Genomic DNA, 56,550 nt, shown 5'->3' with positions numbered 1-56,550 from the left:
ACGAACAGGCCGTTCAGGCTGTCCACACCGAAGTTGGCGTACTTGAAGTAGCCCAGTGTTGCCAGATCGCCGGCGATACCCACGGCTACCCATTTCCGGGCCCGGGCCGTGCCGATGCCACTGTGGTGGATGCCGAGGCCGATCACATAGTTCCAGAGTGTGACGGCGACGAACAGCAGCAGGAAATCCACCCGCCACCAGGCGTAGAAGGCATAGCTGCCCAGCAGGATGACCCATGACCGGTGGCGGAATGGCGTCAGGTAATACAGTCCCAGGAACGCGGGCAGGAACAGAAACAGAAAGATATTGGATGAAAATACCATGGTCAGCCTCCGGCGTTACCGTTGTTGGAAACGGGATCCGGCGTCAGCCGCACGGCATGGCGCCCGTTCAGGAGGGCATCGAAAATCTCGGTCTGGTAGGTGCCCAGCAGACCCTCGAAGTGGATGCCCACGTCGGAGCGCGGAAAGCGCATGTTGACGTCATAGAGCTCGAGGTACTGCGGGTTGTCCGAGGCCAGGGGGCCGCTGGCGTTGGCGGCCAGGTTGCCGCCGACAATGGTCATCGACACGGCCTGGTGGTAGTAGTCTTCCTCGAAGTTCCGGTCGGTGGCGCTCAGGTCCTTGACCTGACCGAGCACGCCGTAGGTGCCGTTGAGGGCGGCGACGTTGTTGTAGACCCGGACATTCGTGCTGTTGCGCACACGGATGCCATTGCGCAGGTTATTCATCAACCGGTTTTCCCACAGCAGGTTGTCCGGTGATTCATACAGGCCGATACCGTCCCCCTGGTTGTCATGGACCAGGTTCCTGGCGACCACGTTACGGCGACTCTGCCGGTCCAGCACGATGCCCGACAGGCCGTTCTCGTAGCTATGGTTATTGATGATCCAGCTGTCGTTTACCTCCCGGGAGATGATGATGCCGTGCTTCTCCCGGGTGCCGTAGACCTCGTTGCCGGCGATCAGCAGATGGCTGGAGTAGTCATGCGGGTCGATGCCGTAAACGATATTGTCGTGGTAAACATTGTTCACGATGGCCACGTTCTCGGCTTCATAGCAGTAAAAGCCGTAATAGATGCCCGAGAAGGTGGACTCGACCAGCCAGGCTTCCGGCGCCGACCGTTGCAGCCTTTTGTTGTCGTACTCCGAGTACTGGGCGACGGTGAAGCCATAGGACTTGCTCTGGTTGTAACCGAGATGCTGGAAGGTGGAACCGAGCACAAAGGTCTCGCTGCCCCCCCAGCCGACGAAGAACGGGCGGAACTCGGATTTCTTGATGAAAGTGGCAGGCCCGTTGGCTTTTTCCCGCCAGCCGGTAATCGTGCTGTCGATTACAAACAGCCAGCCATCATTGGCCATGAAGGCGCCTCGTTCCTCGGACAGCCTCAGAGTCTCCTCACGGATCACCAACGTTGCTTCCGGCTGAACCACCAACGGCAGGCGTATGGTGTAGGAGCCATCGTCGTTGCGTTCCATGTAACGAGGGTTGCCGACCTGCTCGTAGACGTCATCGAGCGTTGCCCGGCCGGCATCCACCAGGATCGCCTTTGGGTGCGAATACTGACGGATTACCCACTCCCGGGCCCGGCCCTGATCGACGAAGTCGCCCAGGGCCGGGATGTCACCGATGCGTTGGACGGAAACCCGTGGCGCACCGTCGGGGCGTTCTGCCAGCTGTTGCTCCACAGCGTCACGGTTGTATTGCGACACGTCCGGAAGTTCAGGAAGCTCGGTGGCCACCTCCTCGCCCGGTACTACCTGCAGCCGATAATCCTCCAGCTCATACCGGGGCGCGGATTCCGATGGCTCCAGCCGGGTTTCAAGATTCGCTGCAGCTGCCATGGGAACCAGCAGGGCGCAGGTATAAAGTGGCAGCATGCGCAACAATTGATGGTGTTTCATGGCCGTTTCCCTAGAATCGCTTCGCTACATCGAGCACGACGCGATGACGGGCGTCGTCCGCATCCGGACCATAGGCATCGCCCGGGAAGAAAACGCCGCCGCGCAGTCGCACGTCAAAGGTGTTCCAGGCAGCGCCGTCATCACCGTAATACCCCAGCACCAGATCGACGGACTCGCCCAGATCGTCGCTGTTGCCGGTGAATCCGGGCTCGATCAGGTCGGAGGTCACGGTGCCGGCCTGGTCTGCCAGCCAGTAGCGGTGATAGATGAGGTTGGCCGCCCAGTCGTCCCGGTTGGTGAGGGCGGTGTAGGCCGTGACCGTCTTCAGGTTGCTCCACTCGGGCTGGAAGGCCTCCCCGAATCGGGCGACCTGGGACCGGGTGCCGGTGTACCGGGACCGGTTGCTCTCCAGACCGGTCTGGCGGAAGGCGTCTGACTCGTCCCCGCTGTCGCCGCCGGAGGCGATGGCACCGTGGACGCCTGCGGTCCAGCGTGGACTGTCCACAAGTTGGGCCCGCAGGCCGATATCGGCAGCCCAGCCGCTGACATCCTGTTCCTGCCGGGACAGTAAGCCGGCCTCGGTGGTCGCCAGGCGGGACTGGTCACCGGTCACCGCGGCCACCGACGCCAGGTACTGGAACCGGCTGTGCGAGTGCCAGTCGAAGTAGGCGTTATCTGCCCGGGCACCGGCCCAGCTCAATGAGTCGGTGACCCGCTCGGGCAAGCCATTGTCGGTTTCGGCTGCCAGGTCGCGGTCATTGCTGTAGCGCTCGGCATGGGTCACAAGAAACGTGAGATAGTGGTCCTTGTACCACTGCCACCGGGTCTGACCGAAGGCCCGGGCAATGTCCTGTTCCTCGACCGGCAGCTCGCTGACATCCGTGCGTGCCTCGGAAATCTTGTTGGCAATACCTGCCGTGGCTTCCAGCAGCGTGGTGTCGAAAATCCAGCGTGTCAGGGTGATGTCATCGTCCCACCACATACCGGTGTCCTCTTTCAGTCGCTCACGACCGAAGCGAATGGATTCCCCGGGGTAGTCGGTAAGGCCGTTGTAATCGAACCAGAATTCCCTGAGCGCAAAGAAGGCGTCGGTTTCCGTGCCGCCGATTTCATCACTGACGTCTACCTGGCCAGTGGCCCCGAACGCCTGCAGACGGAGCTTGGAGCGCCAGTGATCAGACAGTTGCCAGACCCATTCGGGCTTCAGATCCAATGCCACTTCGTCTGATTTGGTGCTGGATGCGGGGTTGGTGCCAAGCTTGCGGTCACCTTCGCTGATCAGGCTGAGCTTGGCCCGGGTGTTGTAATCGAGCAGTTTCGGATAGGACACATCGGTTTCGCTGTCCCGGGTTTCCTGTGCCCAGCTGACTGTTGTGCCCAGGCAGCCGAGTACCATCATCAGTCCGGCCATTCCGGTGGTTCCGTTCGTTGCCATGTGGGTTACCCCCCCTGACGTTGTCTGTTTGTTTGATCTGAAGCGCCGGTCGCCTGGCGGCGCGCAGCCAGTTCCCGGTTCGCCAGTGTTTCAGCTGCCTGCTCCAGGGCTCTGGGCATCTGGGGCACCATTTCCACCAGAAGCTCTTTTGCCCGTGGCAAGCCGGCATCGGTGGCGAGCAGGGCAAAGGACCAGGCGTACATCTTGTTTACTTCGATGCCCTTCCCCTCCCAGAACATTTCGGCCAGCAGGTAATCCGCCTTGGCGTAGCCGCGCCGGGCCGCCTTGAGCAGGTGATCCCGGGCTTTTCGCGGTTCCGGTTCGCCCAGGTAGCCTCGTTTGTAGATCCGGCCCAGCAGGTAGTCCGCCGAGGGATATTTTTCGCTTGCCTCGCGGGCATACTCGATGGCCTTGCGGGCATCGATCGGAACAATTCGTCCCCGCTCGTACAGCCGGGCGAGTGTCAGCGAGGCCTTGAGGTCCCCCTGGCTGCGGGACGTCTCCAGCAGGCGAATGACTTCCTCGGCGTCCGCCAGGTAGGGGTTGTCCATGATCAGGCGGGCCCTGCCGGTGATCGCAGGGACATAGCCCGGGATCAGTAACTGGTAGAGATCGTTGGTCACGGCGACCTGTTTGGCGGGCGATTCGTCGTCCGACAGCCAGCGGGCAAACACATACAGGTCACGATCGTCGATCTTGCCTTGCTCCCAGGCCTTGCGAGCCCTGGTCACCAGGGCGTCGAAACGGTCGTTCTGCCGTTCCGCGAGGTAGACCCGGGCCAGAATGATCAGGCAGTCCGGGTGGGAGGTGGCGATCGGCTCACACAGGGACACGATCTCGCCTGCCCGTGCCTGGAGCTGACCGTTCATGATGTAGTAACGCGCCAGAGCAAGGTCTCCGGACGGGTCGCCTTTCTGCCGTGCTCGCTGGATCCACTGCACCGGGTCGGCTTTGGGGAATTCCTGCGGGTGATCCAGGTAGAGCTCGATCAGCGGCATCAGCGCGCTGTCGTCGCCAGCTGCCATCGCCTTTTTCAGGTAAAACTCGCCCTTGCCTCGCAGGGTGGCGCTCTCGCCCTCGCGGGCGTACAGCTTGCCCAGCCGGCTCAGGGCCCGGTCGCTGCCTTGCTCGGCCGCCGCCTGGTACCAGTGCAATGCCTTGCCGAAGGCCGCATCGGATTCCTCGTCGGAGTAAAGGTCGCCGAGCTCCACCTGGGCGTCGGCAAGTCCAAACTCTGCGAGTTTGGTCAGTTCTGCCCGGGCGGCGCCGAGGTTACCGGCTGCGGCCTCCCGCTCGGCTCGCTGCATATCCGGGAGGCCGCTGCAACCGGCGATTCCCATCAGCAGGAGCATGGCTGTGGATGCCTTGTGGATCATGGCCGGGGCTCCAATCAGTTGCCGGATACTTGGTCGACGATGCCGTCCAGGGCGGACAGTTGAATGACATCAACGGTCACGCCGATGGGGCGACCCACCGATTCGAGTGGCATGGGTTTCTCCGCCTGGATCAGGGCGTTGATGGCGGTGCCGGGCTGGTTGGGGGTCTCGGCGTCGACGTAGAGTGATTCGATGGAGCCCGCGCGGGTTTCGCCGCCGGACAGGTGCAGGGTGACACTCTGACCCTCCTGCAGATTTTCGCCTTCGGTGAAATTGAACCTGGCGATGATGTGAGCGGAGGCGTCGGTCGGCACCAGTACCGCGATCTGTTCGCCTTTGCTCATATACTGGTCTTTGGCAGGCAGCAGGTTGAGCACCTTGCAGTCACACGGACTTGTCAGGGTGCCCCGGACGCTCTGGCCCAGAAGTTCCTCTATCTGCTCGACGGTGTAATTGCCGTTGCCCACCAGTTCGTTCACGTACGCGAGCATGGGGGCATCGAAGGTCGCGATGGGTTGGCCGGCTTCGACCTGGTCACCGGGCTGGACCAGGGTGGTGACCTTGCCATCCTTGGGCAGGCTGACCGGGATGTCCTCGGAGGCCACCATGGCGGTCTCCGCCTTGGTGACGAAATAGATCTGCCAGAGCTGGTAACCGATGAAGGCAACCGCTATCAGACCAACGCCCATCACCACCAGGCTCACAACCATCGCCCGGGCGCTGGCGAAGAAGCCCAGTGCCTGGCTCGATTTGCTCTTGCGCGCCTTGGTGAAGTTCTCCCGGGACAGGGTGTTGAGGACATCTCCGGCGGAGACCAGCTCACCACTGAGGAATGAGGTGATCAGGTAACGCAGGACGGAAACCTCTCGCTGGCCCAGGTTCTGGAATTCACAGCCACAGCGGTCACTGTCGTGCCCCATGTTTCTGGGTACAAATTCCACTTCCACCGCCATATCCATACCGTCCACCTTGAACACCAGTCGGCCGTTATAGACCTTCCCGCGGCGCAGGGACTCATTGCCGAGGCGGATGCAGAAACCACCGGCAGACAGATCTTCCAGTGGAAAGCGCACGGGGGCGCCGTCGAGTTTCACGAAGAGTGTCGCCGGCATGCGGACCCTGGCGAACTGCCTCTGTGCTTCGGATTCGTGTACAAACTGCGGTGCAATCGCTGCCGTGTTCATTACTTTGACCCTTGAGTGTTAGCTGTTTTGGTAATGCTTGGTTCCCGGTGGCGCGCTTGGCGTCACACGATGAACATGACGGTTGCCAGGAAAACGCTGGAGGCAGAGAACGTCATGATCCGGGAAGACCATCGGTTCATGCGTTGCTGGAACGACGCCGAATCCGTGCTGTAACTGGTTTTCTGGCGAGTCCAGGACTGCCGGTCGAGCCGGAAGAACACATAGATTTTCATCAGTGACCCGAAGATCTGGTTGAAGTACAGGATCAGCGGGTAGGCCGGCCCGACCGGATGCCCGGTGGCCAACAGCATGGCGCTCAGCACCAGGCGGGTAAGGCCAATCCAGAGCAGGTAGGCGATCAGGATCACGCCGGAGTACTTGATCGCTGCCACGATCGCTGCGGTCAGTCCCAGGATGCTGGTCCACATGGAGATCCTCTGATCCCACAGCACGTACCAGGTGAACCAGCCCAGACGCCCCGGTCCCAGCTTGGTCGCCCGGCTGTTCTGGCGGAGGTTGTTGCCATACCACCGGAACATGAGCTGCCTGGCCGAGCGGATGAAGCTCGGATCGGGCGGATGCTCGACAGTGTGGATGGACGCATCGGGCACGTAGAAGGTGTCGTAGCCCAGGCGCATCATGCTGTACCAACTGGACTTGTCGTCGCCGGTCAGGAACCGGAACTGGCCCAGCCGCCAGTGGTTGAGGGAGTCGTACTCGACGTCGGAGATGAACTCCGGGCGAGTCACCACGCTGGCGCGGAAGACCGACATCCGGCCGGTCAGCGTCAGGACGCGTCGGGACAGTCCCATGGAGCACATGTTGATGTGCCGCTGAGCAAAGCGCAGCTTGTGCCACTCGGACATCATGTAGCTGCCCTTCACCTCACAGAATTCGTTGGTCGTCAGTGCCCCCACCCGCGGCATCAGTTTGAAATAGGGGGCGGTCTTGCGGACCACGCCGGGATCAAGAACGGTGTCGCCGTCTACCACCGCAACGATGGCGTTGTCATCGGGAATGGCGCGGGAAATGGCCCGGAAGCCATAGGCCAGGCCGTCGCGCTTGCCGGTGCCGGGGATCCGGACCAGATTCAGCTGGACCCGCTCCGGTGGGTTGAGCTTGCGCCAGAGTGAGCGCATCAGCATTTCATCGGACAGCTCCACGATGGAGGCAACCACGGTGGTCGGCCAGCCGCAGTCAATGGCTTCCCGGATGATGGACTCGTAGACCTGTGCGGTCGTGGCGGCGTCGATCCGGAAGCTGGTCACCATCAGGAAGACATGGGACGGTGCTGCCTCATCCCCCAGTTTCTGTGCTTTGCGACGCAGGATTGGGTAAGCGTGATGCAGGAAGTACATGCCCCGGACAAAATGGGTGATGCCCACGGAGTAACGCCAGAGGCCGATACCGCCGATCAGCAGAATGAAATGCGCGCCGCCGGGAACAATGAACTCCCTGGGCAGGGCGACCGCAAGCGATCCCAGTGCCGCCAGGTACAGGCACCAGCCACCGGCACGAGAGAAGGGGTTGTCCGGAATCATCGACATGACCGAGGTTCTCCTGGATTCGTCGGTAAGATCTGCTCGCAAGGAGCCCCGGCGTACCGAGTTGCCGGGGCGCAGGCGTTACCAACAGATGCCTTCCAGCACGCCATTGGTGGTGGTTTTCATGAAGCCCACCAGGTCCACGACCCGCTTGCCTTCGGGGACTTCCGCGATGACGGTTTCGAACAGCTCGTCGTTGTTGCCGACAACCAGCACATCCCCATGCTCGACCACGCCGCGCAGATCGCTGTCCATCAGGTTGGAGAGATGGGGAATCTTCTGGTTGATGTATTCCCGGTTGGCGCCGTTGGTGCGGGCGTAATCCACGTTGCGATCAAAGATCCGCAGGTCATAGCCCTTGCCGATAAGCAGCTCGGCCAGCTCCACCAGGGGACTTTCCCTGAGGTCGTCGGTGTTGGCCTTGAAGCTCAGGCCCAGCATGCTGATCTTGCGTCGGCCGTAGCCGGTCACGATGTTGAAGGCCTTGGCCACCTGCTCGTTGTTGCTGCTCATGATGGAGCTGAGCAGGGGATGTTTGACGTCCATCTGATTGGCGCGGTAAGTCAGGGCGCGGACATCCTTGGGCAGACAGGAACCGCCAAAGGCGAAGCCGGGGCGCATGTAATAGCGGGAGATATTCAGCTTGTTGTCCAGGCACATCACGTCCATGACATCCCGGCCGTCCACACCCATGGACTTGGCGATGTTGCCGATCTCGTTGGCAAAACTGACCTTGGTCGCGTGCCAGACGTTGCAGGTGTACTTGATCATTTCCGCCACTTCGATGGGCTTGCGGATCAGCGGAGCATCCAGATCGCCATAGAGTTCCGCGAGGAGCTCACCGGAGCGGTCATCCAGCTGCCCGATGACAGTCATGGGCGGGTGGTCGTAATCCTTGATGGCGGTGCTTTCCCGGAGGAATTCCGGGTTCACGCAGACCCCGAAGTCCTGCCCCGCGATCTTGCCGGAGGCCTCCTGGAGGATCGGGATGACAACGTCCCGCACGGTGCCCGGCAGCACGGTGCTGCGAACCACCACCAGGTGCCAGTCGTCCTTCTCGCGCAACGCTTCCCCGATATCCCGGGCAACCTTCTCAACGAAGGTCAGGTCCAGATCGCCATTGGGCTTGCTGGGGGTGCCGACGCAGATCATGGACATCTCGCTGTTCAGCACAGAGGCCATTCCCTCGGTTGTACCCTGGATGCGATGGGCGCGAACGCCGTCACCCAAAAGCTCCTCGAGGCCAGGCTCAACGATCGGCGATTTGCCGCTGTTCACCAGGTCGATCTTGACCGGGGAAACGTCCACCCCGATGACCTCATGACCGCGACGGGCCAGACTGGCCGTACAAACGGCACCCACATAACCCAGTCCAAATATGCTTACACGCATGGTTATCCGCTCCCTTGTTGTTCCGGAAAGATGTTTTGGCATTGCCGGTTTCGGTGTTGCTTTCCGGAAAACGTCAAAAAAATGGTGTTTCTGAGGTTGTCTGCCAAGGCCGTTCTGTCCTGGCTTCGTGTCTGCAAGAAAATGGTCTGTCTCCGCGTTGTGATTCGGTGCGAAAACGACCGTTTTATTTGCAGTCCTTTTCCTGTTTCGGGCTCAGGAACGTTTCCCTGATCTGGCCCTGAAACAGTTTTAAAACGTACCGAAACAAATAATTAAATGCCTGTTACACAATGATAATTTTGATTTGTAGACTTGATTTACATGTATGGACTTTGATGTGAATTCAGGATAGACAGGTGTGCGTCAACTGCTTGATTTGCAGTGGAAGCCCCAGGCAGATGTGTCGTATTCAAATGCAGGAATGGGCGCCAATAATTTGACGAAGGCGGTTTTATAAATTCTGTTTGTGCATTTTTGAGAGGGAGTTTATTTCGAAAACATCTTAAAAATAGTTCTCGTTCCGGGAACTTTCTGAACAATGTCCAGATTGTCATTTCCTGAATGGATCTTTTCCGAAAGTTCGTCGTGTTCGCGCGCCCTGGTTGAAATTGCGGGCTTGAATATAGGGCTTGAATATTTCGAGCGCTCGTTCTATTTTTGGGTTCCGGAGGTCGAGCTATGAACAATTCCAAAAACACGAACCCTGGCAATACAAACTGGTCCCTGCGCGCTGACGGCAAGATTGCACTGGTCACCGGCGCCGCTGGCGGCCTGGGCCACAGCTTTACCCACTGCCTGCTTGAGGCCGGCGCCACGGTCATCGTCAGTGGTCGCCGCCGCGAGGCGCTGGAGTCTCTCAAGAGCGAATTCCCTGACCATGCCGACCGGATCCATGTGGTCACCATGGATGTCACCGACGAGGCGAGTGTCACCGAAGCCTTCGACACCATGGCCGATGACGTCGGTATTCCGGATGTGGTGGTTTCCAATGCCGGCGTCGCCACCAGCAAAAAGGCGCTGGACCTGACCGGCTCCGACTGGGACCAGGTGGTCGACACCAATCTCAAGGGCTGCTGGCTGGTAGCCAATGAGGCCGCCCGCCGTCTGTCCGTCATCAACAGGGGCGGCAGCATCATCATGATTTCTTCCATCCTTGGTCATCGCGTGGCGGGCAACGTGGCGCCCTACGCGGCCGCCAAAGCCGGTGTCGAGCAGCTGACCCGGGCACTGGCGCTCGAGTGGGCCCGTTATGGCATTCGCGTCAATGCCCTGGCACCGGGTTACATCGAGACCGATCTGAACCGTGATTTCTTCGCGACCGAGCCCGGCCAGAAGATGATCCGCCGTATCCCCCAGCGCCGCCTCGGCCAGGCGGGGGATCTGAGCGGGTCATTGCTGCTGCTGGCCTCGGACCTTTCCGACTACATGACCGGCAGCACCCTTGTGGTGGATGGCGGCCATCTTCAATCCTCGCTGTAAGGAGCAGGCTGTGGACTTCGATCTGGATCCCAGGAATGAGTCGTACCGGAAGCGCATCCGGGACTTTGTGGAACAGGAACTGTTGTCGCTGGAGCAGAACCCGGACGCATACGACGAGCATGAGAACATTGCGCCGGAGTATCTGGAAAAGATGCGCACCAAGGCCAGACACCAGGGCCTGTGGTGCCTGCAGATTCCCGAACATCTTGGCGGGCAGGGGCTGGATATCTCCGGTATGGCGGCCTGCTATGAGGAAATGAACCGGTCCATCTTCGGCCCGGTAGTGTTCAACTCCGCGGCACCCGATGACGGCAATATGATTGTGTTGGCAAAGGTGGCGACCGAGGCCCAGCAGGAGCGTTGGCTCAAGCCCATTGTCGAGGGTCGGGTCCGGTCGTCCTTCGCCATGACCGAGCCACCTCCCGGCTGCGGCTCGGACCCCGGCATGATGCAGACCACCGCCACCCGCAAGGGCGACCGTTGGGTGATCCATGGTCACAAGCATTACATAACCGGAGCCGGGGAGGCGTCCCATTTCATCCTGATTGCCCGTACCTCGGATGATACCCGGAAGGGGCTTAGTGCCTTCATGTTCCACAAGGACGATCCGGGCTGGGAAGTGGTCCGGCGTATTCCGATCATGGGGCCGGAGGAACACGGTGGCCATTGTGAGATCCGCTTCGATGGCCTGGAAATCCCCGACGAGAACCGGCTGATGGAAGTGGGTGATGGTCTGAAGGTCACACAGATTCGCCTGGGCACAGCCCGCCTGACTCACTGCATGCGCTGGCTGGGCCTGGCCCGTCGTTCCCTGGAAATCGCCACGGACTATGTCGAGAAGCGCGAATCCTTCGGTCAGACCCTGGCCCAGCGCGAAGGTGTCCAGTGGCTGCTGGGTGAGGCCGCCATGGAGATCCAGATTGGCCGGCTGCTGACCATGCACGCCGCCTGGAAGCTCGATCAGGGCGACTTTGCCCGCAAGGAGGTGTCCATGGCCAAGGTTGCCGTGGCCGACACCCTGCACAAGTCGGTGGACACTGCGATTCAGCTCTGTGGCGCCCGGGGTTATTCCAAGGATACCCCGCTGGAGTGGATCTACCGTTATGCCCGCCAGGCCCGCCTGGTGGATGGCGCCTCGGAAGTACACAAGATGGTGTTCTCGAAGCTGTTGCTGGCTGAGCGAACCGGTTTCTGGCACTGGGGAGTGAAGCCCTGATGTCTGCGTTGGCCGACACCTTCAGCAACTTTATTGCCCGGCAGTCCGGTGCCCGCAGCGCGCGGGTCATCGCGTTCGAGAAACTCTCCGGGGGCGCCATCCAGGACAACTTCGGGTTAACCCTGGAGTTGGAGGGCGGCGACCGGCCGGGCCGACAGGAGTTTGTTGTCCGTCAGGACGCCCCCTCCGGGGTGGCTGAGAGCCTGTCCCGGCCGGAGGAATTCCGGGTGTTGCAAGCGGCATTCGGCGCCGGGGTTACCGCCCCGGAGCCACTCTGGCTGTGTGAGGATCCGGAGGTTAGCGGGCGTATCTTTTATGTCATGACCCGGGCTTCGGGCAGCGCCTCACCGCGCAAACTGGTCAAAGGGGATCTTGATGCAGATCAGCGCCGGCGCCTTGTACGCCGGCTCGGTGCCGAGCTGGCCCGGCTGCATACGGTGCGGCCGCCGGTGGATTCACTGGCTTTTCTCGAGATGCCGGCAGGGCGCAATCCGGCCCTGAACCGGGTGGCGCTGTACCGCCGCTACCTGGAGGAAATCGGGGAACCGCACCCGGTGCTGGAGTGGGCTTTGAACTGGCTGGAGGACCACGCGCCTGAGCCTGGCCCGACAGTGCTGTGCCACTGCGATTTCCGCACCGGCAATTACATGGTGGATGGCGACGAGCTGACCGCGGTGCTGGATTGGGAGTTCGCGGCCTGGAGTGACCCCTGCGAGGACCTGGGCTGGCTCTGTTGCAGGAGCTGGCGCTTCGGCGGTGATGACCGGGAAGTCGGTGGCGTTGGTGATAAGCAGGACCTTCTTGACAGTTACCGGGAAGTGAGTGGGGCCGACATTGATCCGGCTACGGTCAGTTACTGGGAAGTCATGGCGCTGGTGCGTTGGGCCATGATCGCTTTGCAACAGGCACGTCGCCACATGTCCGGTGAGCAGCGCTCGCTTGAACTGGCCCTGACCGGGCGCATGGTGGCCCAGATGGAATACAACCTGCTGAACCAGATCCCGGAGTTGGAGGAGGGGCAATGATCAATGAGCCGGATACCCGCGACCTGCTGACCGAAGCCCGCCAGGTTTTACTGGACTCACTGGTGCCGGATCTGGCCGGGGAACAGAAGTACCAGGCCCTGATGATTGCCAATGCCATGGGCATGGCCATCCGGGAGATCGAGCAGCGGGAGCAGGGTGAACCTGACGCCACCGACCGGTCGCTGTCGCAATTCCTGGCCGCACACCAACTGCCGGATGACCCATCACAGGGCGAGCAGACTCTGGCCCGGGCCCTCCGTGACCGACGGCTCGTTGGCGATGATCCGGAACTGAGGTCGGTTCTGAAGGGCATGACGGAGGCCCGGTTGCGAATCAACAATCCGGGCTTTCTGAAGTAATCCGGACAGTCCAACACGGTGCGATATGAACAAGTACAAGAATCTGAACAAGACTGCCGCCAATCATTCCGCCCTGACACCGCTGACTCTGTTGCAGCGGTCCGCGCGGGTGTACCCGGACAAAAGGGCTGTCATCGACGATGACATGAGTCTGTCCTACCGGAACCTTTATCGCCGTTGCCGGCAGATGGCGGATGCCCTTCGCGCCCGGGGTATTGTCCCCGGCGATACAGTAGCGATCCTGTGTCCCAACAGCCATGAAATGCTTGAGTCCCACTACTCGGTGCCCATGGCCGGTGCGGTACTTAATTCCATCAACATCCGTCTGGACGCGGGCACCCTTTCGTTCATCCTGGCCCACGGTGAGGCGCGGGTGCTGTTCTACGACACCCAGTGGGAAAACCAGGTCCGGGCGGCGATTGCCGAACTCGAGGTGCCGCCGCTGCTGGTGGCCATCGAACGCGAAGCGGGCCCCGGCGAAGGCCTGGCGGAACTGGACTATGAGTCCCTGCTGGCGGAGGGCGACCCGGAGTCATCGTGGTTGCATCCTGATGATGAGTGGGACGCCATCACCCTGAATTACACCTCCGGCACCACCGGCAATCCCAAGGGCGTGGTCTACCACCATCGCGGTGCTTACCTGGCCGCCATGTCGAACGCCATGGCCTTCGATATGACCGCCGAGACCGTCTATCTATGGACCCTGCCGATGTTTCACTGCAACGGCTGGGCCTACACCTGGGCGATTACTGCCGTTGGCGGCACCCATGTCTGCCTGCGGGAAGTCGATACCCGGGAGATCTATCGCCGTATCGAGGAATACGGCGTGACCCACATGTGTGGCGCCCCGGTGGTGATGAACATGCTGGTGCAGGATCTCGGCCGCGAGAATCTGACCCTCTCCCGGCGCGCCCGTTTCGCCCTGGGTGGCGCTGCGCCTCCCAGCAGCGTGATCCGCAAGGCGGAGGAAATCGGTTTCGAGATCACCCACCTTTACGGCCTGACCGAAACCTTCGGCCCGTCCACCCTGTGCGTGCCCCAGCCGGAATGGCGGGCGCTGCCCCTGGAAGAAAGGGCAGTAAAGATGTCCCGCCAGGGCGTACCCACCCATGGCCTGGACGACGTGGACATCCTGGATATGACCAGTGGCGAGCCGGTACCGGCCGACGGCAAGACCATGGGCGAGATCTGCATCCGTGGCAATACCGTGATGAAGGGCTATCTCAAGAACCCGGACGCTACCGACAAGGCCTTCCGGGATGGCTGGTTTCATACCGGCGACCTGGCGGTCATGCACCCCGACCGCTACGTTGAAATCCGGGACCGGGCCAAGGATGTGATTATCTCTGGCGGTGAGAACATCTCCAGCCTCGAGGTGGAGGAGGTTCTCTACCGGCACCCGAAAGTGTCCGAGGCTGCGGTGGTGGCCATGCCGGATGAGAAGTGGGGCGAGGTGCCCTGTGCCTTCGTCAATCCGGTGGATGAAGGTGACGAGCTGACCGCCGAGGACATCATTGCCTTTTGCCGGGACAACATGGCGCATTTCAAGGCGCCGCGGAAGGTGGTGCTGGGCGAGCTGCCCAAGACCGCTACCGGCAAGATCCGCAAGAACATTCTCCGGGACTCATTGTCCCGATGATTGGGCTGACCATGGTCAGCGGGAGGTTGCAATAGCGCGAACAACGCATTCAGACCAACGAAAACCGGCCCCGATGTAATGGGCCTGAAAGTTCCAGTGACAACAAAGACAAGAACACAGGAGCAATACCATGAAAAAAACAAGCATGAAGAAACTGCTGGTTGCGATGACCGCAGCCGCAACTCTCGGTACCGCCGGGACCAGTTATGCCGAGGAGCCCATCCAGATTGGCGGGATCTACATTCTGTCTGGCAGTGCTGCCACTTACGGTGAATTTGCCCAGAAGGGTATCAACCTGGCAGTGGATGAAATCAACGCCTCCGGCGGCATCCTGGGTCGTCAGGTGGAGATGGTTTATGAGGATAGCCAGGGCAAGGCATCGGTGGCCATCCAGGCCGCCCGGAAGCTGGTCTACTCCGAGGGTGTTGAAGCCCTGGTGGGCCTGGACAGCTCGGGTGTTGCCCAGGGCATGGTGCCGACCATGCCAGAGTTGCAGAAGCCGCTGATCATCACGCACGCCGCCACGCCGGACGTCACCGGCAAACTGTGTAACCCGTTCACCTACCGCATCAGCGTCAACGTGGCCCAGAACATGAAGGCGGCCGCTCTGGTTGCGGCCGAAACCGACGCCACCAACTGGACCACCATCGGTCCGGACTACGCCTTCGGTCACCAGTCCTGGGAGTTCTTCGGTAACTACCTCAAGGAGATCAAGCCGGATGTGAACCTGATGTCGGAGACCAACTTCCCGCGCTTTGGTGCCGAGGACTTTACGCCATTCATTGACCGGGTGATGAACTCCGATGCCGAGGGTGTGCTGATCTCAGTGTGGGGTGGTGACCTGGTCAACTTCATCCGTCAGGCCAATACCCGTGGTTTCTTCGACAAGGACATGGAAGTGATGTTTACCGTCGGCGCGGCGACCGAGGTGCTGTCCGCCCTGGGTGAGGAAATGCCCGAGGGGGTTCACCTGTCTACGCGCTATTGGTATGACGCCTACGACAATGAAGTGAACGACCGCTTTGTCAAAGCCTACATGGATGCCTATGGTACGCCGCCCAGCTATAACGCCGAGGGTGCCTACGCTGCCATCTATGCCTACAAGCAGGCGATGGAAGCGGCCGGAACCACCGAGGGTCCGGCTGTGGCCAAGGCCCTCAGTGGCATGAGCATGGAAGCGCCGAATGGCACCGTGACCTTCCGTGCCGGGGATCACCAGGCCATGGTCAGCCCGAACTGGGGTGTTTCCGGCCCGATGCATGCCGAGCACGGTATCCGGACTCTGACCAACCTGCAGATCTTTGACGGTGAAGAAGTAGCCCGCACCATCGAAGAGACCGGTTGCAAGCTCTGATCTGAACCTTTTCACCAGCTTGCCGTGGCGCCCTTCGGGGCGCCACGTAACCGGCCCTAACCTAATGAGGTAATCCATGTCTGGCATCGGAGCGGCGTTGCTGAACAGTCTCGATATCGGGCTGCTGCTATTCATCATCGCAGTGGGTCTGAATATCGTGTTCGGTGTTCTGAACATCATCAACTTTGCCCACGGGGCTCTCTACATGCTGGGAGCCTACCTGGCGTTCACCCTGATCAATCTTGTGGGGATGCCCTTCTGGGCCGCCCTGCTGCTGGCGCCGATCGGTGTGGCCATCCTGGCCGTCATTATTGATCGGCTGCTGTTGCGATTCATCTACAGCCGGGACGTGGCGGACAGTCTGCTGCTGACCTTCGCGATCCTGCTGATCATCAACGAGAGTGTCCGCACCATCTGGGGTAGCGGCATCCAGGTGGTCCAGCCGCCTCAGTTGCTGTCCGGATCGGTGCAGCTGCTGGGCAGTTCCGTGTCCACCTACAGCCTGTTTGTGATTGTCATTGGCCTGTTGTTGCTGGCGGGGCTCTGGTACCTGTTCAACCGCACCCGCGTGGGTCGCATCATGCGCGCGGCGGCACTGGACCGGGACATGGCCGAAGCCCTGTGTATCAACACCCGCATGGTGGTCACCGGTGTGTTTGCCTTCGGTGCCTGGCTGGCGGCGGTTGGCGGCGTGGTGGCAGCGCCAATGCGGGCACTGGACCCGGGCATGGGGGACAAGATCATCATCGAGTCCTTCATCGTGGTGGTCATCGGCGGCCTGGGCAGCTTCCCGGGTGCCTTGCTTGGCGCCATCATCCTGGGCCTGATTCACGGGTTTGGCGGCCGCTATCTGCCGGAAGTGAACCTGCTGCTGCCGTTCCTTGGCATGGCGCTGGTTCTGTTGTTCAAACCTAACGGCATCATGGGCAAGGGGGCGACCGCATGAAGACCAAGATTCTGATGGGCCTTCTGGCCGTGGTGGTTGCGGGGCTGATTGCGGTGCCCTGGATTGCCTCCTACTTCTATATTTTCATACTCACCGAGATTCTGATCCTTGGCCTGTTCGCGGCCAGCTTCAACCTGATCTTCGGCTATACCGGCATGCTCAGTTTCGGGCACGCGGCCTTCTTCGGCATCGGTTCCTACGCCACGGCGCTGGTGCTGATCCACCTGGAGTGGCCATTCCTGGCCTGTTTGCTGGTGTCCATGGGCGCCTCGGCGCTGCTGGCCCTGGTGATCGGCTTCCTCAGCGTCCGCCTCAACGAGGTCTATTTCGCCATGCTGACTCTGGCGTTCGGCATGATGGTGTTCGCCATCGCCTATCAATGGCGTTCCGTGACCAACGGCAGTGACGGCCTGGCCGGTTTCACCCTGGGCTCCTTCGGGCTTGGTCTGGATCTGACCCTGGGCAACCCGGCGGTCTACTACCATGTCGTGCTGGCCATCGTTGCCATTGCCGCGGTGGTGCTGTACCTGATCTGCCGCAGCTCTTTCGGCATGATCCTCAAGGCGATCCGCCAGAACCCGGAGCGAGTGTCCTTCGCCGGCCTGAATGTGCGTACCTACCGTCTGGTGGCCTTCGTGATTGCCGGCACCTTCGCAGGTCTGGCCGGTGGCCTGATTGCCCCGTTCCTGCGGGTGGCCAGTCCGGAGCTGCTGCACTGGTCCATGTCCGCCGAGCCGGTACTGATGGCCATTCTCGGCGGCACCGGTTATTTCCTGGGACCGTTTGTCGGCTCTGCGGTGTTCGTGCTGCTGGAAACCTGGATCACCAGCTATACCGAGTCCTGGATGCTGGTTCTGGGCATCATCCTGGCCATGATGGTGATTTTCTTCCGCAAGGGTCTGCTGGGTACCGCCCTTGACTGGTGGATGGAGGTGAAGAAATGAGCAAGCCGATCCTGACCATAAATAACCTGACCAAGCGGTTTGGTGGCGTTACCGCAGTGAACGGTATCAACCTGGAAGTCATGCCGAAGGAAACCATTGCCATCATCGGACCCAACGGTGCCGGCAAGACCACCTTCTACAACATGGTGTCGGGGCGGATGCAGCCGACCGAGGGCAAGATCATGCTCGATGGCCAGGACATCACCGGACTGCCGCCGCACAAGATCAGCCGGCTGGGGGTGTCCCGTTCGTTCCAGATCAACAACATCTTCCCCGAGATGACGGTGCAGGAGAACGTGGAAGTGGTGCTGTCGGCCTATCACGGCCACAGCCGCAAACTGTTCAACATTGCCTCCCGTAATACCGGCATCCAGCAGGAAGCGGTGGAGTATCTGAAACGGCTGGGCATTGACGGTCTCAGGGACCAGCGTGCCGAGGTCATCAGTTACGGTGACAAGCGCTTGCTGGAGATTGCCATGGTGCTGGCAACACAGCCCAAACTGGTCCTGCTGGACGAACCCACTGCCGGCATGACCCCGGACGAGACCCGTCGTACCACCAAACTGGTCAAGAGCCTGGCGGACAGTGGTGATTACACCTTCCTGATTACCGAGCATGATATGGATGTGGTGTTCAATCTTGCCGACCGCATCCTGGTCATGCATCGCGGTGAAAAACTGTTTGCCGGAACTCCGGAGGAAGTGAAGAACCATCCGGAGGTTCGCGTCGCCTATCTGGGTGAGGAAGAAGAGGAAGCGGTCGAGGAGGCCAACCCATGATTCTTGATGTTCGCAATATCCAGACCTTCTACGGCGAGAGCCAGGCGCTTCAAGGTGTTACGCTGCAACTGGACGAGGGTGAGACTGTCTGTATCCTGGGTCGGAACGGTGCCGGCAAGAGTACGACTCTGAAAAGCATCATGGGCCTGACGCCGCCGAGATCCGGAGAGGTGATTTTTGATGGCAAGCCAATCCACGGTCTGCCAGCCCATCAGATTGCCCGGGCAGGTATTGGCTATGTGCCCGAGGACCGGCGGATTTTCCCGGGCCTGACGGTGCGGGAGAATCTGGAGGTGGCCTCGTACCAGCGCAAGGGCAGCACTGCGCGCTGGACCGTCGATGGCATCCTCGGGAAGTACGAGATGCTGGGGGAGCGGGCGGACCAGGACGGCGCCACACTTTCCGGTGGCCAGCAGCAGATGCTGGCGGTGGCCCGGTCCCTGATGATCCAGCCCCGCCTGTTGCTGCTGGATGAGCCCAACGAAGGGCTGGCTCCGGTCATTGTGCAGCAGATCGGTGAGCTGATCGACGATCTCAGCAAGACCACCACCATTCTGTTCACTGACCAGAGCGTGCAGTTCGCCCTGAAACATGCCCGCAGGGCGTACATTCTGGAAAAAGGGCAGGTCGTGCATGAGGCGCCCAGCGACGAGTTGCGCAAAGATCAGGCAACCCAGGACCGGTTCCTGTCGGTGGCGTGATCTGATTTATAATCCCCGCCGCAGGAGCAGACAGGCGTGGCAGCAATGATTGAAAACTATGAGGCGTTTCGCGACGAGTTGAGTTTGTCCAAGGAAGGTGTCGTCCGTGAGGTATACCGCCAGAACAAGGACAGGATCAGCATCAAGAAGGAGGCGACGGCGGTCAAGAACCTGATCCGCATCATCGAATCGACGCTGAGACTGGCTAATTCCAAGGGGTTCCATGCCATGACCCTGAGAGATCTGTGTTCGGACTCGGGCATGAGCATGGGTGGCCTTTATGCCTACATTCGCAACAAGGATGACCTGATCCACCTGATCCAGAGCCACGGCTTCACCATCACCCGCCGCACTTTGTTGCACTACACTGGCGAGGTGGATGACGTACGTGACAAGCTGTTCTCGGCGATCAAGGCGCATCTGTACCTGAGTGAACTGATGCGGGCCTGGTTCTATTTCTCCTATATGGAGGCGAAAACCCTGCCGGCGCCGGAAAAGCGGGATGCCGTGGCCATCGAACTGGAGATTGAAGACATCTTCCTGGATGTCATCGAGGACGGTATCAAGGCAGGCGTCTACCGGCCCAGGAATGCCCGGCTGGTGGCTTCGATGATCAAGGCCCTGTTGCAGGACTGGTACCTGAAGCGCCGGAAATACCGCGACCAGAATGTGGCCGTTGACGACTATGCTGCCTTTGTCAGGGATGTGATTGAAAGCTATTTGCTCTGAGGGCGTTGACTCTCTCCTGTGAGGACTGTGATGACTATCAGTTTGACGAATCCGGAACTGCTGCGCGAAAGCGCCTATATTAATGGCGAATGGGTGCAGGCCCGTTCCGGTGATGTGTTGCCGGTGACCAACCCGGCCAATGGCGAACACCTGGCCGACGTACCGGACATGGGCGCCGACGATACCCGGCGGGCAATCCAGGCGGCCGAGGCGGCCTGGCCTGAATGGCGCGCGCGCCCGGCCAAGGAGCGGGCAGGAATCCTGCGTCGCTGGTTCGACCTGGTGATGCAACACCAGGAAGACCTGGCCCGGCTGATGACCGCGGAGCAGGGCAAGCCGCTGGCGGAAGCCCGGGGCGAGGTGGGTTACGGTGCCAGTTTCATCGAGTGGTTTGCCGAGGAAGCCAAGCGTGCCTATGGCGACGTGATCCCAAGCCATGGCCGCGACAAGCGCATCGTGGTGATCAAACAGCCTATCGGAGTGGTCGCGGCGATCACACCCTGGAACTTCCCGGTGGCCATGATCACCCGCAAGGTGGCGCCGGCTCTGGCCGCCGGCTGCCCGGTGGTGGTCAAGCCGGCGGAGGATACCCCGTTGTGTGCGCTGGCGCTGGCGGTGCTGGCGGAGGAGGCCGGTGTTCCGCCCGGGATTATCAACATTGTGACCTGTTCGAAAGGCCGGGCGCCGGCGGTGGGTGAGGAGCTGACCACCAACCCGGTGGTTCGCAAGGTATCGTTCACCGGCTCTACACCGGTGGGCAAGCTGCTCATGCGCCAGGCAAGCGGCACGGTCAAGAAAGTGAGCCTGGAGCTCGGTGGCAATGCCCCGTTCATCATCTTCGATGACGCCGATCTCGATGCCGCGGTGGCCGGGTTGATGGCCTCCAAGTATCGCAATACCGGGCAGACCTGTGTCTGCGCCAACCGGATCTATGTCCAGTCTGGTGTTTATGACGACTTTGTGGAGAAACTGAAGGAAGCTGTCAGCAAGATGGTGGTGGGCGCAGGTCTCGAGGCCGACACCCAGCAAGGCCCGCTGATCAACGAGGCGGCGCTCGACAAGGTTCAGCGCCACATCGCCGATGCCACCGCCAAGGGCGCAAAAGTGGCTCTGGGGGGCAAGGTTCATGCGCTGGGCGGCACCTTCTTCGAGCCGACCATCCTCACCGACGTCACCCAGGACATGCTGGTGGCCAGCGAGGAGACCTTTGGCCCGGTGGCGCCGCTGTTCCGGTTCGAGACCGAGGAACAGGCAATTGCCATGGCCAACGACTCGGAATTCGGCCTGGCGGCGTATTTCTACAGCAACGACATCCGTCGCATCTGGCACGTGGCCGAGGCCCTGGAAACCGGCATGATCGGTATCAACGAGGGTATCATTTCCACCGAGGCGGCGCCCTTTGGCGGGGTCAAAGAAAGCGGCCTTGGCCGGGAAGGTTCCCGTTATGGCCTGGATGAGTTCATGGAACTCAAATACCTGTGCCTCGGTGGCATGCGCTAACACGTCGGTTGCGAGGAGAGTCGGATGGCAGGCCCCCTGTCGCACCTGCGTGTGCTGGACCTTTCCCGGGTTCTGGCTGGCCCCTGGGCGGGTCAGATCCTCGGGGATCTGGGTGCGGAAGTGATCAAGATCGAGCGCCCGGGTACCGGGGATGACACCCGGTCCTGGGGGCCGCCCTATCTTCAGGGCGCGGATGGTAACGACGAGCTGTCCGCCTACTTCCTGACCGCCAACCGGAACAAGCAGTCCCTGGCCGTGGACATTGCCCATCCCGAGGGGCAGGCATTGGTCCGCAAGCTGGTGGCCGAGTCGGATGTGGTACTGGAGAATTTCAAGGTTGGCGGTCTCAAACGCTATGGCCTGGATTACGACAGCCTCAGGCGTATCAACCCGAAACTCATCTATTGCTCCATTACCGGCTTTGGTCAGGATGGTCCATACGCGAACCGGCCCGGCTATGACTTCCTGATTCAGGCCATGGGTGGGCTGATGAGCATCACCGGCCAGCCGGACGGCGAGCCCGGCGCCGGCCCGATGAAAGTCGGGGTGGCCCTGACGGACATCATGACCGGGCTCTACGCCACCATTGGCGTGCTCGCCGCCCTCAGCCACCGGGACCGGACCGGCGAAGGCCAGTTTGTGGAGGCCGCGCTGCTGGATGTGCAGGTGGCCTGCCTGGCCAATCAGGCTATGAATTACCTGACCACGGGCAAGGCGCCGGCCCGCATGGGCAATGCCCACCCCAACATCGTCCCTTACCAGGATTTCCCGACGGCGGATGGCAATATGGTGCTGACGGTGGGCAACGACCAGCAATTTGCCCGGCTGTGCGATGTGCTCGGACACCCGGAGTGGGCCAGTGATGAACGCTTCGCCACCAACCGTTTCCGGGTGGCCAACCGCAAGGAACTGATTCCGAGACTGAGGCAGGCCACGGTGATGCGCTCAACCCGGGAGTGGGTCGGGATTCTGGAGCAGGCCGGGGTACCCTGCGGACCGGTGAACACCCTGGATCAGGTGTTCGATGATCCCCAGGTGCTGGCGCGGGGCATGAGGCAGAGTGTCACCCACTCCAGACTGGGCGAGGTACCGACGGTTGGTAATCCGATCAAGCTGAAACTGACCCCGGTGGACTATCGCACGGCACCGCCCCTGCTGGGGGAACAATCGGAACAGGTGTTGCAGCGGGTTGCCGGCCTGTCTCCCGGGGAAATTGAAGCGCTCCGGGAGCGCGGTGTGATCTCGTGACCCCGGCGGTGCGGCTGTTCAGCGACCGGCGCCCGCAGCGTTCATCGCCCCCGGAATTGCGCCGGTCGCTTGGCGAGAAACGCGGCTACCCCTTCCTGGAAATCCTGGGTTCCAACCGCCTCCAGAAAAGCCTGTCTCTCGGCTTCCAGATGTCCGGAAAGTGCGGCTCCGAAGGCATCGTCCGAGAGCCGCCGGAAAGCGGCATAGGCTCGGCTCGGGCCGTTGGCAACCTTGCAGGCAAGTTCAGTCAGTGCCTCGTCAAACTCGCCTTCGGGGGCAACCTGATTGATCAGCCCCCAGTCCAGCGCCTCCCTGGCCGTCAACGTCTGTCCGAGCAGCATCAGCTGACTGGCCCGCCCGGCACCGATCCGGCGGTTCAGGAACCAGGTGCCTCCGCAGTCCGGGACCGTGCCAATGCCATCGTAAGCCACCATGAACCGGGCTTTGGCGTCGGAGATGATCAGGTCGGCTCCCAGGGCCAGGCTCAGTCCGGCACCAGCGGCAAAGCCCCTGACACCGGCAATGATCGGGGCGTTCAAGTCACGCAGCATCAGGATCGCCGGGTTGAGCGCGTCCAACAGGGCATTGACCACCTTTCGGGCCTGTTCGGGGCCGCCGGCCATGCTGGCAACATCCCCGCCCGCCATAAAGGCACGCCCTTCTCCGGTAAGGACCACACACCGCAGCCCGGACAACTCTGCCAGCTTCCGGACAGCGGCCAGAAAGGCTTCGGCCAGTGGGACATTGATCGCATTCAGGGCTTCGTGCCGGTTAAAGGTAAGCGTCGCCACGCCGGTGTCAGTGTTGAATCCGGTGGTTACCAGTCTACTTGTCATATTCGTTTTTCCGACAGAGGTGCATCTGAAGGTCGGTTTCGTGCGTAACCGTTAATGAGAGCCATCAGGTAACAGGATAGAAGCATTTGGCTAATGTTGCCTTGATGGACTACTTTAAGTCTGTGCCCGGGCTGACCCCGGTAACCAGAAAAAACAACAATTACAATCATCTTCAGGCGTGATCAGGGTAGGAGCGGCGCGTGTATACGTGCGTCGTTGCCCGGCGCCAGGGGTGCCGGGAGGTAAAGTGAGCATCCTCGAGATCAGTAACCTGTCTCTGTCCTTTGGCGGTGTGAAGGCTCTTCAGGACGTCAGCTTCCGGGTGCCCGAGAACACCGTCACCACAATTATCGGTCCGAACGGTGCCGGCAAAACGTCGCTGTTCAACTGCATTTCCGGTTTCTACAAGCCCCAGCAGGGCAACATCCGCTACGAAGGGCGGGAGCTTTCCAGTGGCATCAAGCCGCCGAAACGGGCCGCGCTGGGCCTGGCCCGAACCTTCCAGAACATCGCCCTGTTCCGCGGCATGACCGTGCTCGACAACATCAAGCTCGGTGCCCATGTGCACATGAACAGTGGGCTGCTGGGGTCCATGTTCTATTTCGGCGCAGCCCGCCGCGAAGAAATGGACGTGCGTCGGGAAGTGGAGCACCGGATTATCGACTTCCTGGAGATCGACCATATCCGGCGCCAGCCGGTGGCCAGCCTGTCCTACGGTTTGCAGAAGCGAGTCGAGTTGGCCCGGGCGCTAGCCATGCGCCCGAAGGTGCTGATGCTGGACGAGCCGGTAGCGGGCATGAACCGGGAAGAGAAGGAAGACATGGCCCGCTTCATCCTGGATATCCGGGAAGAGTGGGGTGTGACCGTGCTGATGGTGGAGCACGACATGGGCATGGTGATGGACATCTCCGACCACATTGCCGTGCTCAACTTCGGACAGGTCATCACCGAAGGCGAGCCGGAAGATGTCCAGAAAAATCCGGAGGTTATCAAGGCCTACCTGGGCAACAGTGACATCGACAGCCTGCGCAAGAAACTCAATCCGGAAGGGGAGGCCGCCTGATGGATTGGTTGTTTTTTGGTGAAATCAGTCTGGCCGGTCTGGCCATGGGCGGGTTGTATGCCCTGATCGCCCTGGGTTTCGTGATGATCTACAAGGCGACCCGGGTGATCAACTTCGCCATCGGCGAAATAATGATGTTCGCCGCCTATCTGTTCCTGGCGTTTGCCGGTGGTATGGAAATGTCGGCATGGATCGCGCTGCCCCTGGCGGTGATCGGCGGCAGTATCCTGGGCGGGGTGATCGAGAAGACCATGATCCGTCCGATGCTGGGGGAGTCCCCGATTTCGGTGGTGATGGTGACTATTGGTATCGCCAGCATCCTGGTGGGGCTGGTGGAGTTCATCTGGACCGCCGACCCGCAGTTGTTGCCCAACTTCCTGCCCCGGGAGCCGGTGTTCATCGGCCCGCTTTACCTGGCCCCGAAAATCGCCTACGGCTTTTTGATCGGTTCCGCCCTGTTGATCATCTACCTGCTGTATTTCCGCTTCTCCCGCGGTGGCGTGGCTTTGCGGGCCACCGCCTCGGACCAGGCCGCGGCCTATTCCATGGGCATCAACGTGCGCCGGGTGTTCAACCTGGCCTGGGTATTCGGCTCACTCGCCGCCTCCCTGGCCGGTGTGCTGGTGGCCGCCACCGGGGGGCTTAGCCCGCAGTTCGGGATTATCGGCCTGAGTGTGCTGGTGGTGGTGATTGTCGGTGGCCTGGACAGCATCCTCGGTGCCCTGGTGGCCGGCGTGTTCATTGGTTGGTTGGAAACCGTGGCCGGGGCCTACCTCGGTGGCGAGTACCGGATGCCGGCGACATTTGTGGTGCTGGCGATAATCCTGGTGATACGGCCCTATGGCCTGTTCGGTACCCACGAAATAGAGCGAGTATAAGATGCGCATCGGTGACGCAAAACAGACCTACGAAGCCGATGAGGCGATCTGGACCAGTAACACCCAGAAATTCTGGTTCGGGCTGTTAATGCTGATTCTGCTTTTGTTCCCGTTCATGGCCGACTCCTACCTGCTTTACCTCGGTTGCCTGGTGGGCATAGCCGTGATCAGCACCACCGGCCTGAATATCCTGACCGGCTTTACCGGCCTGATTTCCCTGGGGCAGGCGGGCTTCATGGGTGTGGGCGCCTACACCGTGGCCTGGCTCTCCCTCAACACCGGCCTGCCGTTTCCGGTGGCGCTGCTGTTGGCGGGGCTGGTGGCCGCCGCCGTGGGGATTCTGGTGGGCCTGCCCTCGCTGCGGGTCAAGGGGCTGTACCTGGCCATCGCTACCCTGGCGGCGAGCGTGTTCCTGCATTTCATCTTTGCCGAGTGGGAATCGGTCACTGGCGGTATGGGTGGGCTGAGCCTGGAGCCGGCCCAACTGTTCGGTCTGACCTTCCAGAGCGATTTCCGGATGTATTTCATCATCGTACCGCTGGCGGTGGTGATGGTGTTCGCGGCCCGCAATGTGTTGCGGACCCGGGTTGGCCGGGCCTTCATTGCCATCCGGGACCGGGATATTTCCGCCGAGATCCTGGGTATTAACCTTCTGCGCTACAAACTGATGTCCTTTGCGCTCAGCTCCTTTTATGCCGGTGTCGCCGGCGGGCTGTTCGCCTATTTCTATCGGGTAGTGACCCCGGAGAGTTTCCCTCTCTCCATGTCGATCTTCTACCTGGCGGCGGTGATCGTGGGCGGCATGGGTAACCTGCTGGGGGGCATCCTCGGTGCGGCTTTCATGACCCTGGTGCCGGAAGCCCTGAAATTGCTGACGGCGGCCCTGACACCGTTCTATCCCAATGCGCCCGTCTTCATGTCGCCGATGCTGGAAATCATCTTCGGTGCCTTGATTGTGGGCTTTCTGATTTTCGAACCCCATGGCCTGGCGGAGATCTGGCATCGCATCCGCCGGTTTTTCCGGCTGTGGCCATTCCGGAATTAATCGTGTTTCAACGAGTCTTTCTCCGAGAGACCGTGCAACAGCAACAATAAGAAGCAGCAAGGAGACGAAACATGTTCAGAAACATTCTCAAGAAAGGACGCAAGCTCGCCGGGCTTGGTGGCCTGGTTGCCGCGTTAACCATAGCCGCCCCAGCCATGGCTCAGGACAAGGAACCCATTGTGTTCGGTGGCTCGATCCCGCTCTCGGGTGTGTTCGCCTTTGCCGGCATCCACCTGCATGCGGGGCTCACGGACTACACCGACTGGATCAACAGCCAGGGCGGCATCAATGGCCATCCGGTTAAGTACGTGATGGAAGACACCGCTTACGAGGTGGACCGTTCGGTGGCGGCTTTCAAGAAAATTTCCGGTAGCAGTTCACCCGCCACCTATTACGGTGACAGCACCGGTTTCATGAAGGCCATCGCTTCGGAGCTCAACAGCATGGGGACCACGCTGATGAGCGGTGCCTCTTTTGCCACCGCGCTGACCGATAACGAGCAATACCCCTACCAGTTCATCCCCGGCCCCAATTACAGCCAGATGTTCGGCATCATTCTGGAGTACATCGCTTCCCAGGGTGAGGGGGGCGACATGCCGACCGTTGCTTTCGTCTACAGCGATACCGAATTCGGCAAGGATCCCATCGAAAATGGCAAGGCCCGGGCCGCCGAACTGGGTATTGAAGTGGTCGAGGAGATCGTCACCAAGCCCGGCAGTGTGGACGTGTCCGCCGAGGTCCTGAAACTGCGCCGGGTGCGTCCGGATTACGTGGTGTTCCACGGCTACGTGCTGTCGCCGATCAACGAATTCATGGTGCAGATGCGACAGATGGGCCTGGATACCCAGTTTATGGGTACCTTCTGGTCCTCGGACAAGCTGATCATCGACAAGATGGGCGCGGACGCCGATGGTTACATGGGGGTGATGCCGTACAACTATTACGACAGTGAAGAAACCGGACCGATGCTCGATGCACTCAGGGCCCAGGCCGAGAAGAGTGACCCCGACGCCGGATACCGACCCACCGGTTACATCCAGGGCTGGTTCAACGCCATGGTCTGGACGGAGGTGATCAAGCGCACCCTGGATGCCGACAAGGAGCTCAACGCGGAAAACATGGCGGAGGCTCTGGCTTCCATCGAGGACTGGGACACCGGCGGAATCATCGGCATTCCGGTCACGGTGAAGGATATGTCGTTCCCGGTTGGCCGGATCTGGCGAGTCAATGCAGAGAAGGGCCGTTACGAGCCGGTGTCAGACTGGATTCACCTCGACTGAGGGGCCGTATGGAAGCCTTACTGGAAATCGACAACATCGAGGTGGTCTACAACAAGGCGGTGCAGGTCCTGCGGGGCCTGTCTCTGCGGGTCCCGAAGGGCGCCATTGTGGCGCTCCTCGGCTCCAACGGCGCTGGCAAGTCCACTACACTGAAAAGCGTTTCCGGCCTTTTGTCCCTGGAAGACGGCGAAGTAACGGCGGGTGAAGTTCGCTTTCGGGGCCAGGACGTGAAGGGCGTACCGCCGGAGAAACTGGTGCGTAACGGCCTGTTCCACGTCATGGAGGGAAGGCGGGTGTTCGAGGACCTGACGGTGGAGGAGAATCTGATTGCCGCCACCTATGCGCTTTCCGGTCGAAGACCGTCCCTGAGTGACAGCTACGAGCTGGTCTACAATTATTTCCCCCGCCTCAAGGAACGGCGCAAGCAGTTGGCCGGTTATCTTTCCGGTGGTGAACAGCAGATGCTGGCCCTGGGCCGGGCACTGATTGCCCAGCCGGATCTGATCATGCTCGACGAACCCTCGCTGGGGTTGGCACCGCTGCTGGTAGAAGAAATCTTCACCATCGTTGCCCGGATCAACCGGGAACAGGGCACCGCCATCCTGCTGGTGGAACAGAACGCAGCCGTTTCACTGGCGATCGCTTCCTATGGCTACATCATGGAAAACGGAAAGATCGTGATTGATGGGCCGACGGAAAAGCTCACCGCAAACGAGGATGTTCAGGAGTTCTACCTCGGGGTGGGCGGCGCCGAAGGTGAAACCCGCAGTTACCGGGATATCAAGCATTACAAACGTCGTAAGCGGTGGCTCTCATGACAACACCGGCAGTGCCTGAACTCACCCTTCCACAGATGTTGCGGGCCCATGCCCGGGACCGGGCCGATCACCTGGCATTGCGCCAGAAGGATTTCGGCATCTGGCAGGCCTATACCTGGCAGGACTACTACCAGCGCGCCTGTCACTTCGGACTGGGGCTGCGAGCCTTGGGATTGTCCGAGGGTGGTCACGTGGCCATCATCTCGGAAAACCGGGTGGAATGGGTGATTGCCCAGATGGGCATCGGCGTGGTGAACGGCATCTGTGTCGGTGTCTACCCCACCAGCCCCTGGAATGAAGTGGCCTACGTGCTGGAGCACAGCGATGCCGAAGTCGTGGTGTGCGAGGACCAGGAACAGACCGACAAGGTGATCGAGGCCTGGGGGCAGCTGCCTCACCTGCAGCATTGCGTCACCATTGATATGAAAGGTCTACGCAATTATCCCGCGCCGCCCACGGCCTTTGAGGCGGTGGAAGCCTTGGGCCGCGAGTACGAGCAGCAACATCCGGACCTGATTGAGCGTATGCTCGCGAGTCAGACCATGGACGATACCGCACTGATGATCTACACGTCCGGCTCCACCGGACGGCCCAAGGGCGCCATGATCAGCTGGGGCAACCTGCACGCGGCGGGGCCGGGGCTGATCGAGCTGCTGGGTGTCGACCGGCACGCGTCCAGCCTGTCCTACTTGCCCCTTTGCCACGTGGCCGAGCAGGCACTGACCAACATTGCGCCGGTGTACGTGGGCAGCACGGTGAGTTTCGGGGAGAGTCTGCGAACCGTGCAGGAGGACCTCCGGGAAATTGCCCCGAGCTTTTTCCTGGGCGTACCCAGAATCTGGGAGAAGCTGCACTCGGCTATCTACATCAAGATCCAGGAGACCGGGCGCATGCGCCAGGCCCTGTTCAATTGGGCGATGCGGGTCTGCGAGCCGATGGCCACCAAGACGCGGGCGCAATGGACCCTGAAGGAAAGACTGGTCTACGGGCTCAGCTACTGGCTGATCTTCCGGGCGCTGCAGAACTACATCGGCCTGCGCCGCTGCCACATCGCCCTGACCGGGGCAGCGCCCATCTCCACCGGCATCCTGTCGTTCTTCCGTACCATCGGCATTCCCCTGGTGGAGGTCTACGGCCAGACGGAGAGTACTGGCGTTGCCACTGCCCAGCCCCTGGACGATATCCGGCTCGGTACCGTCGGCGTGGCAATCAGGGGTGTCGAGGTCGAGCTGGGGGAGCAGGACGAAATCCTCATGCGCGGCGGCAGCATGTTCAAGGGGTATTACAAGAATGATGAGGCTACCGCTTCGACCCTGAAAGACGGTTGGCTCCACACCGGCGATGTGGGCGAGTGGCGCGACGGCCAGCTGAGGATCGTCGACCGTCTGAAAGACATCATGATCACCGCCGGGGGCAAGAACCTCTCGCCTACCGAGATCGAGAACACCATCAAGGCCAGTCCCTACATCAAGGAGTGCATCGTGGTCGGGGAGGCCCGCAAGTATGTCTCGGCCCTGATCCAGATCGACTTCGAGACCGTGGCCAAGTGGGCGGAGCAGGAGCGGATTCCCTACACCACCTTCCGCAGCCTGGCCGAGCACGAGCAGGTCAATGACCTGATTCGCGCCGAAATCGGGAAGGGTAATGACCAGCTGCCCCAGGTGGCGCAGATCAAGCGCTTCCACCTGCTGACCAAAGAACTGGATCACGACGACGATGAAGTAACGGCCACCATGAAGGTGCGGCGCAGCAACATCTACGAAAAGTACATTGATGTCATTGAGTCACTGTACGCCGCAGATTCCGCTCAGTAGCTGTCACTCAGGTACTGGTCCCGACCTTATCATCGCGCGTGTCGCTGGGGGTATCCGGGAATGAAGCAGTCGCGGTGCGGATGTGAATGTCCCGTTGCGGGAAAGGAATCTGGATCCCCGCCTCCCGCAGCGAGCGGGTTATGGTCGCGTGCAGCTCGTGAGACAGGGGCATGATGTCGTTAATGTCCCGCACGAACACGCGGATCTCGAAGTTCACGCTGCTGTCGCCAAGGCCGACGCAGAATACCGCCGGTGCCGGATCGTTCACCACGCGTTCGTTGTCGGTGGCAATCCGGAACAGCAGCTCCTGAACCTTGTCCACGTCGGAACCGTAGGCGACGCCCACCCGGACGATGACCCGGGTGATGGCGTCGGTCAGAGTCCAGTTGGTCAGGTCCTGGGTGACAAAGGTCTTGTTGGGAATGATCTGTTCCTTGCGATCCCAGTCCACCAGGGTGGTCGCCCGGATGCGGATCCGGGAGACGGTGCCGGTGATGCCACCAATGGAGACGGTATCACCGACCCGGATTGGCCGCTCGAACAACAGGATCAGGCCCGAAACGAAGTTGGCCACGATTTCCTGCAGGCCAAAGCCCAGGCCCACCCCCAGGGCCGCTACCAGCCACTGCAGTTTCGACCACTGCAATCCCAGCACCCCGAGCGCGGCGATGATGCCGATAAAGACAATGATGTAGGTGGCCATGGTGGTGATGGCGTAACCCACACCCGGTTCCAGGCGCAGCCGGCTCAGGAACATCACTTCCAGGGTGCCCGGGAGGTTGCGCGCGGCCAGTACGGTGCCCGCCCCGACCGCAAACGCGAGCATCAGGTCACCCAGGTTGATGGGTACCGGAGCTTCACCTTCGACGCCGGTGTCGATGCTCCAGAGGGTGATGGCCTCAAAGATGCCCAGGGCCGGAAACACATCGTCCCACAGCATCCAGAGGCCGATGCCGGCGACCACCAGGGACAGGGTGCGGAGCAGGGTTTCGCTCTGCTGGCTGATGGCATTCATATCCTGCCGGGGCGATTCGTAGCTTGCCGGCATGGCCTCGCCCGTGGATTCCGCAGCTTCACGGGCTTCGGCCAGCTTGCGTTCGGCCTCGCGCTCTTCGAGCTGGCGTACCAGGGCCATGCGCCGTTCCCGGACGGTCAGCCCCCGTAAGCCGAGATAGTGCAGCAGGATGACAAAGGCGAGCCAGCAGATACTGATGAACATCAGGCTTTCAAGGCGCACGGCACTGTAGTGGTAGCCCCAGGCCGAGAGCACGGCCAGCAAGGGCGGTACTGCGACGGCTATGATATGCAGGAACTTCAGGGCCCGTCGACTCGGTTGATCCCGGCGTACGGCGGACATGAACAGGTGGGCAAACCAGGCCAGTGCCAGCGAGGCGATGGCAAAGAGTGCACGGCCCAGGCTATCACTGTAGGCCGACCCCTCGGGTATGGCCATGGTCGGCATGATGATCACGATTGGTGTCAGTATCCACAACAGAAGTGGAATCTGTTTGCGAAGGGCCTGGAGGGTGTTGGGATTCCACTGGAAGTGTTGCTCACCCAGACCATCGGGATAGGCAACGGTATAGACGCTCCGTAACAGCAGCATAATGAACGCGGCGTTGGACAAACCCCGGGACAATGCATGAAGGAATTCGTCGCCCTCGTCCAGCAGCAGTGAGGCAATGCCCAGGGCGATCACGGCGGGCAGGGCTCGTAACAGGCTGAGCAGGCTGGCGTAGAGTGTCAGGTTCCAGTGGTCCTTGCCGACGTCACCCACATCCGCTCCGCAGTCGGCCAGGGTCTGTCGGAAAGCCTTCCGCCGGGCGGACAGGAAGATCAGCAGAGCCGCGAGCAGGATGATTTCTGGCCAGTGTTCGTCAAGAGAGGTCTTGACCCCATCCCGTAGTGAGGACCATTCCAGGCCCGAAACCAGCCACCGGACACCTTCGAAAAACTTCCCGAAGGTATCCAGACCCATGGCGTCGGTGCTTGGCAGCCAGAACAGGCGCTGCTGAAGCAGCTCCTTGTAGGACTCCAGTCGGTCCTGCAGCTCGGCGACGGTGTTGTAATATTCGTTCAGCACTTCGATGTGCTCGGTGACCACACCGTGTAATTGTCGGAGCAGCTGCGACCGCCGGACTTCCAGCTGGCCCCGGATGTCGTCCGTGGGATTGATCACCGCCTCGAATTCCTCAAGGCGCAGTTGTTCTTCCCGGGCTGCGGAGAGTTGGGCGGTAATCCCCTGGGTAAGGCCGGCGGCAATGGTCTGGCTGCGCAGCCGTTCCAGTCGCTGGCGCAGCAGGTTGGCGTAATCATCGGTGAGGTTCAGCCCGGCCCGTTCCAGCCTCAGCTGGAAACTTTCGTATTCATTATCCAGGCGCTTGAGCAAAGACCCCGCAAACTCCAGCCGTTCCTGGCTGGTACCCAGTGCCTTTTGGCGGGTATTGAGAGCTTCTTCGAGTTTCTGGATCTGTTGGCGGATATCCTCGGTCTCGGGTGCAGGCAGCTGACTTTCCAGCGGCTCTTCCAGCGCCTCGATTTCCGGTTTCACCGGGGTGGGGGAGGGTTCCGGTTCCTTCTTGTCTTCTTCGGTCCCCTTCCCATCGTCCGCCTTATCCTCGCCGTTCGCGTTCTCCTCCTCTTGCACCGGAGGCTGCTGTTCGGTCTGGGTCTGTACCGGAGGCAGCAGGTCGTCCAGGGCCGCAGTCATCTGTTGGGCGGCAACCCCGCTGGTCCAGAAGGCCAGAGTGCAGAGCAACAGGAGAAGAAAGCGAATATTCATGAATGAAAAGAGATCCCGCACGAGTTTCCGATAGTGTAGCCAGAATACCGGGTGGGGAGGGAGAATAACGGCGTTACGGTCGTGTAAATGGCCGACCGGCAACGCCGCATGATATGGCGGTGGGGGCTTACTCGCCGGTTTCCCCGGCGGCTTCTGCATTCAGCAATTGCGGCTTCTTCAGGGCCTTCTGGAACAGGTCCTTCTCTTCGGCAATGGCCATGGCGCATTGTTCCGCCAGTTCCTCGCCCAGCCCCTCGACTTTGCGCTCCAGGAACATCTGGATGTTCTCGGCCAGTTCCAGGATCTTGTCGCGGGCATCCGCCTCGGCTTTGGATTGAAAAAGCATCGTGTCGGGATTCTTCAGCGCCATTTCCAGGCCATCCTTATCCGAGTAGTAGAGTGCTTGTACTGCCATGAGGTTTCCTCGCAGTCTTTGGGTCTGTATGTTTGTACAGTGTTGGATGGTACACGAGTGTGGAGGGATTTAGGAGTCGAATAGACACGCTTGAGCGAAGTCAAGGCTCCGGGGATACAGTCAGTAACGAAAAATACCGCTCTTTTTACATTGAACGTCCGTTCAGTTTTTGAAATGCGGGTATAGTTCCGACACCAAAAAATACAAGACAGATCAGAGGACTGTATCAATGAAAAGGAGAGCAACCCTGCTCGCGGGCTTGATCCTGTGTATTGCCAGTTTCCCGTTGATGGCGGAGACGATACGGCTGGGTTTCAATTATCCGGAATCCGGGCGTTACAAGAACCTCGGCTTGCAGCAAAGGCTCGCAGCCTTCCTCGCAATGAATGAAATCAATGAGGCTGGCGGTATCCTCGGCAGAGAGGTTGAGCTGGTCATTCGCAATACGGCCGGTGAGCCCGAAAGGGGCGCTGCTAATACGGAAGAGCTCATCCGCGAGGAGAACGTGGACATGGTCTTCGGAGGCGCCTCCAGTGCTGTGACCATTGCCTCGGGCAAGGTGGCAAAGAAACTGGGCCGCCTGTATTTCGGAACCACTACCTCGGCCAACGCCACCACCGGCAGCGAAGGCCACGATCACATGTTTCGTGAGTACCCAAACGCCTGGATGACCGCGAACGCACTCGGTCACTACCTGACCGAAAACTTTGGTGATGCCAATTATTTCTACGTGACTGCGGATTACACCTGGGGCCATTCCTCGGAGGCATCGCTTCGGGCGTTCACCAATACCACCGACACCGAGAAGCATCGTCATGCCCTGACACCTTTCCCGAGAGCACTCATCCGGGATTTCAGAAAGGCTTTGGAAGCTGCGGAAGCGAGCAACGCGGAGGTGGTGGTGCTGGTTCTGTACGGCGACGACCTGGTTCGGGCTCTGCAGGTAGCCTATGAAATGGGCCTGAAGGACAAGGTCCAGATCGTGCTGCCCAACGTCACGCTGGGCATCGCCCAGGCTGTCGGTGCCACCATCCTGGAAGGGGTTATTTCCACAACCCCCTGGGAGTGGATGATTCCTTACCAGCTCGACTTCCCCCGTGGCCAGGAATTTGTCGAAGCGTTTACGCAAGAGTACGGGGTAAGGCCCACTTCAACCGCAGCTACCGCCTATGGCATTGTCTACGAGTACAAGTCTGCTGTTGAACGTGCCGGCACCACCGACACCCAGGCGCTGATCAAGGCCCTGGAAGGTCATGAGTACACCCTGCTCAAGGACCGTCAGCAGTGGCGAGCGTTCGATCACCAGAATCTGCAGACCGTCTACGTGGTGCGCAGTAAGCCCCGGAATCAGGTCCTGAGCGACGAACTGCGCAGTGATTTTTTTGAAGTTGTCGGTTCGCTTGAGGGAGGAGAAGCCGCGCAGACACTGGAGCAGTGGCAGGCTGAGCGGGCTGCGGCTGGCAAACCGCCATATTTGTGAGAGGGATTGGATCCAGCTGACACTTTAGCAGTGCCCCGGTAGAGACGGGGCGCTTTTGCAGCCTACGCCAAACAGATCCGATAGCGGAGAACGCCCGCCTCCTCTTCCCGAATCCATTCAATCCGGTGACCGGTTATCTCACAAAGCGCCTGCATGTCCTTGCGGCCACTGGGGTCATCGGCCAGGAACTCGACCGACGTCCCGCTGGGCAAGCCCTGGGTGCGTTTCTTGAAACGCAGAATCGGGAGAGGGCACACCAGACCGACAGCATCGATCTGGTATACCTCGGACTGATCAGTCAAGACGCACGCTCTCACTGCTGGCCAGTTCGGCTGAGGACCAGCCGAACTGGTTAATAATGACCGGAGCGAGCGAGGCAATGATCAATGCTGCGACAAATGCGGAAATCATAACCTTCACGATGATCCTCCTTTGCCTTGTTTGTCTTCGACCTCGGCCACCCAGAGATCGTGGTGCTGGCGTGCCCACTCCAGATCCACCTGACCGTTGCCCATGGCATCGAACGCACCTTCCATGCCGACCGAGCCGATGTAGATGTGTGCGATGATGGCCACCATCATCACGAATGCCACAATCGAGTGCCAGATGTTGGCATATTGCATCTCTTCATGCGGTGCCAGGTCAGTCGGGAGACTGGTGCCGAGGACGCTGTTGATGACACCGAAGGTGTCGGCAAACATGGGAAGTTGGAATGGAAACAGCAGCGACAGCCCGGAAAGGGAGACGGAGACGCCCAACACCATCACGGTCCAGAAGATGATTTTCTGACCGGCGTTGAATTTTTTCGCGGAGGGGTGGCTCTTGGTAAAGATACCTCCCCCTGCCTTCAGCCACTGCCAATCCAGCTTATTGGGAATGTTGTGTGCAACCCACATGACAAACGTCATGACCAGGCCGAGCATAAACGCCCAGGCAACATTGTTGTGGAGCCACTTGGAACCGGTAGCGAGGATGGAAAAAGCGTCGAGCCCAATCACGGGAATCAGGAAGCTGCGCCCCATCAAGGTGATCAGTCCCGTGAGACCGAGTACGATAAACGAGCCGGCGAGCAACCAGTGACCAAAGCGCTCGATGGCCTTGAACCGTTCAATAGTCGTGCCTGCAGGGCCGCCATCGATCATGATTCTGCCGCGAACAAAGTAGAACACCGCAAGCAGTACGATGATGCCCAACAGGGCACTGCCGCCGTAGGTGATGACCGGACCTTCCCGCAACTTGTACCAGGCAATACCTTCATCCTGAATCATAACGACATTGGCGGGGCCGGGGGACTGAACGGTGGGGTCAATCTTGTTATAGCGAATAGAGCGCCAGACGTCGGCATCAGAGCGGCCGCCCAAGGTGCCCAGCGGGGCACTGATCGGTGCTGCGTCGGCAGGATTGCCCAGATTTTCGGACCGAAAGGACTCGTCGACCTTCAGCTGTTCCTGGCGGCGCAGGATATCTTCAAGAGTCTGGGCTCCCCCGGTCGCTGTTCGGTCAGCCGTCGGCGTTTCTTGCGCCCAGACAGGATTCAGCATCAGTGTCGCCAGCACGAAGACGGCGGCACCCAATAGTTTTGATTTCATTTAAGCACTCCAACGGAATCAACAAGAAGAATTCGTTGCTTCAATGAATGCCGGGGTCCGAAGACCCCGGAACACTCAGGCCAGCTTATGCACCCTTCTTCTCGTAGGCTGTGCCCCATCCCCAGGCGCCGGAACCGAAGCCACGGTTCACCACACGCTGGCGATAGATGTCCGCCACCTCGTTGCCGTCACCGGCCAACAGGGCTTTGGTTGAGCACATCTCCGCACAGAGTGGCAATTTGCCCTCTGCAATACGGTTGCGTCCGTACTTGGAGAACTCGGCTGTGGAGTTGTCTTCCTCGGGACCGCCAGCACAGAACGTGCATTTGTCCATCTTGCCCCGGCTGCCAAAGTTACCCGCCTGGGGGAACTGGGGCGCGCCGAAGGGGCAAGCGTAGAAGCAGTAGCCACAACCGATACACAGATCCTTGGAGTGCAACACGATGCCGTCTTCGGTCTGGTAGAAGCAATCCACCGGGCAGACGGCCATACAGGGCGCGTCTGAACAGTGCATGCAGGCTACCGAAATCGAACGCTCGCCCGGTGTGCCATCTTCGATGGTCACCACGCGGCGACGGTTGATACCCCAGGGGACCTCATGTTCGTTTTTACAGGCCGTTACGCAGGCATTACATTCGATGCAGCGCTCGGCGTCGCAAAGGAATTTTGCGCGTGCTTGTCCTTCAAGTGCCATGGTCTACACCTCTCGTTATGCCGGCATGATCGAACACAGGGTGGCCTTGGTCTCTTGCATCTGCGTGACCGAGTCATACCCGTATGTTTGAACAACGTTAGTGGATTCGCCCAGGACAATTGGATCCGCGCCCTCGGGATACTTGTCTCTCAGGCTCTTACCTTCCAGCTCTCCACCGAAGTGGAACGGCATGAAGGCGACGCCCTCGCCCACACGTTCGGTCACCATGGCCTTGACCTTGATACGCCCGCCCTCCGGGCCGGAAACCCACACGTCATTGCCGTCACGGATGTTCAGGTTGTTGGCATCGCGCGGATTCACCTCGATGAACATCTCCTGCTGCAGTTCCGCCAGCCAGGGGTTCGAACGCGTCTCGTCACCGCCACCTTCGTACTCGACCAGACGGCCGGAGGTCAGAATGATGGGGAACTCCTTGCTGAAGTCATTCTTCTGAATAGACTCGTACAGGGTCGGCACACGCCAGAAGGTCTTGTCCTCGTAAGTCGGGTAGTCTTTGACCAGGTCCCGACGCGTGGTGTAGAGCGGCTCACGATGCAGCGGCACCGGGTCCGGGAAGTTCCAGACCACAGCTCGGGCTTTGGCGTTACCAAAGGGTGCACACTCGTGCTTGATGGCGACACGCTGGATACCCCCTGACAGATCGGTCTTCCAGTTGGTCTCCGGGCCTGCAACCGCATCAATGCTGGCACGTTCCTCGGCCGTCAGGTCGCCATCCCAGCCCAGATCCATCAACATCTGCATGGTGAACTCTGGATAGCCGTCCTTGATCTCCGAACCTTTTGAGTAAACACCTTCAGCAAGCAGGTTTTCGCCATTGCGCTCGACACCGAAACGGGCTCGGAAGGTGAGACCGCCCTTGGACACCGGCAACGACATGTCGTACAGGTTGGGTGTTCCCGGGTGGTTCATTTCCGCTGTTCCCCAGGAGGGCCATGGCAGACCATAGATATCGCCATCGCAGGGGCCACCGTTTGCTCGAAGAGTGGTCTTGTCGAAGTGGTGCTGATACTTCATGTGTTTCTTCAGACGCTCAGGCGATTGACCGGTGTAGCCGATGGTCCACATGCCACGGTTGAACTCGCGCGTGATGTCCTCAATCGACGGCTCGTCGCCTTCAATAGCAATGTTGCGGAACATGCGATCGGTGAAACCGAATTTGTCCGCAAACAGCTTCATGATTTCGTGGTCGACCTTGGAGTCGAACAGTGGCTCGATGACCTTTTCACGCCACTGGAGTGAACGGTTTGAAGCCGTAACCGAGCCATAGGTCTCGAACTGGGTGGTTGTTGGAAGCAGGTAAGCACCTTCTTTACGATCGTGCAGTACCGCCGACACGGTCGGGAAGGGATCCACCACGACCAGCAGGTCCAGCTTTTCCATGGCCTCCTTCATCTCGAGCATCCGGGTCTGCGAGTTGGGCGCGTGGCCCCACAGAACCATGGCCCGGGTGTTGTCGGGCTGTTCCAGGTTCTCCTTGGCTTCCAGAACGCCATCGATCCAGCGGGATACGGGAATGCCCTTCTCATTCATCATGGCTTTGGTTTTGCCGTTCTTGTCCCACATGGCAAACCGGCCTTTCAGCCAATCAGGGTCTTCTTCCCAGACCCGCGCCCAATGGGCCCAGGCACCTGCGCTCAGGCCATAGTAGCCGGGCAGGGTATCGGCCAGAACCCCCAGATCAGTGGCACCTTGCACATTATCGTGACCGCGGAAGATGTTGGTGCCGCCGCCGGAAACGCCCATGTTGCCCAATGCCAGCTGCAGAATGCAGTAGGCGCGGGTGTTGTTGTTACCGTTGGTGTGCTGTGTGCCGCCCATGCACCAGATAACCGTGCCCGGGCGGTTGTTGACCAGGGTACGGGCAACGCGCTCGAGCTGCTTTCCTGGCGCACCGGTAACCCGCTCGACTTCTTCGGGATCCCAGCGTTTTACCTCTTCGCGAATCTCATCCATTCCCCAGACCCGGGTACGGATAAACTCCTTGTCTTCCCAGCCGTTCTCGAAGATGTGCCAGAGAATGCCCCAGACCAGCGCAACGTCTGAACCCGGCCGGAAACGCACAAACTCGTCCGCGTGAGCGGCGGTGCGGGTGAAACGCGGATCACAAACGATGAGCGGCGCGTTGTTTTCTTCCTTGGCTTTCAGGATGTGTAGCAGCGACACCGGGTGCGCTTCGGCGGGGTTGCCCCCGATCAGGAAGATCGCCTTGGAGTTGTGGATGTCGTTGTACGAGTTGGTCATCGCACCGTAGCCCCAGGTGTTGGCTACGCCAGCCACGGTTGTCGAGTGACAGATCCGGGCCTGGTGGTCGACGTTGTTGGTGCCCCAGTAGGCAGCAAATTTGCGGAACAGATACGCTTGTTCGTTGTTGAACTTGGCACTGCCCAACCAGTAGACCGAATCGGGACCGCTCTCATCGCGGATTTGCAGCATCTTGTCGCCGATTTCGTTGATCGCCTGATCCCAGGGGATCTTCTGCCACTGGCCGTCGACCATTTTCATGGGAGACTTGAGACGACGCTCGCCGTGGGCGTGCTCGCGCACCGAAGCGCCTTTGGCACAGTGAGCGCCCATATTGAACGGGCTGTCCCAGCCCGGCTCCTGCCCAATCCAGGTGCCATTCTGGACTTCCGCCTCCACCGTGCAGCCAACCGAGCAGTGGGTACACACGGACTTTTTGCGAACGATTTCCCCGCCTTCGGTCGAAGGGGTCGCAGCTTCAACCCGTCCCGACGTCAGCGACAAAGCCGCCAGGCCGCCCACTGTCACACCGGAGGCCGCCAAAAAACCACGACGGTCCATAGTTCTGGCAGCGAGGGATGAAAGCAAAGATCCCGCACGGGGGCCTTTCGCTACCCCGTTGGTCTTCTTCCGTAACATGTCACTTACCTCTCTCTTTTTGTTCTCGTTTTTATGGAGGTGTGATCATTCAAGAGCATCACGCAACCTTGAATGATTCACGCTTCCTTAAAAGCGAGCCGATTCGAAATACTTACGTGTGTGCTCCGTGTCACGCAGACCGCGGCTTTTCGGAGCGTCTTTTTTGACGACCTCGGCTGCGGCGTTCGGTGCAACTGCCATTGCTACGGCAGCCGGAGCTGCAGCAGCTGCCATTTGCAGGAAACGGCGCCGGCTGTTTTCACGCTTCGGATTGTCCATCGGACTCCTCCACCTGGATTAAGGGATCAACAGGATCCCGGTTATTGAATTGCAAAGGCATCTGCCTCCACGGCCATGAAAGCCCGACCCAACGAGCCCACAGGAGCGTAGAAGACCGCGCTTTGCGCTTTCTCCAAATCGGTAAAAAATAATTCCGCCCACTTTGCCATGTGCGCGTCAAAAAAGGCTTTTTGTGACGGCAAGTCGCTATCGCATTCGAACTCGCCGGTAATGATGCCCGCCATGATTTCACACAGCGTGCTGATATGATCTTCCGGTTCCTTGACGTTCTCGCTGGCTTTGATGCCCCGGGCCATCAGATCGGTACGCAATTCCGCAAGGGGTTTCTCGTTCAGGAATCCAGTCAGGTAATAACTGGCGTACGGCAGCAGTTCACCACGGCCGAGTCCCACGAAAAGATTGTTGAACTCCCGCTCGGCGTCATGGGGTGAGGTGCGTTCGGCAAGAGCGGCCAGATTCCTGTAGGCGGAGCCCAGGGGGCTGTCGTCACCCTCCAGAGATGCCAGTCCTTCGAGCAGCTCGCCAGTAGGCGGGCCACCCAGCAGGACAGCCAGTAACTGGTAGATTTGAGCCCGGGCACGATCTTCTTCAGTGATGGAGCGAGGGCATTGCAGTTCAGCGGTGCTAGCCAAAACTTTGATCCTTGGAATTGTTGTTCGACTTTTGAACAGTTAATTTTAAGTTATAGTCCCAACCAGTGCTGGGCGCAACAGTGCTTCCGTATCCAGATGCGACACTAGGATTCAAAGCGCATTCTCGGTCGATAGCGCGGCTCCGGTTCTGCCCCGGCTTCGGTAGAGGCAGATTCCACAGGGTGGGGCGCCGTTGACGGTTCGTCCGGGGTTGCCGGCTCCGGTTCACTATCGGCGCCGGCAAGAGCAGACTGTTCTGAGTCAGGAGCGATAACATCCGGGGAATCGGCCCGATTCTCGATCTGAGCCTTGTCCTGTTCTTCACCGCGGGCCTTTTTTTCCATAAGCCCCTGACCCACTTTGTACAGGGTGTTCACGCTTTTTTTTGCAAAAGCAGCATCCGTGTAATCTTCGTCGTAGTCATTGAGGCCATCCAGCACCGCCAACACGGGGTTGCTTTTCCAGAGCGCGCGCAGGGCCTTACGGCGTAACAGCTCAGGAATCTCCTTTCGCATGAATCCTGTAACGTCCGCGCCCAACTCGATGGTATCCGGATCTGGAAGGCCGTACTTCTCCAGCACCTCCCGTTCCGGCAAGGTTTCATTAACGGCGAGTTCCCGCTCTTCGGGCGAGGGGGCGGACTCATTACCCGGAGCAGGGACTGGCTCGGCCTGTTTACGACCTTCGGATTTCCTGCGTGACCAACGCTGTAGACGTGACTCTGTCATCACTGCAACCTTGGTTTCTTGATGTTGGAAGGGGCACGGTAGACGTCGGTTTCCTGGCGAATGCGCGGATCGCCCTTGCCGTCCTCGACAGCGTCAACACGGACCTCGTCACGACGGCGTTTCTTGAAAGGCTCTTCGATGTAGTGCATGTCGATAAATTCCTTGATCCAGGCCGCCAGGGACTCGGGAATCGGAACAGGTTCGACGATGCTCTCACCACTGTCCAGAGAATCCAGCGCCTCATGAGCACTGGCGGTAATGGCACTGACCATCCATCCCGACGGAGACTGACCGGTCTGATCCTTATCCATGACAACCCAGACAGAGGGTACGGTCATATTGAGGGATACAAGGTAACCTTCTACATCGGCGCGGAATAATTCCATGGTCACGGTGCCCGCGTGGTAATCGACCACCTCGCCCTCGCGGACCATCTCCTTCCAGAATGCCTCCGGGGCGCCCGGTATAACGGCCACAGGCTTCCAGACGTTCTTAGCCCACCGGGTAACGCCGGGTGAGCGGCGAACGACGGCGCCAACCTGCAATTCGCGTTTCCAGTTATCGGTTCGACTACTCATGGCATTTCTCTTTTTGTTATAGCTTAAAGCTAGCAGGACCCAAACGATTATCCAATTGTCTAAAAGTAAATGGCTGTGGCATGCTCGAAGCAAGAGAGTGATACGTATAACAACAACGAAAGAGTCAAATTCCTGATGACGGCATCCAAGACCCTACTGTTATGCACCTGCGATAAAACACAGTCCTTTGATTCCAAGGCGCTGCAGACGGCTGCGGCAGCTGAGCAGGTGATCGTGGTGGATCAACTGTGCGGCAAGGATATGAAGACCGCTGCCGAACATCTGAGTGGCGGTAGCGATGTGCTCATTGCCTGTGGTCAGCAGGCCGCCCTGTTCGAACGTTTGGGCGAGGATATCCAGGCTGAAATCCGGCACTCCGCGCCCCTGAGTACCATCGACATCCGGGATCGTGCGGGCTGGAGCGCGCCGCACGCAGACCCGAAACGCCTGCATGCCAAGCAGGCAGCCCTCATGGCCGCCGCCCAGTTACCGGCACCCACGGCGCCCGTGAAAACCATTCAATCCAGCGGCGTGTGTTGCATTGTCGGCCCCACCGACCAGGCCATCCGGATGGCCGAGCTGGTTCAGGACGAGCTGGGCGTTACCTGCATCGTCACTGATTCCGGGCCAATACAGCTGCCTTCTGCGGCGTATGATGTGGCGAAGGGGAAATTGACCCGTGCTTACGGTGCACTGGGTAATTTCAAACTGGAGTTCTCCGGGTTGCAGATGCTGAACCCTGCTGGACGCGGCGAACCCGGTTATGGTGAAGCGAAAGCCACCGCCCGCAGTGAATGTGACATCTTTATCGACTTGCGAGGCGTTGGACCCGCGTTCCCCAGTCACGAGAAACGCAATGGCTACTTCTGGGCAGATCCGGCCAAAACCGGTGAACTGGAGCGCATCGCCCTGACCGCAAGAGAGCGGGTTGGCGAGTTCGAGAAGACCGTGTACTTCCGGCTGGAAGAGTCCCTGTGCGCACATTCCCGAGCCAATCAACCGGGTTGCACCCGTTGCCTGGACGTTTGCTGCACCGAGGCAATTTTTTCGGACGGTGACCACATCCAGATCGACTCGGATATCTGTGCTGGTTGCGGGTCTTGCGCGGCGGTTTGCCCGACCTCAGCGGTCACCATGAACGAGACCTCTTTCGAAGCCATCACACGAAACATCGAGGTCATGGCCCGGGTCTATCGCGAGCATGCGAATGAAGCCCCGCGACTGGTATTTCACACGTTAGGCGCCGGGGCTGAGGCCATTGCCTACCTGGCCCGGTATGACGATGGGCTGGCGGACGATCTGATTCCGCTGGGGCTGGAGCATGTGGACCGGATCGGCCATGCCGAGATCATGGCAGCATTCGGAGCTGGCTACGCGGAAGTTCTCATCCTGGCGGACAACGAGATCGACCGCCGGGCAGTCACTGCAGAAGTCGAGTTGGCTCAAGCCATGCTCAAGGGCACCCGGAACTCCCCCAGCCGGGTCCGGGTTATCGAGGCTATCGAACTGTGCGCCGCTGGCGACAATGCCGGGCGGGTGAGTGAACCGGTTCTGCTGGTGGGCGGTCGCCGCGACATCACGCGGGTCACCGCCACTGCGATGGCGGACAGCATCGAGGCGCCGATTCCACTGCCAACTGGCGCACCTTACGGCGCGATCGAGATCGATTCCGACAAATGCACACTCTGTCTGGCCTGCGTGTCGCTGTGTCCCACCGGTGCCCTCGGCGACCATCCGGACCGGCCGGAGGTTCAGTTCACGGAAAACGCCTGCGTCCAGTGCGGCATCTGCCAGAGTACCTGCCCCGAAACGGCTATCACCCTGATGCCTCAGATGGACCTGTCGAAAGACGCGCTGAGTGCCCGGGCACTGCATGGCGAGGAACCGTTCGAATGCATTCAATGTGGCAAGCCGTTTGGTGTCGCCAGCACCATTAACCGGATTGTTGAAAAGCTGGAGAACCAGCACTGGATGTACACCAAATCTGATAATGTCCAGCTGATCAAGATGTGTGACGACTGTCGGGTCAAAGCCCAGTACCACGGGGATAACGCGCCCATGGCAGGGGGCGAACGTCCGCGGGTCCGCACCAGTGACGACTATCGGGACAACTGAAAACCGGACAGGATGCAACATGGTCCAATACACCGAAGTAGGAAAAGACAACCTGATTGGTACCGACGCGCCCCGGCCACAGGACAAGAACCCGAGGGGCGTTGACCGCATTATTGCCATTGCCTCGGGCAAGGGTGGCGTGGGCAAGTCCACAGTGGCGTCGAATCTGGCGGTCTCTCTCGCCTCGAAAGGCCTGAAAGTGGGCCTGTTGGATGCGGACGTCTACGGCCCCAGCCAGCCTCGTATGCTGGGTGTTTCAGGTCGCCCGTCCAGCCCCGACGGCCATACCATCCTGCCGCTGCGTAATCATGGGGTGACCCTGATGTCCCTTGGTTTGATGGCCCCGGATGACGAAGCCATCGTCTGGCGCGGGCCCATGCTGATGGGTGCCCTGCAACAGATGATGAACCAGGTCGATTGGGGGCGGCTGGACGTGCTTCTGGTGGATCTTCCCCCGGGCACCGGTGACGTGCAGATGACCCTCAGTCAAAAATTCTTTGTTGCCGGCGCCATTGTGGTCTCAACGCCCCAGGACATTGCCCTGATGGACGCGCGCAAAGGCATCGATATGTTCAACCGAATGGATGTGCCGCTCTTTGGCTTGATCGAGAACATGGCCTCGTTTGTCTGTGATGGTTGCGGCAAAGAGCACCACCCGTTTGGATCCGGCGGCGCCCGTACTGAGGCAGAAAAACTCGGTGCACCCTTCCTCGGTGAGATCCCGCTTGACCTGGATATCCGGGTCGGGTCGGACGGTGGGGTCCCGATCGTGGTCTCGAAGCCGGATAGCCCGCAGGCGAGGGCCTTCCAGCGCATCGCAGATGAACTTATTGCCTCTGACCTCTACGCCCGGGCTATCCGATGATTGAGTCACCCCAGTTTCCGCCGTTGCTCACGGGCGAAGTGGTGCCCAGACATACGGATCCTTTTGACAAGGCGGTCAGCCGGGCCATCGCCGGGGTCGACTCAGGCACGATTTTTTACGCCGAGGCAGTCGACACCCTGCATGCAGCCCTGGTACTGGCGCCTGAATCGCCTCTGGAAGAGGCGATTCAGGCGGTCTATGTGGCCCAGATTGGCCTGGCTGAGAGCCTGGGCGCGCTGGCCCCGCCGGAAGTGCCCGTGCATTTTCAGTGGCCCGATCGCATCAAGGTCAATGGCGCGGTCTGTGGCAGCGTCCGCTTTGCAGCGGATGTGTCAGATCCCAAGGCCCATCCCAACTGGCTGGTCATCGGTATTGATGTTCCCTTTACCCATAGGAGCGGCGAGCCGGGTGCAAACCCGAATGAAACCTGCCTGCATGAGGAGGGCTGCGTCGAGATTACTCCCATGGCGTTACTGGAAAGCTGGTCCAAACACACCCTGTTGTGGCTGACTTACTTCATGGACAGCGGCTTCGAGCGGGTACACAACGAGTGGCGGCCTCGCTGTGACACCCTGGGTAAAATGATTGACTATCCGAAGCCCGGACTCTTTGTCGGGCTGGACGAGAAAGGCCGAATGCTGTTGCGTGAGGGTGTCATGACCGAGACTGTGAGTCTGATTGAATTTGCGGAGCACGTATGAAACTGGCACGAACCCTGCGGTTGGATGTATCCGATGACAATGTGTTCGAAAAGCCGGCCCCCAGCGGTGAATGGGCCATCTCGGGCGGGTTCGAATTTTCCAACTGGACCGAAGCGGAGTTGAAGGGCAAGGCCCGTCAGGCCTTCAGCAACGGTTGGTACAGCATAGAGTCCGGTGGCCGCGCCAGTTTTGTGGGCGTCTGTGACATCACTGAAGCCGAACTGGAGCAGCTGCGCCTGACCCTGGCGCAAACCTTTGTCGAGCACTACGGCGCGCCGGATATCGACGCGGCTTATCCCGTCGCCTGCGAAGAAATCGATCAGATGCGCAGCATGTGTGAGGACTTCGAGGATAACACCCTGCTGATGGTCAGCCGCAGGCTGACCGATCTGGGTGTTGAGGAAACCTACCGTTCCCGGGGTCCGCAGGATGCCTCGCTGGAAGCCTTTGCGGTACACGGCAGCTACGAGTAATTACAACCCGAAGCTGCCGTAGGGGATAAACCGAACGGGGGTTCCCGGCTCTATCTGTCGGGCGCTTTCGTCCAGATCCACCAGGCCTTCGGACCAGGCCAGACCGGTGACCCTGCCGGAGCCTTCGGAACCGAACACCTCAACCTGCCCGTTACGGACCCGGGCACGCAACATCTCGCTGCGCCCTGGCTTCTTGTTCTTGGAAAAATTGGCTGGGACGAGGTAGCCCTGGGGGTCGAACCATTCCCCCCCTGCCAATAGCGCCATTGCCGGTGCGCCAAAGCGCAGCGCGCAGACCCAGGCCGCAACAGGGTTGCCTGGCAAACCCACCACAGGCGTTCCTTTGAACATGGCCAGCGCCAGGGGGCGTCCCGGCTTGATCGCAATACGCCAGTTGCTGATCTCGCCATGGGCTTTCAGGGTTTTTGACACGTGATCCTCGTCCCCTGCGGAAACACCGCCACTGGTCAGGATCAGATCGCATTGCTCAGCGCCATGCTCCAACGCTGCCTTGACATCTTCGGCCCGGTCCAGCGCATGGCCCAGGTCCACCAGTTCATAGCCCAGCTGCGTTACCAGAGCGCTCAGCATCGGGCGGTTGGCATCGTAAATCTGCCAGTCGGTGACAGGGGAGCCGACGGGTTTCACTTCGTCACCGGTGGACAGGACGCCGACACGAAGCCTCTGATAGACATCGACCGATTCGACACCCACACTGGCGAGCACCGAGATCTGGGTAGGCGTCAGGCGGGTTCCGGCCGTGAGGATCCGGTCTCGGACGTCGATGTCCTCGCCGGCTTTACGCCGATTGGCTCCCGCCTTTAACGTGCCATTCAGATGGAGCTGGCCATCGATGACCTCGCAGTCCTCTTCCAGGACCACCGTGTCCGTGCCGGCCGGCATCACCGCGCCGGTCAGGATGCGTATCGCGTGGCCCTCGGGCACCGGCTCCATGTAGGGTTCACCGGCGGCACTGCGGCCGTCAACCAGCGGCATGGTGCAGGGCACCTCGGTCAGAGGTCCCGCAAACGCATAGCCATCGACCGCAGAATTGCTGCTGGGAGGATGGGCGCGAGGCGCGTGGACATCGCTGGCCAGTATCCGGCCATTGAGCTGTGACAGCGGGACAGCACGATCCACGCCCACCACTGGATGCAAGCGCGAACGTAACCGCTCCAGGGCCTCGTCCACTGGCGTCCAGTTCACCCCGGGGGGCAGGGCAAAACAGTCGTTACGAAGCTGGTTCATGGTTTCTCCGTCCGTGACTCTCTCGGGCTCAGAATGAAATCCACAATCCCGGATACATCGTTCAGCTCAAAACAGGGGCCCGCAAAATCAGGAGCATAGTCCGTCGCTACGGCAATGATATTGGCATCTTCCCGGTAAAGGGGTGAACGGGAAGACGCCTGCCGGTGCACTTCAATCTTGGGGTGTGCGTGGGTCTTGAACCCCTCGACCACCACCCAGTCGCAGGGGCCCAATCGGGCCAGCAATTCGTCCAGCGTCGGCTCCTTGGCTCCCCGGAGTTCGTGCATGATAGCAAAGCGTTGACCGCCGGCCAGGATGACTTCCCGGGCACCGGCATCACGGTGCTTGTAGCTGTCTGTTCCGGGCTGATCCACATCCACCATGTGATGGGCGTGCTTGATCGAGTTGACGGTTAACCCTCTGCTGGATAATTCACGAATCAATGCGCTGGCCAGCGTGGTTTTTCCTGAATTTTTCCAGCCTACGATGCCTATAACGTTCACTTCAGATGCTGCTCCGCCCAGGCCAGATCTTCCGGCGTGTTGATGTTGAAAAAGTCACCCTCATCAAAAATCACCAGCGTTTCACCCTGGGCTTGTGTCCACTGGCGGATCTTGCGTACACCGTCATTCAGGGCGGCTCGAAGATCATGCCGCAACGCAACCTGCCAACGGCCAAAGGTCGGTTGAGGTACCCGGCCACGTTCCGGATCCGGTGTCGCCGCCAGGACCACCGGAGTATCGTATTCGGAAAATCGTTCGACCAGGTCCAGAGGGAATGAGGGGGTATCGGCGGCGACACTGATCAGCCAGTCATGGCCCTGCTCGGCAGCCCAGTCCATGCCCGCCAGCACGCCCGCCAAAGGGCCCGCATAGCCGGGGACCGAGTCGGCGACCACGGGCAACTCCAGATCCTCGAAACGGCTCAGGTCCCCGTTGGCATTCAACACCACGGCGTCCACCTGCGGCGTGATTCGATCGATGACGCGCTGGATCAGGGACCGATCGCCCAACATCAACCGGCCTTTATCACCACCGCCCATGCGGTTTGCCTGGCCGCCGGCCAGGATGACGGCGCACTCAGTCATGCTCTGCCCCTTTTCGACGCATTTTCCTGTCTTCATCGGGAACCTGCGACAGGTCCTGATCGAACACCAGACGGTGCTGGCCGCTGAGGCAGGTGAATTTCTTGCCTCGCATCCGCCCGATCAGCGTCAATCCGACCTGCCGGGCAATATCGACGCCCCAGGCGGTGAAACCGGATCGGCTGATCAGGGTCGGGATCCCCATCAGGGAGGTCTTGATCACCATTTCGGAGGTCAAGCGGCCGGTGGTGTAGAGGACTTTGTCGGCCGCAGAAATGTTGTTCTGGTGCATCCAGCCTGCAATTTTGTCGACGGCGTTGTGGCGCCCGACATCTTCCATATAGGCCAGGATTTCCCGACCCTGGCAGAGGGCCGTGCCATGAATGGCGCCGGTTTCCATGTACAGGCTGGGCGTGTGGTTGATCTGGTAGGAGAGATCGTAGAAGGTGCTGGTGTGCACCGGAGTATCCGGTAGTGATAACCCTTCAAGTCCCGCCATCATGTCTCCGAAGACCGTTCCCACTGCACAGCCGGAGGTCCGGGTTTTCTTTTCCAGCTTGTCCTCGACATCGGTCACACCAGCAGTGCGAACCACAGCGACTTCGAGCTCTTCGTCATAGTCGATCCTGGTGACCTGATCGGTCTCCTTCAGCATGCCCTGATTGAGAAGAAAGCCCAGTGCCAGATACTCCGGGTGATCGCCGATGGTCATGGCGGTGACGATTTCCTGGCTGTTCAGGTAGATGGTCAAGGGGCGCTCTTCGATCACACTGATCGATTTACCCTGACCGGTTTCATCAACCCCCTCTACTGCGCGGGACAGCCGGGGGTGTTTAGGATCGGGAAGTATGGGTTCAATCGTCATTATTTACAGCCGTTTTATGGACGCCGCAGAGGAATAGTTACGGTTACTGTCAGAGATTAGCCTATTTGCCAGTCGGGAAAAACAGCTGCTTACTGCCAATAAAAAACCCCAGCATTGCTGAGGTTTTTGCTGCCTGAAAAAAGCAGGGGCCAGTTCAGGGCCTCTTACTCCAGAAGACCTACTTCGCGTTGGGGAAAAACAGCTGTTGTCCGTCCACCTTGAAGTCGGCAATCGCTTGTTGGCCATCCTCGGAGATCAGCCAGTTGTGCCACTGCTTGGCCAGATCGTGCTTGAGGTGCGGATGCTTCTCTTCGGAGAGCAGCAGGCTACCGTACTGGTTGAACATCGACCTGTCGCCGGAAAACAGCAGTTTCAGGTTCTGAGGGTTTTCAAAGGCCACCCAGGTGGCGCGGTCGGACATCACGTAGGCATCCATGGCCGCGGCGGTGTTGAGCGTTTGTCCCATGCCGCTGCCCAACTCGCGATACCAGTCTCCGTCCGGTTCGACGCCGGCGTTTTCCCAGAGGCGCAACTCGGCACGATTGGTGCCGCTGTCATCACCCCGTGAAGCGAACAGTGCCTCGGCTTTGGCGATCGCCGCGAACGCCTCGGCGGCACTTTGCGCTTTACGGATATTTGCCGGATCATCAGCAGGGCCGATCAACACGAAGTCGTTGTACATGACATCGGCTCGTTCGCTTGCAAATCCGTTTTCGACAAAGCGCTGCTCGCCGGCGGTGTCGTGCACCAGAAGGCTATCGGCGTCACCACGGCGGGCGATTTCAAACGCCTGACCGGTGCCCACCGCCACCACCCGTACTTCGATCCCGGTGGCGTCTTCAAACTTCGGTAAAATGGAGCCGAACAGCCCCGAGTTCTCGGTCGAGGTTGTTGAGGCCAGGGTGATGTAGTCCTCGGCGTGAGCGCTGAAAGTCAGGCCGAAGCTGGTTATGCCCGCAAGTACGAGGTTTAGCGTCCTGTTCATATTGTTTTCTCCTGTTGCAGATGAAAGCCGACCTATTCGACCAGTTCTCCGGTAATAAACGCCTGCGCCTCTGGCGAGACGGGCGCGTCAAAAAAAGCTTCAGCAGGGGTGTGCTCGCGAACTTTTCCGCCAGAGAGAAACAGTACATCTCCGGCAAGGCGTCTGGCCTGGTGGATATCGTGGGTGGTCATCACGATGCGCGTCCCGCGCTGGTGAAACTCCCGCACTGCGGCCTCCACGGCCTTGATCGCCGCCGGGTCGAGGGCAGAGGTGGGTTCATCCAGGAACAGCACCTGAGGAGACAGCACCCAGGCGCGCGCCAGTGCCAGTCGCTGCTGCTGGCCGCCGGAGAGCACGCGCGCGGGCGTATTGGCGCAGGCGGCCAGGCCAAAACGTTCGAGTGCATCAAACGCGAGCTTCGCACGTTCCCTGCGCGGGACGTTGTTCACCGCCAGTGCGTGAATGAGGTTGGCCACGGCCGAGCGGCGCAAAAGTACCGGTTGCTGGAACACCATTGCCTGGCGGGGACGGCCTTCACCTGACCACGCCACCCTTCCTTGAGTGGGTGAGATCAAACCGTGAGCCAGCCGCAGCAAAAGACTTTTGCCCGCCCCGTTGGGCCCCATCACCAGGGTAGGACCGATGCTCTCCAGAGAGAATGAACAGGGTCCCAAAAGTTCTTTTTCCTCGTGGCTGTAGGCGACGCCGTGAAAGGACAGGGACGGCGCTGAAAGAAGGGCAGACGAAGCGAGGAGTGGAGCGTTCAAAGAGGTCATCCTGTCCTCCTTCTGGTCAGTTCACCCACCATATAGGCGCCTGCGTTAATCAGCATGACCAGCGTCAGCAACACAATGCCCAATCCCAGTGCCAGGGGCAGATTGCCCTTGCCGGTTTCCAGCACAATGGCTGTCGTCATAACCCGGGTGACCCCGTCAATGTTGCCACCCACCATCATCACCGCGCCTACTTCGGCACTGGCGCGGCCAAATCCGGCGAGCAGAACGGTCAATAGCGCAAAGCGGGCGTCCCACAGCAGGGTGGGCATCATGCGTCCCCGTGACATGCCCAGTGACATAAACTGCTCGCGGTATTCGCCCAGCATTTCTTCAACTTTCTGGCGTGAGAGCGCGGCCAGAATCGGCAACACCAGCAGCACCTGCGCAATGACCATGGCACCCGGTGTAAACAGAAGGCCCCATTCACCCAGTGGCCCGGCGCGCGAGAGCAGTAGATATACCATGAGCCCTGCCACCACCGGAGGCAGCCCCATCAGGGCATTGAGCACGACAATTACCCCGCCACGCCCGGGAAAACGCCACAGTGCTATCGCGGCCCCAAGGGGAAACCCCAGCACAGCCGCAATCAGGACCGCCAGAAGCGAAACCTGCAGCGACAGCACCACGATCTGAAACAGCGCGGCGTCGAGGTTGAACAGTAACGACAACGCCACATAGAACGCATTATTTTCCACAGCTGCGTCTCCTTTATATTGAGCATCGTGGCGTTTCTGACTACGCTTTGCACAGTCTGCTGAAAAATATGCAGCTAAAAACAGTCCTGTGCTTTCCTGGCCAGTAGGAGAGATTGATGCCCCTTCCCGCTTACCTCACCACGGCTGAAGCCGCCGAATATCTGCGCCTGAAGGAGCGCAAAGTCTACGATCTGGTCAGCCAGGGCGTGATTCCCTGTGTTCGGGTGACGGGAAAGCTTTTGTTTCCGCGTCAGCGTATAGATCTGTGGTTGATGAACCATCTGGAGGGTGACGATGCCGTCAGTTCTCCGACCCCGCCGGTCCTGGCCGGCAGCCAGGATCCGCTGTTGGAGTGGGCGGTGAAGGAGAGCGGCGCGGAGCTGGCGTTGCTTTGTCAGGGAAGCGGTGATGGCGTACAGCGATTGATCGACGGGCGCGCGATGCTTGCCGGGATGCATATCTGGCATGCTGAAGCTCAGCGTTACAATGACCCTGTCACGTTGGGGCTGAGCGGGATGCGCGATCTGGTACTGATTCGGTGGGCCAAACGCCAGCAGGGGCTTCTTCTGGCGGCCGATAACCCCCATCGACTTGCGCGGCTTGAGGATATCGCCCGCCCCGGCATACGTCTCGCGCATCGCCAGCCGGATGCCGGTGTCAGTCATCTGCTGCAGGGCTTGCTCGCCAGCCATCGTATCGATGCAGAGCAGCTTACATGGGCCGCGCACCCGTCGCTCAGCGAGGACGATCTGGCTTTGGCCATACGCCAAGGCGAAGCGGATATCGGCCTGGGAATCGAAGCTGCGGCGCGGCGCCAGGGGCTGGCGTTTATTCCTTTGCAGCAGGAGCATTTTGATCTGGCCATGCGCCGGCGCCACTACTTTGAGCCGGCCATGCAGCGCCTGCTGGCGTTTGCCGGCAGCGAGCGTTTCGTCCAGCGCGCCGAGGCGTTGGGTGGTTATGACATCAGTGAACTGGGACGGGTCGTGTATAACGCCTGATTGGCGCTAACAATAACTAGACGGGTGACTCGGGAGCCGGCATGCCTTCAGCCCGAAAAGATCTGGTAAATGAGGTCAGTGGAGCACTGGGTGATATAGGCACCCTGCTGCCGCTGAGCCTTGGGGCTATAGGCGTGGCAGGATTGGCTCCGGTGCCCGTGCTGCTGGGCTTTGCCGCATTCTACATTGCAACGGGATTGTATTATCGTCTGCCGATACCAGTGCAGCCCATGAAGGCGGTTGCAGCATTATTGCTCACCACCCAGGTGACGTCCCAGAGCCTGATCGCCAGTGGGGTGCTGATCGGGGCGATATTGTTACTGCTGGGTTCAACCGGATGGATTAACCGGGTGGCCCGTCTGGTACCCGGATCGGTGTTGAGTGGCCTTCAGCTGGGGCTGGGATTGTTGCTGGCCTATATGAGTCTGGGATTGATGGCCACATCCTGGCTGCTGGGCGTGGTCACCTTGGTGTTCCTGGTCTTTACGTTAAAGGTGTTGCCAAACTGGCCAGCGGCGCTGATAGGACTCGGCGGGGCTGTGGCAATCGGTGCAGTGCTGGGGGCGCCGGGGCTCTCGCTTCCTGTCATCGATTCGGTTGCGTTCAGATTGCCTGGATTTCCGGGCATGGACGAATGGCAACAAGCCTTTTCAGTGTTGGTGTTACCCCAGTTGGCCCTCACGATCACCAACGCCATCGTATTGACGGCTCTGGTTGCTGGGGATTGTTTCGGCGAGCAATCGAGTCGCGTTTCGCCGGCCAGACTTTCAGTGACTACCGGCCTGGGCAATCTCTTCCTGGTTCCGTTTGGTGCCTTACCCATGTGTCACGGGGCCGGTGGCGTGGCAGCGCATTATCGCTTCGGCGCCCGGACCGGCCTGGCTCCCATCCTTTTAGGAACGGGCTTGCTCCTGGTCGCTTTCTTACCGGGCGGCCTCTCAGTCATAGCGGCAATTCCGACCGCCGGTCTTGGCGCCTTGTTGCTGGTCGCCGCCGTGGAGCTGGCTGCGTCGAAACGTCTCTGGACAGCCAAGCCGTCCTGTTGGCCTGTCATCGCAATAACCGCGCTGGTGACTGTCTGGGTCGACCCGTTTTTCGGGCTTCTGGCCGGCGTGGCTTCGGAAACGGTTCGGGCGGCATTGGTGCGTAGACAGAAGATTGCCTAGTGTCCCGTCCGGCGGCGCTGCACCGTCGTTAGCAGCAGCGTAACTCCGCCCGAAGCCACGATTGCCCCGGCAAACGGCGCCAGTGTCGGCACGCCACCGGGGAAACTGGCAATCTGGAGAGCTTCACCGAGACTGCCGCCCACGATCCAGCCCGGCAAAATCGCCCCGGCGACTCCGGCCAACACACCGCTTAACGCAGCGGTTGTTGATACCCGGGGCCAAAGTCCCATCAGAATGGGAATGATGGCCGTTGCGCACAGCAGATCGGCAATCAGGAACAGCCGCAGAACCGACGCACCCTGCAAGGCTATCACCACAACCGGCACCATCAGGGCCACCGTTACCCAGCGCGCGCCGGCGAGTGTCAGGCCCGCTTTTTCAGCGACCGCCAGGGAGGCAATGCCGTTCTGGAGGGTATCCACGGACGATGCGACCAAAGTGACGGCCAATACCAGCGCGACCGCGCCCAACCATTGCGGTGCTTCATTTATCAGGGCAAAAAACGGAATGGGCGGTTGCCCCAGTTCAAGCCCGGCCATGGCAGCGCTCATCCCGAGGCCACCCACGACCGCAACCACAACGATGGTGGTGCCACCGCCGAGGAGGGCGCCTTTCCACAGTGAGCTGCTGTCCCGTGCGGCCCAGACCCGTTGCCAGTAGCCCTGATGAAAGAGGTTGGCCGCGGTTACCGCGAGCACCAGGGTAAGGGCGACACTGACCGCGCTCCAGAAGGGAATGCCCGGCAATTTGGCCGACTCCGACATGGCAGGCAGGTGTTTCCAGTCTACAAAAAGCACCGCAGCCAGCAGCGCCATCAACAGCAATGCCTGCCAGCGGTCGGTGGCCAGACTGGCCCGTAATCCGCCCCAGGTGGTGTAGACCAGTGTCGTGACCGCGACACCAATAATGACGATCTGACCATTGAGGTCAGACAGCAGTCCGGTGATTGCGCCAATGGCTGTGAGCTCCGCGGCCAGAAAGCACGACATGTACAAAACCGAGATCAACGAGACCCAGCGGCGCATACCTTTACCGAAGCGACTTTCGGCAAACTCGCTGATGCTGCGCCCTTCGGGCATTTGCCGGCGAATGACGGGGCCGAGCATGGCGAAGACGATAAAAGGCAATGCCGCCCCCAGGGCGTAGCCGGCCAGTGCCACCGGGCCAACAAAGGCGCCCACTTCCGGTGGCGCAAAGAGGATCCAGGCGCCCATGCCTGACGCCAGAAAGGAAAGGCCAATGGTGGTCGCGCCCTGACTGTTGCGGGCGGTCATGTAGTCGTCAATGCCGTTGGCTGTTTGACGGGCACGCAAGCCCAGCCAACCGAACAGGCACAATGCCGCCACAATGGCGGCCATCTGGGTCATCATCATGTCGCGCTTCCTCCGCCGGAATGATCCGGATCAGGTTCCAGGGTCTGCCGAAGGCACTCTCAGCCCCGGCTGTGTTGCCGGGACTCCCCTGTCGACTGGAACTGTCTGTGTGTGGTGTTGAATGCGTAGCCGGTGGGTAACGGCCATCAGGCATCCATTTAAACTGTCAGCGGCATGGTAAAGATAGGGCCGGCTCTGAGCAACTGGAGGGTGCTGGGCATCAAGCGAATCTCAGGAAACCAGGTCACTGGCTTTTCAGTGAGGCTGACGAGGGCCTGGTAGTGATCATGGTTAGTAAAAACTTATAAACCATCGATGATGCGCTCAACGCATATCTGGCTCCTCACCTATGTGCATAAATTCCCGAAAAGCGGAAACGGCCGTGTTTTGCTCGATATTGGTGGCCCAGGCGAGTCCGACGTCCATTGTCGGTATCCGGTCGACCAGAGAGGTCACCTCGACGCGGCGTCCGTCGAGCGACCAGGGGCGATAAATCATGTCGGAGAGGATCGTGACGCCCATGCCGCTGGCAACCATTGAGCGCACGGCTTCAACGGAACTCGTTCTGAAAATTGTATGAGGTCGATAGTTCGTGCGATTCCAGTAGCGCTGTGTGG

Annotated in this window: 54 protein-coding genes and 1 riboswitch (2 of these 55 only partly in view); of the genes, 26 read left to right on the top strand and 28 right to left on the bottom strand. The window is 60.1% G+C overall.

Annotation, left to right across the window (positions count from 1 at the left end):
- The 7 genes from ACQUTG_RS11065 to ACQUTG_RS11035 form a co-directional block, all read right to left on the bottom strand.
- A protein-coding gene (locus ACQUTG_RS11065; protein WP_428919454.1) for an MBOAT family O-acyltransferase crosses the window boundary here: on the bottom strand, positions 1–323 show its 5' portion. It extends 1,096 nt beyond the left edge of the window; only the first 323 of its 1,419 coding nucleotides appear in the window; the start codon lies at positions 321–323; its stop codon lies beyond the left edge, outside the window.
- 2 nt (positions 324–325) lie between these two features.
- The gene (locus ACQUTG_RS11060) at positions 326–1,903 is read right to left on the bottom strand and encodes a right-handed parallel beta-helix repeat-containing protein (protein ID WP_428919453.1); all 1,578 of its coding nucleotides are present in this window, start codon (positions 1,901–1,903) and stop codon (positions 326–328) included.
- Between the two features lie 10 nt (positions 1,904–1,913).
- On the bottom strand, positions 1,914–3,338 hold the full coding sequence (locus tag ACQUTG_RS11055) for an alginate export family protein (protein WP_428919452.1): 1,425 nt from the start codon (positions 3,336–3,338) through the stop codon (positions 1,914–1,916).
- A 5-nt stretch (positions 3,339–3,343) separates the two neighbouring features.
- Complete coding sequence (locus tag ACQUTG_RS11050; protein WP_428919451.1) at positions 3,344–4,714, bottom strand: tetratricopeptide repeat protein; 1,371 nt, start codon at positions 4,712–4,714, stop codon at positions 3,344–3,346.
- 14 nt (positions 4,715–4,728) lie between these two features.
- Positions 4,729–5,898: a PilZ domain-containing protein gene (locus ACQUTG_RS11045; protein WP_428919450.1), complete on the bottom strand. Its 1,170-nt coding sequence runs from the start codon at positions 5,896–5,898 to the stop codon at positions 4,729–4,731.
- A 62-nt stretch (positions 5,899–5,960) separates the two neighbouring features.
- Positions 5,961–7,439, bottom strand: coding sequence for a glycosyltransferase family 2 protein (locus ACQUTG_RS11040; protein WP_428919846.1), 1,479 nt, complete (start codon positions 7,437–7,439; stop codon positions 5,961–5,963).
- A gap of 84 nt (positions 7,440–7,523) precedes the next feature.
- Positions 7,524–8,834, bottom strand: coding sequence for a nucleotide sugar dehydrogenase (locus ACQUTG_RS11035; protein ID WP_428919449.1), 1,311 nt, complete (start codon positions 8,832–8,834; stop codon positions 7,524–7,526).
- Positions 8,835–9,512: 678 nt separating this feature from the next.
- Between ACQUTG_RS11035 and ACQUTG_RS11030 the strand changes: the two genes are divergently transcribed.
- From ACQUTG_RS11030 to ACQUTG_RS10970, 13 genes are all read left to right on the top strand, one after another.
- Positions 9,513–10,313, top strand: coding sequence for an SDR family NAD(P)-dependent oxidoreductase (locus ACQUTG_RS11030; protein ID WP_428919448.1), 801 nt, complete (start codon positions 9,513–9,515; stop codon positions 10,311–10,313).
- 10 nt (positions 10,314–10,323) lie between these two features.
- On the top strand, positions 10,324–11,529 hold the full coding sequence (locus ACQUTG_RS11025) for an acyl-CoA dehydrogenase family protein (protein ID WP_428919447.1): 1,206 nt from the start codon (positions 10,324–10,326) through the stop codon (positions 11,527–11,529).
- Positions 11,529–12,554, top strand: a complete 1,026-nt coding sequence (locus ACQUTG_RS11020) for a phosphotransferase family protein (protein WP_428919446.1) — start codon at positions 11,529–11,531, stop codon at positions 12,552–12,554. The genes ACQUTG_RS11025 and ACQUTG_RS11020 overlap by 1 nt, the downstream gene beginning before the upstream one ends.
- Positions 12,551–12,913, top strand: coding sequence for a DUF6285 domain-containing protein (locus ACQUTG_RS11015; RefSeq protein ID WP_428919445.1), 363 nt, complete (start codon positions 12,551–12,553; stop codon positions 12,911–12,913). The genes ACQUTG_RS11020 and ACQUTG_RS11015 overlap by 4 nt, the downstream gene beginning before the upstream one ends.
- A 25-nt stretch (positions 12,914–12,938) precedes the next feature.
- The gene (locus ACQUTG_RS11010; protein WP_428919444.1) at positions 12,939–14,552 is read left to right on the top strand and encodes a long-chain-fatty-acid--CoA ligase; all 1,614 of its coding nucleotides are present in this window, start codon (positions 12,939–12,941) and stop codon (positions 14,550–14,552) included.
- 130 nt (positions 14,553–14,682) lie between these two features.
- Complete coding sequence (locus tag ACQUTG_RS11005) at positions 14,683–15,906, top strand: ABC transporter substrate-binding protein (RefSeq protein ID WP_428919443.1); 1,224 nt, start codon at positions 14,683–14,685, stop codon at positions 15,904–15,906.
- Positions 15,907–15,982: 76 nt separating this feature from the next.
- Entirely contained in the window at positions 15,983–16,852 is an 870-nt protein-coding gene (locus tag ACQUTG_RS11000) for a branched-chain amino acid ABC transporter permease (RefSeq protein ID WP_428919442.1), read from the top strand.
- On the top strand, positions 16,849–17,796 hold the full coding sequence (locus tag ACQUTG_RS10995) for a branched-chain amino acid ABC transporter permease (protein WP_428919441.1): 948 nt from the start codon (positions 16,849–16,851) through the stop codon (positions 17,794–17,796). Before ACQUTG_RS11000 ends, ACQUTG_RS10995 begins: the two co-directional genes overlap by 4 nt.
- The gene (locus ACQUTG_RS10990; protein WP_428919440.1) at positions 17,793–18,575 is read left to right on the top strand and encodes an ABC transporter ATP-binding protein; all 783 of its coding nucleotides are present in this window, start codon (positions 17,793–17,795) and stop codon (positions 18,573–18,575) included. The genes ACQUTG_RS10995 and ACQUTG_RS10990 overlap by 4 nt, the downstream gene beginning before the upstream one ends.
- Positions 18,572–19,276, top strand: a complete 705-nt coding sequence (locus ACQUTG_RS10985; RefSeq protein WP_428919439.1) for an ABC transporter ATP-binding protein — start codon at positions 18,572–18,574, stop codon at positions 19,274–19,276. The genes ACQUTG_RS10990 and ACQUTG_RS10985 overlap by 4 nt, the downstream gene beginning before the upstream one ends.
- A 45-nt stretch (positions 19,277–19,321) precedes the next feature.
- A complete protein-coding gene (locus ACQUTG_RS10980; RefSeq protein WP_428919845.1) occupies positions 19,322–20,005 on the top strand; it encodes a TetR/AcrR family transcriptional regulator in 684 nt (227 codons plus the stop codon).
- 36 nt (positions 20,006–20,041) lie between these two features.
- A complete protein-coding gene (locus tag ACQUTG_RS10975) occupies positions 20,042–21,505 on the top strand; it encodes an NAD-dependent succinate-semialdehyde dehydrogenase (protein WP_428919844.1) in 1,464 nt (487 codons plus the stop codon).
- 24 nt (positions 21,506–21,529) lie between these two features.
- Entirely contained in the window at positions 21,530–22,753 is a 1,224-nt protein-coding gene (locus ACQUTG_RS10970; protein ID WP_428919438.1) for a CaiB/BaiF CoA transferase family protein, read from the top strand.
- Between the two features lie 41 nt (positions 22,754–22,794).
- Here the strand turns inward: ACQUTG_RS10970 and ACQUTG_RS10965 are convergent, their stop codons facing one another.
- The gene (locus ACQUTG_RS10965; RefSeq protein ID WP_428919437.1) at positions 22,795–23,589 is read right to left on the bottom strand and encodes an enoyl-CoA hydratase/isomerase family protein; all 795 of its coding nucleotides are present in this window, start codon (positions 23,587–23,589) and stop codon (positions 22,795–22,797) included.
- A 247-nt stretch (positions 23,590–23,836) separates the two neighbouring features.
- Here ACQUTG_RS10965 and ACQUTG_RS10960 point away from each other — a divergent pair, with 247 nt between their 5' ends.
- The 6 genes from ACQUTG_RS10960 to ACQUTG_RS10935 all read left to right on the top strand — a co-directional run bounded on the left by ACQUTG_RS10960 (position 23,837) and on the right by ACQUTG_RS10935 (position 30,487).
- The gene (locus tag ACQUTG_RS10960) at positions 23,837–24,652 is read left to right on the top strand and encodes an ABC transporter ATP-binding protein (protein WP_428919436.1); all 816 of its coding nucleotides are present in this window, start codon (positions 23,837–23,839) and stop codon (positions 24,650–24,652) included.
- Positions 24,652–25,530 carry a branched-chain amino acid ABC transporter permease gene (locus ACQUTG_RS10955; protein ID WP_428919435.1) on the top strand — a complete coding sequence of 293 codons (879 nt, stop codon included), beginning with the start codon at positions 24,652–24,654 and terminating at the stop codon, positions 25,528–25,530. Before ACQUTG_RS10960 ends, ACQUTG_RS10955 begins: the two co-directional genes overlap by 1 nt.
- Before the next feature lies 1 nt (position 25,531).
- A complete protein-coding gene (locus ACQUTG_RS10950) occupies positions 25,532–26,575 on the top strand; it encodes a branched-chain amino acid ABC transporter permease (RefSeq protein ID WP_428919434.1) in 1,044 nt (347 codons plus the stop codon).
- A 71-nt stretch (positions 26,576–26,646) separates the two neighbouring features.
- On the top strand, positions 26,647–27,855 hold the full coding sequence (locus tag ACQUTG_RS10945) for an ABC transporter substrate-binding protein (protein WP_428919433.1): 1,209 nt from the start codon (positions 26,647–26,649) through the stop codon (positions 27,853–27,855).
- Between the two features lie 8 nt (positions 27,856–27,863).
- On the top strand, positions 27,864–28,673 hold the full coding sequence (locus ACQUTG_RS10940) for an ABC transporter ATP-binding protein (RefSeq protein WP_428919432.1): 810 nt from the start codon (positions 27,864–27,866) through the stop codon (positions 28,671–28,673).
- On the top strand, positions 28,670–30,487 hold the full coding sequence (locus ACQUTG_RS10935) for an AMP-dependent synthetase/ligase (protein ID WP_428919431.1): 1,818 nt from the start codon (positions 28,670–28,672) through the stop codon (positions 30,485–30,487). Before ACQUTG_RS10940 ends, ACQUTG_RS10935 begins: the two co-directional genes overlap by 4 nt.
- A gap of 7 nt (positions 30,488–30,494) precedes the next feature.
- Here the strand turns inward: ACQUTG_RS10935 and ACQUTG_RS10930 are convergent, their stop codons facing one another.
- On the bottom strand, positions 30,495–33,269 hold the full coding sequence (locus ACQUTG_RS10930) for a mechanosensitive ion channel domain-containing protein (RefSeq protein WP_428919430.1): 2,775 nt from the start codon (positions 33,267–33,269) through the stop codon (positions 30,495–30,497).
- 127 nt (positions 33,270–33,396) lie between these two features.
- The gene (locus tag ACQUTG_RS10925; RefSeq protein ID WP_428919429.1) at positions 33,397–33,684 is read right to left on the bottom strand and encodes a YebG family protein; all 288 of its coding nucleotides are present in this window, start codon (positions 33,682–33,684) and stop codon (positions 33,397–33,399) included.
- Between the two features lie 229 nt (positions 33,685–33,913).
- On the opposite strand from ACQUTG_RS10925, the gene ACQUTG_RS10920 reads away from it, so the two are divergent.
- Positions 33,914–35,164 carry an ABC transporter substrate-binding protein gene (locus tag ACQUTG_RS10920; RefSeq protein ID WP_428919428.1) on the top strand — a complete coding sequence of 417 codons (1,251 nt, stop codon included), beginning with the start codon at positions 33,914–33,916 and terminating at the stop codon, positions 35,162–35,164.
- A gap of 62 nt (positions 35,165–35,226) precedes the next feature.
- On the opposite strand, the gene ACQUTG_RS10915 is transcribed toward ACQUTG_RS10920, so the two are convergent.
- The 9 genes from ACQUTG_RS10915 to ACQUTG_RS10875 all read right to left on the bottom strand — a co-directional run bounded on the left by ACQUTG_RS10915 (position 35,227) and on the right by ACQUTG_RS10875 (position 42,586).
- Positions 35,227–35,466 (bottom strand): sulfurtransferase TusA family protein, encoded by a 240-nt coding sequence (locus ACQUTG_RS10915; protein WP_428919427.1) that lies wholly within the window; start codon positions 35,464–35,466, stop codon positions 35,227–35,229.
- Positions 35,459–35,584: a hypothetical protein gene (locus ACQUTG_RS10910; RefSeq protein ID WP_428919858.1), complete on the bottom strand. Its 126-nt coding sequence runs from the start codon at positions 35,582–35,584 to the stop codon at positions 35,459–35,461. The genes ACQUTG_RS10915 and ACQUTG_RS10910 overlap by 8 nt, the downstream gene beginning before the upstream one ends.
- Positions 35,581–36,753, bottom strand: a complete 1,173-nt coding sequence (locus tag ACQUTG_RS10905) for a formate dehydrogenase subunit gamma (protein WP_428919426.1) — start codon at positions 36,751–36,753, stop codon at positions 35,581–35,583. The genes ACQUTG_RS10910 and ACQUTG_RS10905 overlap by 4 nt, the downstream gene beginning before the upstream one ends.
- A gap of 85 nt (positions 36,754–36,838) precedes the next feature.
- Positions 36,839–37,447: a formate dehydrogenase FDH3 subunit beta gene (gene fdh3B / locus ACQUTG_RS10900; protein WP_343814161.1), complete on the bottom strand. Its 609-nt coding sequence runs from the start codon at positions 37,445–37,447 to the stop codon at positions 36,839–36,841.
- A 15-nt stretch (positions 37,448–37,462) separates the two neighbouring features.
- Positions 37,463–40,348, bottom strand: a complete 2,886-nt coding sequence (locus tag ACQUTG_RS10895) for a formate dehydrogenase subunit alpha (RefSeq protein WP_428919425.1) — start codon at positions 40,346–40,348, stop codon at positions 37,463–37,465.
- A gap of 87 nt (positions 40,349–40,435) precedes the next feature.
- Positions 40,436–40,627, bottom strand: a complete 192-nt coding sequence (locus tag ACQUTG_RS10890; protein WP_410329688.1) for a twin-arginine translocation signal domain-containing protein — start codon at positions 40,625–40,627, stop codon at positions 40,436–40,438.
- 41 nt (positions 40,628–40,668) lie between these two features.
- On the bottom strand, positions 40,669–41,280 hold the full coding sequence (locus ACQUTG_RS10885; protein WP_428919424.1) for a TorD/DmsD family molecular chaperone: 612 nt from the start codon (positions 41,278–41,280) through the stop codon (positions 40,669–40,671).
- A gap of 104 nt (positions 41,281–41,384) precedes the next feature.
- The gene (locus ACQUTG_RS10880; RefSeq protein ID WP_428919423.1) at positions 41,385–42,008 is read right to left on the bottom strand and encodes a DUF3306 domain-containing protein; all 624 of its coding nucleotides are present in this window, start codon (positions 42,006–42,008) and stop codon (positions 41,385–41,387) included.
- Positions 42,008–42,586 (bottom strand): DUF3305 domain-containing protein, encoded by a 579-nt coding sequence (locus ACQUTG_RS10875; RefSeq protein ID WP_428919422.1) that lies wholly within the window; start codon positions 42,584–42,586, stop codon positions 42,008–42,010. Before ACQUTG_RS10875 ends, ACQUTG_RS10880 begins: the two co-directional genes overlap by 1 nt.
- A gap of 135 nt (positions 42,587–42,721) precedes the next feature.
- Between ACQUTG_RS10875 and ACQUTG_RS10870 the strand changes: the two genes are divergently transcribed.
- Genes ACQUTG_RS10870 through ACQUTG_RS10855 form a run of 4 tightly spaced genes read left to right on the top strand, consistent with a single transcriptional unit; the run spans position 42,722 to position 46,740 of the window.
- Positions 42,722–44,701: a 4Fe-4S dicluster domain-containing protein gene (locus tag ACQUTG_RS10870; RefSeq protein ID WP_428919421.1), complete on the top strand. Its 1,980-nt coding sequence runs from the start codon at positions 42,722–42,724 to the stop codon at positions 44,699–44,701.
- 19 nt (positions 44,702–44,720) lie between these two features.
- Positions 44,721–45,566 carry an Mrp/NBP35 family ATP-binding protein gene (locus tag ACQUTG_RS10865; RefSeq protein ID WP_428919420.1) on the top strand — a complete coding sequence of 282 codons (846 nt, stop codon included), beginning with the start codon at positions 44,721–44,723 and terminating at the stop codon, positions 45,564–45,566.
- Entirely contained in the window at positions 45,563–46,267 is a 705-nt protein-coding gene (locus ACQUTG_RS10860) for a biotin/lipoate--protein ligase family protein (protein WP_428919419.1), read from the top strand. Before ACQUTG_RS10865 ends, ACQUTG_RS10860 begins: the two co-directional genes overlap by 4 nt.
- Positions 46,264–46,740 (top strand): DUF6505 family protein, encoded by a 477-nt coding sequence (locus ACQUTG_RS10855; RefSeq protein WP_428919418.1) that lies wholly within the window; start codon positions 46,264–46,266, stop codon positions 46,738–46,740. The genes ACQUTG_RS10860 and ACQUTG_RS10855 overlap by 4 nt, the downstream gene beginning before the upstream one ends.
- Here the strand turns inward: ACQUTG_RS10855 and ACQUTG_RS10850 are convergent, their stop codons facing one another.
- The 7 genes from ACQUTG_RS10850 to ACQUTG_RS10820 form a co-directional block, all read right to left on the bottom strand.
- The gene (locus ACQUTG_RS10850; RefSeq protein ID WP_428919417.1) at positions 46,741–47,988 is read right to left on the bottom strand and encodes a molybdopterin-binding protein; all 1,248 of its coding nucleotides are present in this window, start codon (positions 47,986–47,988) and stop codon (positions 46,741–46,743) included.
- On the bottom strand, positions 47,985–48,491 hold the full coding sequence (gene mobB / locus ACQUTG_RS10845) for a molybdopterin-guanine dinucleotide biosynthesis protein B (RefSeq protein ID WP_428919416.1): 507 nt from the start codon (positions 48,489–48,491) through the stop codon (positions 47,985–47,987). Before mobB ends, ACQUTG_RS10850 begins: the two co-directional genes overlap by 4 nt.
- Complete coding sequence (mobA, locus tag ACQUTG_RS10840; protein WP_428919415.1) at positions 48,488–49,075, bottom strand: molybdenum cofactor guanylyltransferase MobA; 588 nt, start codon at positions 49,073–49,075, stop codon at positions 48,488–48,490. The genes mobB and mobA overlap by 4 nt, the downstream gene beginning before the upstream one ends.
- Complete coding sequence (locus ACQUTG_RS10835; RefSeq protein ID WP_428919414.1) at positions 49,068–49,937, bottom strand: formate dehydrogenase accessory sulfurtransferase FdhD; 870 nt, start codon at positions 49,935–49,937, stop codon at positions 49,068–49,070. The genes mobA and ACQUTG_RS10835 overlap by 8 nt, the downstream gene beginning before the upstream one ends.
- Before the next feature lie 178 nt (positions 49,938–50,115).
- Positions 50,116–50,922, bottom strand: coding sequence for a substrate-binding domain-containing protein (locus ACQUTG_RS10830; RefSeq protein ID WP_428919413.1), 807 nt, complete (start codon positions 50,920–50,922; stop codon positions 50,116–50,118).
- A 32-nt stretch (positions 50,923–50,954) separates the two neighbouring features.
- Entirely contained in the window at positions 50,955–51,698 is a 744-nt protein-coding gene (locus ACQUTG_RS10825; protein WP_428919412.1) for an ATP-binding cassette domain-containing protein, read from the bottom strand.
- The gene (locus tag ACQUTG_RS10820) at positions 51,695–52,393 is read right to left on the bottom strand and encodes an ABC transporter permease (RefSeq protein ID WP_428919411.1); all 699 of its coding nucleotides are present in this window, start codon (positions 52,391–52,393) and stop codon (positions 51,695–51,697) included. Before ACQUTG_RS10820 ends, ACQUTG_RS10825 begins: the two co-directional genes overlap by 4 nt.
- Positions 52,394–52,509: 116 nt before the next feature.
- On the opposite strand from ACQUTG_RS10820, the gene ACQUTG_RS10815 reads away from it, so the two are divergent.
- Together ACQUTG_RS10815 and ACQUTG_RS10810 are read left to right on the top strand one after the other, a co-directional pair.
- Positions 52,510–53,394: a substrate-binding domain-containing protein gene (locus ACQUTG_RS10815; RefSeq protein ID WP_428919410.1), complete on the top strand. Its 885-nt coding sequence runs from the start codon at positions 52,510–52,512 to the stop codon at positions 53,392–53,394.
- Positions 53,395–53,435: 41 nt separating this feature from the next.
- Entirely contained in the window at positions 53,436–54,560 is a 1,125-nt protein-coding gene (locus ACQUTG_RS10810; protein WP_428919409.1) for a molybdate transporter family protein, read from the top strand.
- Here the strand turns inward: ACQUTG_RS10810 and ACQUTG_RS10805 are convergent.
- Both ACQUTG_RS10805 and ACQUTG_RS10800 read right to left on the bottom strand, forming a co-directional pair.
- The gene (locus tag ACQUTG_RS10805; protein WP_428919408.1) at positions 54,557–55,933 is read right to left on the bottom strand and encodes a sodium:solute symporter family transporter; all 1,377 of its coding nucleotides are present in this window, start codon (positions 55,931–55,933) and stop codon (positions 54,557–54,559) included. The genes ACQUTG_RS10810 and ACQUTG_RS10805 overlap by 4 nt on opposite strands.
- Positions 55,923–56,033, bottom strand: a riboswitch (TPP riboswitch). It overlaps the preceding gene by 11 nt.
- Before the next feature lie 224 nt (positions 56,034–56,257).
- A protein-coding gene (locus ACQUTG_RS10800; protein ID WP_428919407.1) for a LysR family transcriptional regulator crosses the window boundary here: on the bottom strand, positions 56,258–56,550 show its final stretch. Its footprint extends 619 nt past the window's final position; 293 of the gene's 912 nt are visible here — the last part of the coding sequence; its start codon lies beyond the right edge, outside the window; it ends in the stop codon at positions 56,258–56,260.

This window comes from Marinobacter sp. DUT-1, from assembly GCF_050379415.1.
Lineage (GTDB): Bacteria > Pseudomonadota > Gammaproteobacteria > Pseudomonadales > Oleiphilaceae > Marinobacter.
This window is presented reverse-complemented; position numbering and strand designations above follow the sequence as displayed.

Bases quoted from the DNA above. Each gene is read 5' to 3' on its own strand.
- ACQUTG_RS11060 (WP_428919453.1), bottom strand. From the start codon at position 1,903: ATGAAACACCATCAATTGTTGCGCATGCTGCCACTTTATACCTGCGCC.
- ACQUTG_RS11055 (WP_428919452.1), bottom strand. From the start codon at position 3,338: ATGGCAACGAACGGAACCACCGGAATGGCCGGACTGATGATGGTACTC.
- ACQUTG_RS11050 (WP_428919451.1), bottom strand. From the start codon at position 4,714: ATGATCCACAAGGCATCCACAGCCATGCTCCTGCTGATGGGAATCGCC.
- ACQUTG_RS11045 (WP_428919450.1), bottom strand. From the start codon at position 5,898: ATGAACACGGCAGCGATTGCACCGCAGTTTGTACACGAATCCGAAGCA.
- ACQUTG_RS11040 (WP_428919846.1), bottom strand. From the start codon at position 7,439: ATGATTCCGGACAACCCCTTCTCTCGTGCCGGTGGCTGGTGCCTGTAC.
- ACQUTG_RS11035 (WP_428919449.1), bottom strand. From the start codon at position 8,834: ATGCGTGTAAGCATATTTGGACTGGGTTATGTGGGTGCCGTTTGTACG.
- ACQUTG_RS11030 (WP_428919448.1), top strand. From the start codon at position 9,513: ATGAACAATTCCAAAAACACGAACCCTGGCAATACAAACTGGTCCCTG.
- ACQUTG_RS11020 (WP_428919446.1), top strand. From the start codon at position 11,529: ATGTCTGCGTTGGCCGACACCTTCAGCAACTTTATTGCCCGGCAGTCC.
- ACQUTG_RS11015 (WP_428919445.1), top strand. From the start codon at position 12,551: ATGATCAATGAGCCGGATACCCGCGACCTGCTGACCGAAGCCCGCCAG.
- ACQUTG_RS11010 (WP_428919444.1), top strand. From the start codon at position 12,939: ATGAACAAGTACAAGAATCTGAACAAGACTGCCGCCAATCATTCCGCC.
- ACQUTG_RS11005 (WP_428919443.1), top strand. From the start codon at position 14,683: ATGAAAAAAACAAGCATGAAGAAACTGCTGGTTGCGATGACCGCAGCC.
- ACQUTG_RS11000 (WP_428919442.1), top strand. From the start codon at position 15,983: ATGTCTGGCATCGGAGCGGCGTTGCTGAACAGTCTCGATATCGGGCTG.
- ACQUTG_RS10995 (WP_428919441.1), top strand. From the start codon at position 16,849: ATGAAGACCAAGATTCTGATGGGCCTTCTGGCCGTGGTGGTTGCGGGG.
- ACQUTG_RS10990 (WP_428919440.1), top strand. From the start codon at position 17,793: ATGAGCAAGCCGATCCTGACCATAAATAACCTGACCAAGCGGTTTGGT.
- ACQUTG_RS10985 (WP_428919439.1), top strand. From the start codon at position 18,572: ATGATTCTTGATGTTCGCAATATCCAGACCTTCTACGGCGAGAGCCAG.
- ACQUTG_RS10980 (WP_428919845.1), top strand. From the start codon at position 19,322: ATGATTGAAAACTATGAGGCGTTTCGCGACGAGTTGAGTTTGTCCAAG.
- ACQUTG_RS10970 (WP_428919438.1), top strand. From the start codon at position 21,530: ATGGCAGGCCCCCTGTCGCACCTGCGTGTGCTGGACCTTTCCCGGGTT.
- ACQUTG_RS10965 (WP_428919437.1), bottom strand. From the start codon at position 23,589: ATGACAAGTAGACTGGTAACCACCGGATTCAACACTGACACCGGCGTG.
- ACQUTG_RS10955 (WP_428919435.1), top strand. From the start codon at position 24,652: ATGGATTGGTTGTTTTTTGGTGAAATCAGTCTGGCCGGTCTGGCCATG.
- ACQUTG_RS10950 (WP_428919434.1), top strand. From the start codon at position 25,532: ATGCGCATCGGTGACGCAAAACAGACCTACGAAGCCGATGAGGCGATC.
- ACQUTG_RS10945 (WP_428919433.1), top strand. From the start codon at position 26,647: ATGTTCAGAAACATTCTCAAGAAAGGACGCAAGCTCGCCGGGCTTGGT.
- ACQUTG_RS10940 (WP_428919432.1), top strand. From the start codon at position 27,864: ATGGAAGCCTTACTGGAAATCGACAACATCGAGGTGGTCTACAACAAG.
- ACQUTG_RS10935 (WP_428919431.1), top strand. From the start codon at position 28,670: ATGACAACACCGGCAGTGCCTGAACTCACCCTTCCACAGATGTTGCGG.
- ACQUTG_RS10930 (WP_428919430.1), bottom strand. From the start codon at position 33,269: ATGAATATTCGCTTTCTTCTCCTGTTGCTCTGCACTCTGGCCTTCTGG.
- ACQUTG_RS10925 (WP_428919429.1), bottom strand. From the start codon at position 33,684: ATGGCAGTACAAGCACTCTACTACTCGGATAAGGATGGCCTGGAAATG.
- ACQUTG_RS10920 (WP_428919428.1), top strand. From the start codon at position 33,914: ATGAAAAGGAGAGCAACCCTGCTCGCGGGCTTGATCCTGTGTATTGCC.
- ACQUTG_RS10905 (WP_428919426.1), bottom strand. From the start codon at position 36,753: ATGAAATCAAAACTATTGGGTGCCGCCGTCTTCGTGCTGGCGACACTG.
- fdh3B (WP_343814161.1), bottom strand. From the start codon at position 37,447: ATGGCACTTGAAGGACAAGCACGCGCAAAATTCCTTTGCGACGCCGAG.
- ACQUTG_RS10895 (WP_428919425.1), bottom strand. From the start codon at position 40,348: ATGTTACGGAAGAAGACCAACGGGGTAGCGAAAGGCCCCCGTGCGGGA.
- ACQUTG_RS10890 (WP_410329688.1), bottom strand. From the start codon at position 40,627: ATGGACAATCCGAAGCGTGAAAACAGCCGGCGCCGTTTCCTGCAAATG.
- ACQUTG_RS10880 (WP_428919423.1), bottom strand. From the start codon at position 42,008: ATGACAGAGTCACGTCTACAGCGTTGGTCACGCAGGAAATCCGAAGGT.
- ACQUTG_RS10875 (WP_428919422.1), bottom strand. From the start codon at position 42,586: ATGAGTAGTCGAACCGATAACTGGAAACGCGAATTGCAGGTTGGCGCC.
- ACQUTG_RS10870 (WP_428919421.1), top strand. From the start codon at position 42,722: ATGACGGCATCCAAGACCCTACTGTTATGCACCTGCGATAAAACACAG.
- ACQUTG_RS10865 (WP_428919420.1), top strand. From the start codon at position 44,721: ATGGTCCAATACACCGAAGTAGGAAAAGACAACCTGATTGGTACCGAC.
- ACQUTG_RS10860 (WP_428919419.1), top strand. From the start codon at position 45,563: ATGATTGAGTCACCCCAGTTTCCGCCGTTGCTCACGGGCGAAGTGGTG.
- ACQUTG_RS10855 (WP_428919418.1), top strand. From the start codon at position 46,264: ATGAAACTGGCACGAACCCTGCGGTTGGATGTATCCGATGACAATGTG.
- ACQUTG_RS10850 (WP_428919417.1), bottom strand. From the start codon at position 47,988: ATGAACCAGCTTCGTAACGACTGTTTTGCCCTGCCCCCCGGGGTGAAC.
- mobA (WP_428919415.1), bottom strand. From the start codon at position 49,075: ATGACTGAGTGCGCCGTCATCCTGGCCGGCGGCCAGGCAAACCGCATG.
- ACQUTG_RS10835 (WP_428919414.1), bottom strand. From the start codon at position 49,937: ATGACGATTGAACCCATACTTCCCGATCCTAAACACCCCCGGCTGTCC.
- ACQUTG_RS10830 (WP_428919413.1), bottom strand. From the start codon at position 50,922: ATGAACAGGACGCTAAACCTCGTACTTGCGGGCATAACCAGCTTCGGC.
- ACQUTG_RS10825 (WP_428919412.1), bottom strand. From the start codon at position 51,698: ATGACCTCTTTGAACGCTCCACTCCTCGCTTCGTCTGCCCTTCTTTCA.
- ACQUTG_RS10815 (WP_428919410.1), top strand. From the start codon at position 52,510: ATGCCCCTTCCCGCTTACCTCACCACGGCTGAAGCCGCCGAATATCTG.
- ACQUTG_RS10810 (WP_428919409.1), top strand. From the start codon at position 53,436: ATGCCTTCAGCCCGAAAAGATCTGGTAAATGAGGTCAGTGGAGCACTG.
- ACQUTG_RS10805 (WP_428919408.1), bottom strand. From the start codon at position 55,933: ATGATGATGACCCAGATGGCCGCCATTGTGGCGGCATTGTGCCTGTTC.